51 protein-coding genes and 1 pseudogene are annotated in these 51137 nt (G+C 72.9%); 28 read left to right on the top strand and 24 right to left on the bottom strand.

Going from position 1 to position 51137, the window contains the following annotated elements; genetic code table 11:
* Positions 1 to 101 precede the first annotated feature (101 nt).
* Positions 102 to 350, top strand: a complete 249-nt coding sequence (locus ACLQ2X_RS10045; RefSeq protein ID WP_425680692.1) for a hypothetical protein — start codon at positions 102 to 104, stop codon at positions 348 to 350.
* Between the two features lie 9 nt (positions 351 to 359).
* Here ACLQ2X_RS10045 and ACLQ2X_RS10050 read toward each other — a convergent pair whose 3' ends face one another.
* Complete coding sequence (locus tag ACLQ2X_RS10050; RefSeq protein WP_425680693.1) at positions 360 to 1676, bottom strand: ABC transporter substrate-binding protein; 1317 nt, start codon at positions 1674 to 1676, stop codon at positions 360 to 362.
* Between the two features lie 111 nt (positions 1677 to 1787).
* On the opposite strand from ACLQ2X_RS10050, the gene ACLQ2X_RS10055 reads away from it, so the two are divergent.
* Positions 1788 to 2627 carry a phosphoribosylaminoimidazolesuccinocarboxamide synthase gene (locus tag ACLQ2X_RS10055; RefSeq protein WP_425680694.1) on the top strand — a complete coding sequence of 280 codons (840 nt, stop codon included), beginning with the start codon at positions 1788 to 1790 and terminating at the stop codon, positions 2625 to 2627.
* Here the strand turns inward: ACLQ2X_RS10055 and glpK are convergent.
* The gene (gene glpK / locus ACLQ2X_RS10060) at positions 2624 to 4183 is read right to left on the bottom strand and encodes a glycerol kinase GlpK (RefSeq protein WP_425680695.1); all 1560 of its coding nucleotides are present in this window, start codon (positions 4181 to 4183) and stop codon (positions 2624 to 2626) included. The genes ACLQ2X_RS10055 and glpK overlap by 4 nt on opposite strands.
* On the opposite strand from glpK, the gene ACLQ2X_RS10065 reads away from it, so the two are divergent.
* Entirely contained in the window at positions 4173 to 5111 is a 939-nt protein-coding gene (locus ACLQ2X_RS10065) for a ribose-phosphate diphosphokinase (RefSeq protein ID WP_425680696.1), read from the top strand. The two genes, glpK and ACLQ2X_RS10065, sit on opposite strands and share 11 nt — an antisense overlap.
* A gap of 13 nt (positions 5112 to 5124) precedes the next feature.
* On the opposite strand, the gene ACLQ2X_RS10070 is transcribed toward ACLQ2X_RS10065, so the two are convergent.
* Entirely contained in the window at positions 5125 to 5595 is a 471-nt protein-coding gene (locus ACLQ2X_RS10070) for an ATP-binding protein (protein ID WP_425680697.1), read from the bottom strand.
* A gap of 116 nt (positions 5596 to 5711) precedes the next feature.
* Here ACLQ2X_RS10070 and macS point away from each other — a divergent pair, with 116 nt between their 5' ends.
* Together macS and ACLQ2X_RS10080 are read left to right on the top strand one after the other, a co-directional pair.
* Entirely contained in the window at positions 5712 to 6833 is a 1122-nt protein-coding gene (gene macS, locus ACLQ2X_RS10075) for a MacS family sensor histidine kinase (RefSeq protein ID WP_425680698.1), read from the top strand.
* Positions 6834 to 6844: 11 nt separating this feature from the next.
* The gene (locus ACLQ2X_RS10080; protein WP_425680751.1) at positions 6845 to 7477 is read left to right on the top strand and encodes a response regulator; all 633 of its coding nucleotides are present in this window, start codon (positions 6845 to 6847) and stop codon (positions 7475 to 7477) included.
* Between the two features lie 4 nt (positions 7478 to 7481).
* Here ACLQ2X_RS10080 and ACLQ2X_RS10085 read toward each other — a convergent pair whose 3' ends face one another.
* The 3 genes from ACLQ2X_RS10085 to ACLQ2X_RS10095 all read right to left on the bottom strand — a co-directional run bounded on the left by ACLQ2X_RS10085 (position 7482) and on the right by ACLQ2X_RS10095 (position 9864).
* Complete coding sequence (locus tag ACLQ2X_RS10085; protein WP_425680699.1) at positions 7482 to 8054, bottom strand: DUF5709 domain-containing protein; 573 nt, start codon at positions 8052 to 8054, stop codon at positions 7482 to 7484.
* Between the two features lie 80 nt (positions 8055 to 8134).
* Entirely contained in the window at positions 8135 to 8809 is a 675-nt protein-coding gene (locus ACLQ2X_RS10090; RefSeq protein ID WP_425680700.1) for an ATP-binding protein, read from the bottom strand.
* Positions 8810 to 8865: 56 nt separating this feature from the next.
* Positions 8866 to 9864, bottom strand: coding sequence for an SDR family oxidoreductase (locus ACLQ2X_RS10095; RefSeq protein ID WP_425680701.1), 999 nt, complete (start codon positions 9862 to 9864; stop codon positions 8866 to 8868).
* Between the two features lie 194 nt (positions 9865 to 10058).
* Here ACLQ2X_RS10095 and ACLQ2X_RS10100 point away from each other — a divergent pair, with 194 nt between their 5' ends.
* A complete protein-coding gene (locus ACLQ2X_RS10100) occupies positions 10059 to 11306 on the top strand; it encodes a glycosyltransferase (RefSeq protein WP_425680702.1) in 1248 nt (415 codons plus the stop codon).
* Here the strand turns inward: ACLQ2X_RS10100 and ACLQ2X_RS10105 are convergent.
* The 4 genes from ACLQ2X_RS10105 to aroA form a co-directional block, all read right to left on the bottom strand.
* The gene (locus ACLQ2X_RS10105; RefSeq protein ID WP_425680752.1) at positions 11210 to 12160 is read right to left on the bottom strand and encodes a hypothetical protein; all 951 of its coding nucleotides are present in this window, start codon (positions 12158 to 12160) and stop codon (positions 11210 to 11212) included. The two genes, ACLQ2X_RS10100 and ACLQ2X_RS10105, sit on opposite strands and share 97 nt — an antisense overlap.
* A 60-nt stretch (positions 12161 to 12220) precedes the next feature.
* Positions 12221 to 13039: a histidinol-phosphatase gene (hisN, locus tag ACLQ2X_RS10110; RefSeq protein ID WP_425680703.1), complete on the bottom strand. Its 819-nt coding sequence runs from the start codon at positions 13037 to 13039 to the stop codon at positions 12221 to 12223.
* 60 nt (positions 13040 to 13099) lie between these two features.
* The gene (gene rsgA, locus ACLQ2X_RS10115) at positions 13100 to 13993 is read right to left on the bottom strand and encodes a ribosome small subunit-dependent GTPase A (RefSeq protein ID WP_425680704.1); all 894 of its coding nucleotides are present in this window, start codon (positions 13991 to 13993) and stop codon (positions 13100 to 13102) included.
* Positions 13994 to 14197: 204 nt separating this feature from the next.
* Complete coding sequence (gene aroA, locus ACLQ2X_RS10120) at positions 14198 to 15499, bottom strand: 3-phosphoshikimate 1-carboxyvinyltransferase (protein ID WP_425680705.1); 1302 nt, start codon at positions 15497 to 15499, stop codon at positions 14198 to 14200.
* A gap of 102 nt (positions 15500 to 15601) precedes the next feature.
* On the opposite strand from aroA, the gene ACLQ2X_RS10125 reads away from it, so the two are divergent.
* The 5 genes from ACLQ2X_RS10125 to rsrA all read left to right on the top strand — a co-directional run bounded on the left by ACLQ2X_RS10125 (position 15602) and on the right by rsrA (position 18964).
* Positions 15602 to 16309, top strand: a complete 708-nt coding sequence (locus tag ACLQ2X_RS10125) for an SOS response-associated peptidase (protein WP_425680706.1) — start codon at positions 15602 to 15604, stop codon at positions 16307 to 16309.
* Between the two features lie 216 nt (positions 16310 to 16525).
* Positions 16526 to 16918 carry a WhiB family transcriptional regulator gene (locus tag ACLQ2X_RS10130; RefSeq protein WP_425680707.1) on the top strand — a complete coding sequence of 131 codons (393 nt, stop codon included), beginning with the start codon at positions 16526 to 16528 and terminating at the stop codon, positions 16916 to 16918.
* 118 nt (positions 16919 to 17036) lie between these two features.
* Complete coding sequence (locus ACLQ2X_RS10135) at positions 17037 to 17648, top strand: alpha/beta family hydrolase (protein ID WP_425680708.1); 612 nt, start codon at positions 17037 to 17039, stop codon at positions 17646 to 17648.
* Positions 17649 to 17867: 219 nt separating this feature from the next.
* The gene (locus ACLQ2X_RS10140; protein ID WP_425680709.1) at positions 17868 to 18674 is read left to right on the top strand and encodes a sigma-70 family RNA polymerase sigma factor; all 807 of its coding nucleotides are present in this window, start codon (positions 17868 to 17870) and stop codon (positions 18672 to 18674) included.
* Between the two features lie 2 nt (positions 18675 to 18676).
* Positions 18677 to 18964: a mycothiol system anti-sigma-R factor gene (rsrA, locus tag ACLQ2X_RS10145; RefSeq protein ID WP_425680710.1), complete on the top strand. Its 288-nt coding sequence runs from the start codon at positions 18677 to 18679 to the stop codon at positions 18962 to 18964.
* 87 nt (positions 18965 to 19051) lie between these two features.
* On the opposite strand, the gene ACLQ2X_RS10150 is transcribed toward rsrA, so the two are convergent.
* On the bottom strand, positions 19052 to 19126 hold the full coding sequence (locus ACLQ2X_RS10150; protein WP_370461611.1) for a 50S ribosomal protein bL37: 75 nt from the start codon (positions 19124 to 19126) through the stop codon (positions 19052 to 19054).
* A 225-nt stretch (positions 19127 to 19351) separates the two neighbouring features.
* Between ACLQ2X_RS10150 and ACLQ2X_RS10155 the strand changes: the two genes are divergently transcribed.
* A complete protein-coding gene (locus ACLQ2X_RS10155) occupies positions 19352 to 19567 on the top strand; it encodes a biotin/lipoyl-binding carrier protein (protein ID WP_091447276.1) in 216 nt (71 codons plus the stop codon).
* Positions 19564 to 20076: a GNAT family N-acetyltransferase gene (locus ACLQ2X_RS10160; RefSeq protein WP_425680711.1), complete on the top strand. Its 513-nt coding sequence runs from the start codon at positions 19564 to 19566 to the stop codon at positions 20074 to 20076. The genes ACLQ2X_RS10155 and ACLQ2X_RS10160 overlap by 4 nt, the downstream gene beginning before the upstream one ends.
* A gap of 10 nt (positions 20077 to 20086) precedes the next feature.
* Here ACLQ2X_RS10160 and ACLQ2X_RS10165 read toward each other — a convergent pair whose 3' ends face one another.
* Positions 20087 to 20653, bottom strand: coding sequence for a TetR/AcrR family transcriptional regulator (locus ACLQ2X_RS10165; protein ID WP_425680712.1), 567 nt, complete (start codon positions 20651 to 20653; stop codon positions 20087 to 20089).
* A 117-nt stretch (positions 20654 to 20770) separates the two neighbouring features.
* Between ACLQ2X_RS10165 and ACLQ2X_RS10170 the strand changes: the two genes are divergently transcribed.
* Complete coding sequence (locus ACLQ2X_RS10170) at positions 20771 to 22354, top strand: MDR family MFS transporter (protein ID WP_425680713.1); 1584 nt, start codon at positions 20771 to 20773, stop codon at positions 22352 to 22354.
* 18 nt (positions 22355 to 22372) lie between these two features.
* On the opposite strand, the gene ACLQ2X_RS10175 is transcribed toward ACLQ2X_RS10170, so the two are convergent.
* Positions 22373 to 23983 (bottom strand): tetratricopeptide repeat protein, encoded by a 1611-nt coding sequence (locus ACLQ2X_RS10175; RefSeq protein ID WP_425680714.1) that lies wholly within the window; start codon positions 23981 to 23983, stop codon positions 22373 to 22375.
* 180 nt (positions 23984 to 24163) lie between these two features.
* Between ACLQ2X_RS10175 and ACLQ2X_RS10180 the strand changes: the two genes are divergently transcribed.
* Positions 24164 to 25192, top strand: coding sequence for an SIS domain-containing protein (locus tag ACLQ2X_RS10180; RefSeq protein ID WP_425680753.1), 1029 nt, complete (start codon positions 24164 to 24166; stop codon positions 25190 to 25192).
* A gap of 25 nt (positions 25193 to 25217) precedes the next feature.
* Positions 25218 to 26777: a sensor histidine kinase gene (locus tag ACLQ2X_RS10185; protein WP_425680715.1), complete on the top strand. Its 1560-nt coding sequence runs from the start codon at positions 25218 to 25220 to the stop codon at positions 26775 to 26777.
* Here the strand turns inward: ACLQ2X_RS10185 and ACLQ2X_RS10190 are convergent.
* Complete coding sequence (locus ACLQ2X_RS10190) at positions 26752 to 28329, bottom strand: glycosyltransferase family 39 protein (RefSeq protein ID WP_425680716.1); 1578 nt, start codon at positions 28327 to 28329, stop codon at positions 26752 to 26754. The genes ACLQ2X_RS10185 and ACLQ2X_RS10190 overlap by 26 nt on opposite strands.
* A 352-nt stretch (positions 28330 to 28681) precedes the next feature.
* On the opposite strand from ACLQ2X_RS10190, the gene ACLQ2X_RS10195 reads away from it, so the two are divergent.
* The 4 genes from ACLQ2X_RS10195 to ACLQ2X_RS10210 are packed head-to-tail and all read left to right on the top strand — an operon-like array spanning position 28682 to position 32049.
* Positions 28682 to 30391: a nitrite/sulfite reductase gene (locus ACLQ2X_RS10195; RefSeq protein WP_425680717.1), complete on the top strand. Its 1710-nt coding sequence runs from the start codon at positions 28682 to 28684 to the stop codon at positions 30389 to 30391.
* Positions 30392 to 30413: 22 nt separating this feature from the next.
* The gene (locus ACLQ2X_RS10200; protein ID WP_425680718.1) at positions 30414 to 30572 is read left to right on the top strand and encodes a hypothetical protein; all 159 of its coding nucleotides are present in this window, start codon (positions 30414 to 30416) and stop codon (positions 30570 to 30572) included.
* Positions 30569 to 31318, top strand: a complete 750-nt coding sequence (locus ACLQ2X_RS10205) for a phosphoadenylyl-sulfate reductase (RefSeq protein WP_425680719.1) — start codon at positions 30569 to 30571, stop codon at positions 31316 to 31318. Before ACLQ2X_RS10200 ends, ACLQ2X_RS10205 begins: the two co-directional genes overlap by 4 nt.
* The gene (locus ACLQ2X_RS10210) at positions 31300 to 32049 is read left to right on the top strand and encodes a sirohydrochlorin chelatase (RefSeq protein ID WP_425680720.1); all 750 of its coding nucleotides are present in this window, start codon (positions 31300 to 31302) and stop codon (positions 32047 to 32049) included. The genes ACLQ2X_RS10205 and ACLQ2X_RS10210 overlap by 19 nt, the downstream gene beginning before the upstream one ends.
* 61 nt (positions 32050 to 32110) lie before the next feature.
* On the opposite strand, the gene ACLQ2X_RS10215 is transcribed toward ACLQ2X_RS10210, so the two are convergent.
* A complete protein-coding gene (locus ACLQ2X_RS10215) occupies positions 32111 to 32368 on the bottom strand; it encodes a WhiB family transcriptional regulator (protein ID WP_073834718.1) in 258 nt (85 codons plus the stop codon).
* Positions 32369 to 32813: 445 nt separating this feature from the next.
* Positions 32814 to 33764, bottom strand: a complete 951-nt coding sequence (locus ACLQ2X_RS10220; RefSeq protein ID WP_425680721.1) for a diacylglycerol/lipid kinase family protein — start codon at positions 33762 to 33764, stop codon at positions 32814 to 32816.
* Between the two features lie 43 nt (positions 33765 to 33807).
* Between ACLQ2X_RS10220 and ACLQ2X_RS10225 the strand changes: the two genes are divergently transcribed.
* Complete coding sequence (locus tag ACLQ2X_RS10225; protein WP_425680722.1) at positions 33808 to 34218, top strand: hypothetical protein; 411 nt, start codon at positions 33808 to 33810, stop codon at positions 34216 to 34218.
* Here ACLQ2X_RS10225 and ACLQ2X_RS10230 read toward each other — a convergent pair.
* The 3 genes from ACLQ2X_RS10230 to sodN form a co-directional block, all read right to left on the bottom strand.
* Entirely contained in the window at positions 34212 to 34622 is a 411-nt protein-coding gene (locus tag ACLQ2X_RS10230; protein ID WP_425680723.1) for an ATP-binding protein, read from the bottom strand. The genes ACLQ2X_RS10225 and ACLQ2X_RS10230 overlap by 7 nt on opposite strands.
* Before the next feature lie 32 nt (positions 34623 to 34654).
* Positions 34655 to 35110, bottom strand: a complete 456-nt coding sequence (locus tag ACLQ2X_RS10235) for a GNAT family N-acetyltransferase (RefSeq protein ID WP_425680754.1) — start codon at positions 35108 to 35110, stop codon at positions 34655 to 34657.
* Positions 35111 to 35175: 65 nt separating this feature from the next.
* Positions 35176 to 35580, bottom strand: a complete 405-nt coding sequence (gene sodN, locus ACLQ2X_RS10240; RefSeq protein ID WP_425680724.1) for a superoxide dismutase, Ni — start codon at positions 35578 to 35580, stop codon at positions 35176 to 35178.
* Positions 35581 to 35660: 80 nt separating this feature from the next.
* Here sodN and ACLQ2X_RS10245 point away from each other — a divergent pair, with 80 nt between their 5' ends.
* The 4 genes from ACLQ2X_RS10245 to ACLQ2X_RS10260 all read left to right on the top strand — a co-directional run bounded on the left by ACLQ2X_RS10245 (position 35661) and on the right by ACLQ2X_RS10260 (position 39524).
* A complete protein-coding gene (locus ACLQ2X_RS10245) occupies positions 35661 to 36014 on the top strand; it encodes a S26 family signal peptidase (protein ID WP_425680725.1) in 354 nt (117 codons plus the stop codon).
* Positions 36015 to 36164: 150 nt separating this feature from the next.
* Entirely contained in the window at positions 36165 to 37340 is a 1176-nt protein-coding gene (locus tag ACLQ2X_RS10250) for an NAD(P)-dependent malic enzyme (RefSeq protein WP_425680726.1), read from the top strand.
* A gap of 76 nt (positions 37341 to 37416) precedes the next feature.
* Positions 37417 to 38379: a zinc-binding dehydrogenase gene (locus ACLQ2X_RS10255; protein ID WP_425680727.1), complete on the top strand. Its 963-nt coding sequence runs from the start codon at positions 37417 to 37419 to the stop codon at positions 38377 to 38379.
* A 95-nt stretch (positions 38380 to 38474) separates the two neighbouring features.
* On the top strand, positions 38475 to 39524 hold the full coding sequence (locus ACLQ2X_RS10260; protein WP_425680728.1) for a hypothetical protein: 1050 nt from the start codon (positions 38475 to 38477) through the stop codon (positions 39522 to 39524).
* Between the two features lie 51 nt (positions 39525 to 39575).
* On the opposite strand, the gene ACLQ2X_RS10265 is transcribed toward ACLQ2X_RS10260, so the two are convergent.
* The 4 genes from ACLQ2X_RS10265 to ACLQ2X_RS10280 all read right to left on the bottom strand — a co-directional run bounded on the left by ACLQ2X_RS10265 (position 39576) and on the right by ACLQ2X_RS10280 (position 42439).
* Complete coding sequence (locus ACLQ2X_RS10265; RefSeq protein ID WP_425680729.1) at positions 39576 to 39728, bottom strand: hypothetical protein; 153 nt, start codon at positions 39726 to 39728, stop codon at positions 39576 to 39578.
* Between the two features lie 53 nt (positions 39729 to 39781).
* Positions 39782 to 40738, bottom strand: a complete 957-nt coding sequence (locus tag ACLQ2X_RS10270; RefSeq protein WP_425680730.1) for an alpha/beta hydrolase family protein — start codon at positions 40736 to 40738, stop codon at positions 39782 to 39784.
* Between the two features lie 41 nt (positions 40739 to 40779).
* The gene (locus ACLQ2X_RS10275; RefSeq protein WP_425680731.1) at positions 40780 to 41310 is read right to left on the bottom strand and encodes a nucleotidyltransferase domain-containing protein; all 531 of its coding nucleotides are present in this window, start codon (positions 41308 to 41310) and stop codon (positions 40780 to 40782) included.
* 67 nt (positions 41311 to 41377) lie between these two features.
* The gene (locus ACLQ2X_RS10280) at positions 41378 to 42439 is read right to left on the bottom strand and encodes an alpha/beta hydrolase family protein (RefSeq protein WP_425680732.1); all 1062 of its coding nucleotides are present in this window, start codon (positions 42437 to 42439) and stop codon (positions 41378 to 41380) included.
* 157 nt (positions 42440 to 42596) lie between these two features.
* Between ACLQ2X_RS10280 and ACLQ2X_RS10285 the strand changes: the two genes are divergently transcribed.
* The 3 genes and pseudogenes from ACLQ2X_RS10285 to ACLQ2X_RS10295 form a co-directional block, all read left to right on the top strand.
* Positions 42597 to 42770: a hypothetical protein gene (locus ACLQ2X_RS10285; RefSeq protein WP_425680733.1), complete on the top strand. Its 174-nt coding sequence runs from the start codon at positions 42597 to 42599 to the stop codon at positions 42768 to 42770.
* 404 nt (positions 42771 to 43174) lie between these two features.
* Positions 43175 to 50419, top strand: coding sequence for a LamG-like jellyroll fold domain-containing protein (locus ACLQ2X_RS10290; RefSeq protein ID WP_425680734.1), 7245 nt, complete (start codon positions 43175 to 43177; stop codon positions 50417 to 50419).
* A gap of 214 nt (positions 50420 to 50633) precedes the next feature.
* Positions 50634 to 50897, top strand: a pseudogene (locus ACLQ2X_RS10295) (hypothetical protein); the annotation flags it as partial.
* A gap of 12 nt (positions 50898 to 50909) precedes the next feature.
* Here the strand turns inward: ACLQ2X_RS10295 and ACLQ2X_RS10300 are convergent.
* Positions 50910 to 51137: transposase family protein (locus ACLQ2X_RS10300; RefSeq protein ID WP_425680735.1), on the bottom strand; the 228-nt coding region annotated here is incomplete at its 5' end.

Here is a 51137-nt window from a genome sequence, read left to right on the forward strand (position 1 = left end):
CTACTCGTGCGGAAAGGCCCCGGAGTTCGCTCCGGGGCCTTTCGCCGTTTCTGGCATCGTCTGGCGTGCCCCGGTTGCGCCTCTGCGCGAAGATGAGGGGCATGTCTGAGTGGAACAAGTGGTGGGGCCGCCTGGGCGCGGTCCTCGGTACGGTCGTGCTCTCGGTGTTCGTACCGGTCGCGGCCTGGGCGTCCTCCGGTACCGGTGAGATCGTGGTGGAGGCCGCGCGTCGGCGCTCCCGTGGCGGGTTCGGGGTCGTCGGACTGCTCTGCTGCCTGGTGGTGGTCGGCGGCATCGTGGTGCTGGTCCTGCTGCTCACCCGTGGGCGGCGCAACCGTCCGCCGCGCTGACGCGAGGGATCACTGGGCCAGCGCGGCGTTCGCCCGGGCCATGAACCGCGACGTCGCCGCGCGGGCACCCGAGCGCTTGCCGCGGATGCTCTCGGCCGCCTCCATGAGCAGGGCACGCACCGTGGCGTGCCCCTTCGGCGGCGGAGCGGGCGACGGGCCGGCCAACCCGTCGAGCTCCGCCCCGAGCGCGGCCACGCGTTTCCCGGCCCGTTCGGTCACGTCCGCCATGACGTAGCCGCGGACCTGCCTGCTGGCGTTCAGGCCCCGGTCGACGCCGAGGAGGCGGCCCGCGGCGACGTTCGTGGTCAGGAAGTTGAGTACGTCCACCACCGCGGAAGGGTGCCGGGTGCCCCGGAAGCCGGCCCAGTACATCGACGCCCGGGGCCACTGGGCGGCGGGCGTGCCGGGGAACGCGGCCAGGGCCAGCTCGTCGTCGGTCAGGCGTTGCAGCTCGGGGAGCTGGTGCGACCAGGCGAAGGAGGCCGCGCTGTGGCCGGTGACGACGAGCTGGCGGGCCGGTTCCCCGCTGTCCGCCTGCTCGACCAGGGCGGCGCTGGGGGTGGCCCGGTCCAGGCGGGCGACCTCCCAGAACTCGAACCAGTCGAGCAGCTCGGCCGAGCCGAAGCCGAGTTGCCGGCTCTGGTACAGCTCGTTGCCCTGGCCGCGTAGCCAGAGCCAGAGCGCCCGGTAGTCACCGGAGGGGTCCATGGTGCCGGCCACCCGGTTGCCGGAGGCGCGGGTGACCCGGCCGGCCCAGCGCGCGTACTCCTTCCAGGACATCCCGGTACGCGGTTCGGGCTGGTCCAGCCGGCGCAGCAGCGTCCGGTTGAACACCAGCGCTGCGCTGGTCTGCGCGGCCGGCACCGCCACCGTCCGCTCGTCCACCCGGCCGTAGCGGGCCAACTGTTCCGGCACCTCACGCAGGTCGAGCCGGTCGTCGGCGGCGTACCGGTCGAGGTCGAGCAGGATCTCCCGGCCGGCGTACTCGCTGAGCAGGGTGTCGTCGATCTGGAACAGGTCCGGGGGGTTGCCGCCGGTGGCCTGGGTGGCGAGCCGGTCGTAGTAGCCGCCCAGTCCCTGCCAGGTGACCCGGAAGCTGACCCGGGGGTTCTGCTGCGTGTAGAGCCGCAGCGCCCGCTCGGTGGCCTCGGCCCGGGCCTTGCCGCCCCACCAGAACACCGACAGCTCGACCGGGCCGTCGTCGCTCGCCGCCTCCTCCGGCCCGCACCCGGCGAGCCCGCCGGCCAGCAGCGGCAGCCCGGTGAGCGCGCCGAGGAACCGCCGCCGGTCGAACCCGGTACGGGGTACGGACTGTCGAGCGCTCACGGTCTCTCCGAAGGTGGGGTGCAAGGGATCATTTCACCGGCTCCCGGCGACGTGTCAACGGCGGGTGGGCGGGCGGCGGGCGGCGCCCGGCGGACGTGGTCTACTAGCGCCGTGGAACTTCTGCACTCGGGCAAGGTCCGGGACGTCTACGCCGACGGCGAGGACCTGATCCTGGTCGCCTCCGACCGCGTCTCCATCTACGACGTGGTGCTGCCGACCCCGATCCCGGACAAGGGCCGTCTTCTCACCGCGCTGTCGCTGTGGTGGTTCGCGCAGGTGTCGGATCTGGTGCCGCACCACGTGATCTCCGCGACCGACGTGCCGGCCGAGTTCGCCGGCCGGGCGATCCGGTGCCGGCGGTTGGAGATGGTGCCTGTCGAGTGCGTGGCCCGGGGCTACCTGACCGGGAGCGGCTTCGCCGAGTACCAGCGCACCGGCTCGGTCTGCGGGGTGGCGCTGCCCCGGGGCCTGGTGGAGGCGTCGATCCTGCCCGAGCCGATCTTCACGCCGACGACCAAGGCGCCGATGGGCGAGCACGACGAGCCGATGACCTACGAGCAGGTGGTCGACAAGGTCGGCGCGGAGACCGCGGAGCGGCTGCGGCAGATCACCATCGACGTCTACCGCCGGGGTGCGGAGATCGCCGCCGAGCGGGGCATTCTGATCGCCGACACGAAGCTGGAGCTGGGCCGGGCGCCGGACGGCACGCTGGTGCTCGCCGACGAGGTGCTCACCTCCGACTCGTCCCGGTTCTGGCCGGCCGAGTCCTACCAGCCGGGCCGCGCCCAGTTCTCCTACGACAAGCAGTACGTGCGGGACTGGGCCACCGCCGCCGGGTGGAACCGGCAGCCGCCCGCGCCGGAGGTGCCGGCCGACGTGGTCGAGGCGACCCGGGCCCGGTACGTCGAGGTGTACGAGAAGCTCACCGGCAACCGCTGGGAAGGCTCCTAGTCCTCCCAGTTCAGGGTGCGCTGCACGGCCTTGTGCCACTGGCGCAGCTCACGCTGCCGGTGCGCCGGGTCCATCGCCGGCTCCCACTGCGCGTCGGAGCGCCACTTGTCCCGCAGCGTGGCCAGGTCGGGCCAGAAACCGACGGCCAGGCCGGCGGCGTACGCGGCACCGAGGCACGTCGTCTCGGTGATCCGGGACCGGACGACCGGCACGTCCAGCACGTCGGCGAGGAACTGCATGAGCAGCGTGTTGCCGGTCATCCCGCCGTCCACCCGCAGCCGGCGCAGCGCCACGTCGGAGTCGGCGTTCATCGCGTCGACCACCTCCCGGGTCTGGAAGGCGGACGCCTCCAGCACCGCACGGGCCAGGTGTCCCTTGGTGATGTAACCGGTCAGCCCGGCGATCACGCCCCGGGCGTCGCTGCGCCAGTGCGGGGCGAACAGGCCGGAGAAGGCCGGCACCACGTAACAGCCGCCGTTGTCGTCGACCGTTCGGGCCAGCTCCTCCACCTGTGGGGCGGTGGAGATCAGGCCGAGGTTGTCGCGCAGCCACTGCACCAGTGAGCCGGTGACCGCGATCGCGCCCTCCAACGCGTACGCGGCGGGTTGGCCCTCGATCCGGTAGGCCACGGTGGTGAGCAGGCCGTGCCGCGACGGCACCGGACTGGCACCGGTGTTGAGGAGCAGGAAGCTGCCGGTGCCGTAGGTGCACTTGGCCTCGCCGGGCTGGAAGCAGGTCTGTCCGAACAGGGCGGCCTGCTGGTCGCCGAGCGCGCTGGCCACCGGCACGCCGGCGAGGACGCCTTCGGCGGTGCCGTACACCTCGGCCGAGCTGCGGATCTCGGGCAGCATCGCGGCCGGGATCCGCAGCGCGTCGAGCAGCTCCGGGCACCAGTCGAGGGTGCCCAGGTCCATCAGCAGGGTGCGGCTGGCGTTCGTCACGTCGGTGACGTGCCGGCCGGTCAGTTTCCAGATCAGCCAGCTGTCCATGGTGCCGAACAGCACCTCGCCGCGTTCGGCCCGGGCGCGCAGCCCGTCGACGTGGTCGAGCAGCCAGCGCAGCTTCGGGCCGGCGAAGTAGGTGGCCAGGGTCAGGCCGGTGCGGGCGCGTAGCCGCTCCGCGTCGTACGTCTCGGCGAGTTCGCGCAGCAGCGGGTCGGTGCGGGTGTCCTGCCAGACGATCGCGTTGGCCACCGGGTGGCCGGTGACCCGGTCCCAGACGACGGTCGTCTCCCGCTGGTTGGTGATGCCCACCGCGGCCAGGTGCCCGGGACCGATGCCGGCGGTGGCCAGCGCCTCGCGTACCACCTGCTCGACGTTGGTCCAGATCTCGCCGGCGTCGTGCTCGACCCAACCCGGTCGCGGGAAGATCTGCCGGTGCTCGCGCTGGGCCACGGCGACGATCTCGCCGGCCCGGTCGAACACGATGCAGCGCGAGGATGTGGTGCCCTGGTCGATGGCGGCGACATGCTCTCCGGTCACGGCTGCACCGTACCCGCCGGGAACGGTCGCCGCCTCCGCCGACCGACCCGTACGATCACCAGACGTGCGTGACATTGCCGTGTTCAGCGGAACTGCCCACCCTGACCTCGCCGCCGAGATCTGTGCCCACCTCGCCGTCCCGCTGCACCCGGTGCGGGTGTCGCGGTTCGCCAACGACTGCCTTGAGGTGCAGTTGCAGGCGAACTGCCGGGAGCGGGACGTCTTCCTCATCCAACCGTTGGTGCCGCCGGTGCAGGAGCACCTGGTCGAGCTGCTCCTCATGATCGACGCGGCCCGGGGGGCCTCGGCCGCCCGGATCACCGTGGTCCTGCCGCACTACGCGTACGCCCGGTCGGACAAGAAGGACGCGCCGCGCATCTCCATCGGCGGGCGGCTCGTCGCCGACCTGCTCACCTCGGCCGGCGCGCACCGGGTGCTGGCCATGACGCTGCACTCGCCGCAGGTGCACGGCTTCTTCAGCGTCCCGGTGGACCACCTGCACGCCCTGCGTGAGCTGGCCGCTCATTTCGCCGGGTACGACCTTGACAACGCGGTGGTGGTCTCGCCGGACCTGGGCAACGCCAAGCAGGCCGCCGCGTTCGCCCGGATGCTGGGCACGCCTGTGGCGGCCGGCGCGAAGCAGCGGTTCAGCGACGACCGGGTGCAGATCAGCACGATCATCGGCGAGGTGGCCGACCGGGACGTGATCGTGCTGGACGACGAGATCGCCAAGGGCAGCACGGTGATCGAGCTGATCTCGCATCTGCGCGAGCGGCGGGTCCGGTCGATCCGGCTGGCCTGCACGCACGGGCTGTTCTCCGCCGACGCGTTGGAGCGGCTCGGCAAGGAGGAGGGTGTGCTGGAGATCGTCTGCACCAACACGGTGCCGATCCCGGTGGAGAAGCGGGTGCCGAACCTGACGGTGCTCTCGGTGGCGCCGGCCCTGGCCGAGGCGATGCGGCGGATCCACAACGGGGAGTCGGTGAGTGCCCTGTTCGGCTGACGGCGGCGCCCGGTCAGCCGTCGGTCGGGCGGCGGCTGGCGGGCTGCCGGACGTCGAGCGCGGCGGTGATCCGCACGATCGTGCCGGCGTCGCCGCTGTCGACCTCCATGGTGTCGCTGAGCTCCCGGGCCAGCCAGAGACCCCAGCCGCCGGCGGTCTCCGGGGTGGGCCGGTCGCGGTCGCGCAGTCGCCGTTCGCTGATTCCCTGGCCGTGGTCGGCCACCTCGCAGACCAGGTCGCCGCCCCGGTGCCAGAGCCGCAGCCGGCCTCGCCCGCCGCCGTGCCGGACCGCGTTGGTGATCAGCTCGTTGATCGCCAGCACGAAGTCGTCGAGGCGTTGACCGGTCAGCCCGACGGTGCGCGCCTGGGCGGTGACCGAGTGTCGTAGTTCGGTCACCTGGGCCTGGTCGAAGGCCGCGGCGAGGAGGAGGGAGGGTTCGATGGGCACAACCGTACGCGGTGCGGGGAGTTCTGCGTCTGTCATGACCCTCGTCCCGACGATCATTCGCGACGACTTTCGTGGCTTTTCCACCGTACGTCAGTATTTTCCGGGCCGCACCCGCCGCTACGCCCTGGACCGGCTGTGGCAGGGTGGCGGCCATGCCGTCGTCCTCCGGCCTTGAGGGCCCGTTGTGGCGGTCCATCGCCGTCTTCCGGTTCGCCGCCCTGGCGTACGTCGGGCTGCTCGTGCTGCGCGACGGCGACCGCTACGCGCACCCGCTCGCCGCGGGCGCCGTCCTGCTGGCGATGCTGGCCTGGACCGGCGTGACCGCGGCCGGCTACCGGCGTCCCGCCGGCCGGCGCTGGCCGCTGCTGCTGGCGGACCTCGGCGTGGTGCTGGCGATGGTCCTGGTCACCCCGTGGGTGGTCGGCCGCGCCGCGCTCGCCGCGGGGGTGCCGATGCTGACCGCGGTCTGGCTTGCCGGGCCGGTGCTGGCGTGGGCGGTCTCCGGCGGCCGGCGGCGCGGCGCGGTGGCGGCGCTGGTGCTCGGCGGCGCCGACCTGGCCGCCCGCGACCGGATCAGCCCGTCGTCGTTGACCGGGGCCATCCTCCTGCTGCTGGCGGGGGTGGTGGTCGGGCACGTGGCCCGGCTGGCGGTGCGGGCGGAACAGCGGCTGCAACGGGCGGTGGAGTTGGAGGCAGCCACCCGGGAGCGGGATCGGCTGGCCCGCGACATCCACGACTCGGTGCTCCAGGTGCTCGCGCTGGTCCGGCGCCGCGGCGCCGACCTGGACGGTGAGGGGGCCGAGCTGGCCCGGCTGGCCGGGGAGCAGGAAGCCGCGCTGCGGGCGCTGATCAGCCGGGCCGGCGCGCCGGCGGACCCGGTGGGCGGCGAGCAGGACCTGCGCGACCTGATCGAACGGTACGCCTCGGCGACGGTCGGGGTGGCCGCGCCGGCCACCCCGGTTCCCCTGCCCACGCGGGCCGCCGGAGAGCTGGCCGCGGCGGTCGGTGCGGCGCTGGACAACGTGGCCCGGCACGCCGGTGGGCGGGCGTGGGTGTTGATCGAGGACGAGGAGGAGACGGTGACCGTCTCGGTACGCGACGAGGGGCCCGGAATTCCGGAAGGGCGGCTGGCGGAGGCCGCCGCGCAGGGGCGGCTCGGGATGGCGCAGTCCATCCGGGGCCGGGTGGCCGACCTGGGCGGCGAGGTGCGCATCGTCTCCGCGCCGGGCACCGGCACCGAGATCGAGCTGGTCGTGCCGAGGAACCGCCGGTGAGCATCCGGGTGATGGTGGTCGACGACCACCCGATGTGGCGCGAGGGCGTGGCCCGTGACCTGACCGAGGCGGGTCACGAGGTGGTGGCGACCAGCGGGTCGGGGCGGCAGGCGGTGCGCGTGGCCGCGGCCACGCGCCCCGACCTGGTGGTGCTCGACCTGCAACTGCCGGACATCTCAGGTGTCGAGGTGATCCAGGGGTTGCGCGCCGCGTTGCCGCAGGTGCGGGTGCTCATGCTGTCGGCCAGCGGCGAGCCGCAGGGCGTGCTGGACGCGGTGAAGGCCGGCGCCACCGGCTACCTGATCAAGTCGGCCGGGCCGGCGGAGTTCCTGGACGCGGTACGGCGGGCCGCCGCCGGTGATCCGGTTTTCACGCCGGGCCTGGCCGGACTGGTGCTGGGGGAGTACCGGCGGCTCGCCGCCGCGCCGTCCACCCCCGACGACGAAGCACCCCGGCTCACCGAACGGGAGACCGAGGTGCTGCGTCTGGTCGCGAAGGGGTTGTCCTACAAGCAGATCGCCGAACGGCTGGGCCTGTCCCACCGGACGGTGCAGAACCACGTGCAGAACACGCTCGGCAAGCTGCAACTGCACAACCGGGTCGAGTTGACCAGGTACGCCATCGAGCGGGGCCTGGACGGCTGAGCGGTCAGCGCGCCTCCGGCGGCTGGGTCTCGTGCACCGCCAGTTCCTCCGCGCTGGCTCCGCCACCCGCGGCACCGGCGTCGTAGGCGACGTTGTCCGTCTCCTGGTCGGTGTGCGCTCCCTCGTCCGCTTCGACCAGCCGGCCCACCTGGTGGTCGGCCACGGTGCCGAGCTGGCCGTGGTCGTAGATCGAGACCGGGGAGTCCGGGTCGGAGACCGGGCCCGGGTCGATCACGTCGGCGTCGAGCTGGGCCTGCGCGGCGGCCTCCTCGCTGTCCGCCTCGGCGGCGATGGCCGGGTCGACCGGGGCGGCGAGAGGGTCGTCGGCGGGACGCTCGTACTGCTCGCGCTGGAGTTTGTAGTCCAGCGACTCGCCGTCGAGCTGTTCCTCCGCCGTGGTGCCGAACCGGTCCACGGCCACCGGCGTACGGTCGCCCGGGATCTGGGCCGGGTCCGGGCCGTCCGCCTCGCGACCGCTCAGCACGTCGTCGTTGGCGGTGGAGTCGTCGTCGGCGGTGTCGGGCAGGCCCTGCGCCTCGGGGTCGGACACGGGGGTGGGGTACTCGTCGTCGCGCATGACCGGGAACTACCCACTGCGCTCGCCGCACTAACCGCGATCGGCGCGTCGGATCGGGAGGAACGGGGCGAAAGGGCACCTCAGTTGCGGCTCGCCGCCTCGTCCTCGGCGCACAGTACGCACCAGACCACCTTTCCGTCCGGCAGCGGCGTGCTGCCCCACCGTCGGGCCATCGTGTCGATCAGGAGCAGGCCCCGCCCACCCGTCGCCTCCACCGGCGCCGGTCCCGCATAGCTGGGCCGCTCGACGCAGTGGTCGCGGACGGCCAGATGCAACGAGCTGCCCCGCGGTGCCAGCCGCAGCGTCATCGGGGTCGCGGCGTGCGCCACCACGTTGTTGACCATCTCGGTGACCGCGATGCAGGCCGGCTCGACCAACTCCGGCAAACCCCACCGGACGCACCCACCTGTCACAAGCGCCCGCGCCTGACGGGCCGCCTCGGCCACCGGAGGCAGTTCGGCGTCGAGCAGATCCGGCGGCGGGCCGGCGGTCGGTGCGTCGGTCGGGTCGAGCCTCAGCTCGGTCGCGGGCCAGTCGGCGACGGCCCGGCAGAGCTCGTCCAACGCGTCCCGGGCCAACGGGTCCGGCATCCGCACCCCGGACAGGTCGACACACGCCGTCCCCGGCCGCTGCCAGAGCCGGGTCAGCAGCGCGGCCGTCACATCCCGCACCCCGGCCCGGTCGAGCACGCCGGTCAGCCGGACCGTCGGTGAGCGCTCGTCGAGCTCCACCAGGCAACGCACGTCCCTCGGCATGATCGCCCCATTGTGCACCTCGATGGGCCCGCGAGCACCGGTCCGCTCGACGGGACTCACGGTCGGCCGGCCCGGGAGCGCCTACTTATCGCCGCGGCCGTACCGACCGCGGTGCCGGCCGCCAACCCGACTGCCGCGGTGAACCGCAGCACCTGCCCGCGTCGACCGGACCAGCCGTCGGTCCGCTCGGCCGCCGCGTTCGCGGTGAAGACCGCGCCGGTGGCCTCGGGACGCATGCCGGGGCCGAACTGGGTACGGGCGGCGTACCAGCCCAGCGCCCGTTCGGCCAACGCCGGGGCGAGCCGCCACTGCAACCCGATCAGCCGGGCCGCACCGCCCGCGTACGCCTCCCGCCGGGGCCGGCGCAGCAGCCGGACGATCGTCTCGGCGACCATCTCCGGCGGGTACACAGGTGGAGGCGGGGTCAGCTTCCGCCCGGTGTGGTTGGCCGCGTGCCGGAAGAACGGGGTGTCGACGGTGGCCGGCAGCACGGTACAGACCGAGATGTTCCCCCGGCCGGTGACCCGCAGTTCCTGCCGGACCGTGTCGGCCAGCCCGCGGACCGCGTGCTTGGTCGCGTTGTACGCCGACTGGTAGGGCATCGCCACCTCGGCCAGCACCGACGCGTTGTTGACGAGCACCCCGCCGCCGGCCGCCGTCAGCCACGGCAACGCGGCCCGGGTGCCGTACACGGTGCCCATCAGGTTCACCTCGACCACCCGGCGGAACTCGGCCATCGGGATCTCGTCGAACAACCCCACCGTGCCCACGGCCGCGTTGTTGATCCAGGCGTCGATCCGGCCGAACTCGCCCGCCGCCCGCGCCGCCAGCCGCTCGACCGCCTCCGCGTCCGTCACGTCGGTGGGCACCACCAGAGCGCGTCCGCCCAGGTCGCGGCAGTGCGCGGCGACCTGCCGCAGCGCCGCCTCGGTCCGGGCGGCGAGCACCACGTCGGCTCCCCGGCGGGCCAGCGCGTACGCGGTGGCCGCGCCGATTCCGCTGGAAGCGCCGGTGATGACGACTGCGGCGTCGCCGAGGGTGCGGGTCAGAGGCATACCAAAGCGGTACCCCTGGGCCGGTCGCTCATGCCGACCGATTCCGTCCGTGATCGGCTTCGGTCACCCTGTCCCGCCCACGGGACGGCCGGCCGGCGGGCCACCGATCTGTCAGGTTTGGGCGCACCGGCCCCGGGTTAATGGGACCCTCTGACTGGAAACCCCAGCCAGAGAGAAACGCATGGAGGTGCACCATGCGCGTCGGCCTTGTATGCGCGCACGCCGGCTCGACCACCGACGGTCCCACCGTCGGGACCCAGGAGCACGTTGCGCGTGTGGCGGCGGAACTCGCCGCCCGGGGCCACGACGTCCGGGTGTACGAACGCCGCGACGCCGCCGGCCAACCGGCCCTGATCGACCTGGACGGTTACCGGGTCGAGCGCGTCCCGGTCGGACCACCGGACCTGCTCCCCACCGCCGAACTCGTGCCCTACCTGTCCGAGTACGGCCGCTGGCTGGCCGGGCAGTGGAGCGCCGACTGGGTGCCCGACGTGGTGCACGGCCACTACTGGGTGGGCGGCCTGGCCGCCGCGCACGCGGTCCGCGCGACCGACATCCCGGTGGTGCAGACGTTCCACTCCCTCGGCCTCGAACAACTACGCCACCTCGGCCGCGGCTACCGCGGGCCGGGCGAGCGGATCCCGTTGGAGCGGGCGCTGACCCGCGCCGTGGACGTCGCGGTCGCCCAGAGCAACGACGAGGTCGACGAGCTGACCCGGATGGGGCTGCAACGCGCCTCGGTGGCGATGGTGCCGACCGGCGTGGACACCGGGCAGTTCCACCCCGACGGCGAGGCCGCCCCCCGGGACCAGCGCCCCCGGATCCTCTCCGTCAACGCGCTGGCACCCGGGCACGGGCAGGACGACCTGATCCGGGCGATGCGCCTGATCGGCGACGCCGAGCTGATCATCGCCGGTGGGCCTCCCGCCGACCGGCTGGCCGGGCACGCCGAGGCACGCCGGCTGCGCGAGCTGGCTGAACGCGCCGGGGTGGCGGAACAGGTGAAGCTGGTCGGGGCCGTCCCGCACGACCAGATGGCCACCTGGTACCGCTCCGCGGACGTGGTTGCCTGCACCCCGCACTACGCGTCCGCCGGTCGGGTGTCGCTGGAGGCGATGGCCTGCGGCGTACCTGTGGTCGGCTACGCCATGGGTGGCATCGCCGACGCGGTGGTCGACGAGGTGACCGGCAAGCTCGTGACGCCGGGCGACGTACGCACGCTGGGCATGACCCTGCGTCGGCTGCTCAGCGACAACGCCGGACGGTTCGCCTACGGCCACGCCGCGGTGGACCGGGTCCGGTGCAGCTACACCTGGGAACGCACCGCCGTGGCGCTGGAACGCCTCTACGAGCGGGTGATCGGGCGCCGCCGTCCCACGCCGACCGAGCCGCCGCCGGTCGAGGTGGCCGTCTCCGAGCGCGGGCCGGTCGAGGCGGCCTGAACCGGCACCACCGCCGCCCCGAGCTGCGCCCGCGGGCGCTCCCGGGTGCTCGCGTGGTGGTGCTGCGGCTCGGCGTACCGGGTCAACCCGACAACGGCGGCCAGCGTCACCAGGAAGCCGAGGCCCGCCAGCCACTCCCGGCCGGGCCAGATCTTGTCGTTGAGCAGCAGCAGCCCGACGACCGCCGCCGGAACCGCGCCGGCGGCGTCCATCGCGGCCACCGCCGCCGTGGTCGACCCGCGCTGCATGGCGAGACCGAGCAGGAGCTGCCCGACCACCGAGTGGGCGACGAGCAGGTAGAGCAGCGGGTCCCGGGCGAACGCCTCGACCGAGTCGGCCGAGGCCAACGGGCGGGCCGCCACCGCGGCGGCGGAGAACGCCATCCCGGCCAGCGAGCCGAGCACCACCGACCCGGTCGCCCCGTGCAGCCGGGCGGCGAAGAAACCGGACACGGCGATCCCGCCGAGCGCCACCACCAGACCGATCAGCCCGGCGGTGCCCAGCGGTCGCGAGGTCGCCGGCTCGGCCGAGAGCACCAGTGCGGTGATGCCGGCGAACAGCAGGACCAGCAGCGCCATCTCGGCCATCGGCAGCCGCCACTTGAGCACCAGCACACCGAGCACGGCGGTCACCCCGAGCCCGGCCGCCACGCTGGCCTGGACCAGGAACAGCGGCAGGTCACGGCGCGCCAGGAACGCCAGCACGAAGCCGACGACCTGGCAGGCCAACCCGATCAGGTACGTCCGCTGACCGGCGAGCCGCAGCAGCAGCCCGGGATCGAACGTGTGGTGCACGCTGGTCCGCGCGGCGGCCACCGACTGGAGAAGGTTGGCGAAGCCGTACGCGACGATCATCGCCGCGAGAAAACACCAGCCGGAGGACACCACCTGGCGAGGATAGAGGTTCCCCCGGCCTCACCGCTCGGCCGGCCGCCCGAGCCGGGCCAGGATGTCGCCGTGCAACGACGCGTTGCTGGCCACGGCGCTGAGGTCGGCCGGGTCCGTGCCGGCCGGTGCCGGACGCCCGGCCAGATCGGTGAACCGGCCGCCGGCCTCGGTGACGATCGGCACCAGCGCGGCGATGTCCCACAGCGACAGTTCCGGCTCGACCATCACGTCCAGCGCCCCCTCGGCCAGCAACACGTAGCCGTAGAAGTCGCCGTACGCGCGGCTGCGCCAGCTGTCCCGCATGAGCTGCAGCATCGCGTCCAACCGCCCGGCCTGCTCCCATCCGGTCAGCGACGAGTAGCAGATGCTGGCGTCGGCGAGCGTCGCGACGCCGGAGACCCGGATCGGTGATCCTTCGTCCGGGCCCGGACCGGCGAACGCGCCCACGCCCGACGCGCCCCACCAGCGCCGGCCCAGCGCCGGCGCGGAGACCAGGCCGAGCACCGGCCGGTCGCCTTCCAGCAAGGCGATCAACGTGGCCCAGACGGGCACGCCCCGGACGAAGTTCTTCGTCCCGTCGATCGGGTCGACCACCCAGCGCCGGCCGTCCGGGCCGGCCGGCGGCTGCTCCCCGTACTCCTCGCCGAGCAGGCCGTCGGTGGGACGGTGGGTGGCCAGCAACGCGCGGATCGCACGTTCCACGGCGGTGTCCGCATCGGAGACCGGGGTCAGGTCCGGCTTGGACTCCACCCGCAGGTCCAGGGCGCGGAAGCGGGCCGAGGACACGGCATCGGCGGCGTCGGCGAGCAGGTGGGCGAGGGCGAGGTCGTCGGCGTACCCGGTCATGCCCGACACGCTAGTGCCGGCGGCGCGCCCGGCGACGGCGGGTGGCCGGCGACCCGCCGGTCAGGACCCGGCGAGCGGGTCGCCGGGGTTGCGCTCCGGCTCACGCGGGTCGCCCTCGCCGCTGCGCGAGGCCAGCAGCCGCCGGTACGAGGCGAGTCGGCGCGGATCGGCCCGGCCGTCGGCCACCCACGCGTCCAACGCGCAGTCCGCCTCGTCGGCGGTGTGCGGGCAGTTTCCCGGGCAGTCCACAGTCGCCTCGACCAGGTCGGAGAAGCCGTGCAGCAGGCTCTCCGCGGAGACGTGGGCCAACCCGAAGCTGCGTACTCCCGGGGTGTCGACGATCCAGCCCGGGTCGCCTTGCGGGTCGGGCGGTGGGGGCAGCCGCAACGCCACCGCGCTGGTGGAGGTGTGCCGGCCGCGGCCGATCGCGCTCACCGTGCCCACCGCTCGCTCCGCCGCCGGGACGAGCCGATTGACGAGCGTCGACTTGCCCACCCCGGAGTGGCCCACCATCACCGAGATCCGGCCGGCGAGCAGGGCACGCAGCGCGGTCAGTTCGGAGTCCGGGCGGATCAGCACGTACGGCAGTTCCAGCTCGGTGTAGTAGCCGAGCACCGCCTCCGGGCCGGCCAGGTCGGCCTTGGTGAGGCAGAGCAGCGGTTCGATGCCCGCGTCGTACGCGGCCACCAGGCAGCGGTCGATGAACCCGGTGCGCGGGGGCGGGTCGGCAAGCGCGCTGACGATCACCAACTGGTCGGCGTTGGCCACCACCACCCGCTCCAGCCGCCCCTCGGCGGTGGTGTCGTCGTCGTCGGCGGTGCGCCGCAGCACCGAGGTCCGTTCGGCGATGCGCACGATGCGGGCCAGCGCGCCGGCGGCCCCTGAGGTGTCGCCGACCAGCCCGACCCGGTCACCCACCACCACGGATTTGCGTCCCAGTTCCCGGGCGCGCATGGCGGTGACGAGCGGCGCGTCCGGTCCGGTGCCCGGCAGTACGCACGTGTAGCGACCCCGGTCGACGGCGATGACGAAGCCGTCGACGGCGTCGGTGTGCCGGGGCCGGGTGCGGGTACGCGGGCGCGACGACCGGCCGGGCCTGACCCGTACGTCGTCCTCGTCGTACTCCCGCCGCTTGGTCGCCAGGACGTCCCCCCGCTGTCAGTTCTTGCCGGTCACCATCCCCGACCATAGTGCCGGGAAGTCCGGCATGGTCTTGGAGGTGCACGCCACGTCGTCGACCTCGATGCCGGGGACGACGAGTCCGGCGACCGCGGCGGCGTGGGCCATCCGGTGGTCGGCGTACGTGCGGAACGTGCCGCCGCGCAGCGGCCGCGGGCGGATCTCCAGGCCGTCGCGGGTCTCGGTGATGTCCGCGCCGAGCGCGGTGAACTCCTTGGCCAGCGCGGTCACCCGGTCGGATTCGTGGCCCCGGATGTGGCCGATGCCGGTGAGCCGGGAGGGGCCGTCGGCCAGCAGCGTGAGCGCGGTCAGCACCGGCGTGAGCTCGCCCACGTCGGAGAGGTCGGCGTCCAGCCCGCGCACCGTGCCGGTGCCCCGCACGGTCAGCCCGTCGGTGCCCGGCGTCACCGTGCCGCCCATCCGGTGCAGCAGGTCACGCAGCCGCTCGACCGGCTGGAGGCTGCCGCGCGGCCAGCCCTGGAGGGTGACCTCGCCGCCGGTGACCAGGGCGGCGGCGAAGAACGGCGCCGCGCCGGACAGGTCCGGTTCGATCTCCCAGCCGCGTCCGGTCAGCGGGCCCGGTTCGACCACCCAGACGTCGGGGGTGGTGTCGTCCACGGCCGCCCCGGCGGCGCGCAGCATCTGCACGGTCATCCGCAGGTGCGGTGCGGACGGCACCGGCGGGCCCTGGTGCCGGACCACGACGCCCCGGTCGAAGCGGGGGGCGGCCAGCAGCAGCCCGGAGACGAGCTGGCTGGACGCGGAGGCGTCGATCACCACGTCGCCGCCGGTGACCCGCCCGGCGCCGAGGACGACGAGCGGCAGGCTGCCGGCCGCCGGGGCGTCGATGCGCACGCCGAGCATGCGTAGCGCGTCGATCAGCGGGCCTAGCGGGCGGGTGCGGGCGTGCGGGTCGCCGTCGAAGGTGACGCGTCCGGCGGCCAGCCCGGCCACCGGGGGCAGGAACCGCATCACCGTGCCGGCCAGGCCGACGTCGACGTGCGCCGGCCCGACCAGCGGATGCGGGCGGACCAGCCACCTGTCGTCGTCCGACGCCGACAGGTGAGCGCCCAGTCCGCGCAGGCCGCCGGCCATCAGTTCGGTGTCCCGGGCGCGCAGCGGCCGGGTCAGCGTCGACGGCCCGCTCGCCAGCGCGCCGAGCACCAGGGCGCGGGCGGTCATGGACTTGGAGCCGGGCAGTCGCAATGTCGTGGCGACCGGGTCGGTGGCGCTCGGCGCGGTCCACGGTTGCGACGGAGGCGTCGCGGTCTGATTACTCACGCTCACATTCTGCCCATCCGACCGGCCGGTGGAAGCGTTCCGCAGGCGCGCTCCCGTTGGGCGGGACAGCCGAAACGCGCTGATCGGGCTAGCGTGGGCGCCATGTGCGGGAGGTACGCGACGACGCGGAGCGCCGGTGAACTGAGCGCGCTGTTCGAGTCGTCCGACGAGACCGGGGGGATCGGGCCCGACTTCAATGTCGCCCCGACCGATCCGGTGCCGCTGGTCCGGCTCGCCCCGGAGGGGCACCGACTGCTCTCGCTGGGCCGTTGGGGGCTGCTCCCGCCGTGGTCCCGTAGCGCGTCCGGGGCCGCCCGCATGATCAACGCGCGGGTCGAGACGGTCGCCACCAGCCGCGCGTACGCGCCGTCCTTCGCCCGCCGCCGTTGCCTGGTCCCCGCCGACGGGTGGTACGAGTGGGTGCGCCGGGCCGACGGCGGTCGGCAGCCCTACTTCATGACCCCCCGGGACGGCTCGGTGCTGGCCTTCGCCGGCATCTGGAGCGTCTGGGAGTCGGCCGGGCGGTCCCGCCTGACGTTCAGCGTGCTCACCACGGCGGCGGTCGGCGAGCTGGCCGAGGTGCACGACCGGATGCCGTTGCTGCTGGCGGCGGAGCACTGGGCGGCCTGGCTGAGCCCGACCGACGAGCCGGCCGCGTTGCTCACGCCACCCGACGCGGGGCAGCTTGCCCGGCTGGAGATCCGCCCGGTCTCCCCGGCGGTCGGCGACGTCCGTAACGACGGGCCGGAGTTGATCACCCCGTGGTCCCCGGCGGGCACGGAGGTCGATACCGAACCTACTCTTTTCTGATCACACTCTGCCACCATCGCCTGTGTCTGTTTGCGTGGGTTGCGCCGGATAAGTCGCCTGGACGTTCAGTCAGGTTTATCGAAGACTCTTGTCCCCGCGCGTCCGAATGCGATAGAACACAGCGCCGGTGATGGGCGTCCATCCGCACGGGGCGGATGACACCCATCGGATCTTCCGAAGATCTTTGGCCGGTTCCCACGGGGGAGGTGGGTTGTATTGACACGGGCACGTATGCCCCGCCCGCACGAGGTGGCGGCCGCACGGCGCGATCCACGACTGCTACGGGCTCTGCGCGAGCGACGGCAGGACGAGGCGTGGCGCACCAGGGGCACCTGTCAGAACGTCGATCCGGAGACGTTCTTTCCCGCGCCGAACGAGGCGGCCGACGCGGCCGTTGCGCTCTGCCGCACCTGCGACGTGCAGGGTTCCTGCCTGGCCTGGGCGTTGGAGGTGGGCGACTGTCACGGAGTCTGGGGTGGCACCACACCGCGTGAGCGGCGGGCCATGCTGGTCGCCTGGCGCGGCGAGGTCCAGGCGGATCCGGACGCGATCGACGAGGCCGGTCCGCCGGTCCGGGACCGCCTGCTCACCCTGGTGCCGCTGAGCTGACCCGGTCCCGCGTCCCACGACCCGGGGGCGCGGGCGCCGGCCCGGAGGCCGGCCCGACGCGACGGCCGGGCAGCCGCCCCTGACGTGCCGAACCGACAGGTGCGCGCAGAATGGGCCGGTGCGGCACCACGACGAGTTCGACACCCCCCGCGGGCCGGCCCGGATCCGGTTCGACCCGCCCGCCGACGGCGCAACCGTGCTGGTGTTGGGGCACGGGGCGGGCGGCGACGTGGACGCGCCGGACCTGACCGCGGTCGGCGCGGCGCTGCGCCAGGCCGGCGCCGGGGTGGCCCTGGTGACCCAGCCCTACCGGGTCGCCGGGCGACGGGCGCCCGCACCCGCCGGCCACCTCGACGAGGCGTGGACGGCGGTGCTGGCCGAACTGCGTCGCCGGGCCCCCGAGGTGCGGCGTTGGGTGGTCGGTGGCCGGTCCAGCGGTGCCCGGGTGGCCTGCCGCACCGCCGCCGCCGTCGGTGCGGTCGGTGTGGTCGCGCTGGCGTTCCCGCTGCACCCGCCCGGACGACCGGAACGTTCGCGTTCCGGCGAACTGCGCACCGGGCTGCCCACGCTCGTCGTCAACGGCGACCGGGACCCGTTCGGGATACCCGAACCCGGCCCGGGCGTCGAGGTGGTGGTCCGGCCGGGCGAGCGGCACGACCTGCGGGTCGACCCCGCGGGCACGGCCGCGGTGGTCCAAAACTGGCTGCGCGTACGCGGGTGGCTGCCCTGACCGGGCGCCGTGCGCCGTGACCGTCCCCGGCGGCGGTCGTTGCACCGGTTGGTGCCGGCCGTCCGGTTCGGACGCGCCGGGGCCACCCTCCCAGGCCCTTCCTGGTCCCAGCGTCGGTCGCGGCCGAGCTCGGGGCCAGGAACGGGTGGGTGGAATGCCGCACCCCGCGCTTCGCGTTACCCCCCGTGGACGACATTTCCAGCGCGAGGGGGGTGACCGGTGCCGACCAGGACACGGAGCCGGGAACGGGACGAACGGGACGACCAGCTCCGGCGGCTGCTCGACGCGCCGGAGTGGCCGCCCGCGACGGCGGTCGTGAGCACCGGCACACACGCCGGAAGTGAATCTGCCGGCAAGTGGGTACGCGTATCCTCGGCGGGAAAGCATCCGACGCGAGGGGATGTGCGGTTGACGACCGAGAAGACGGACGAGCGCAGGGCCCGCTTCGAGCGGGATGCGATGCCCTTCGTCGATCAGCTCTACGCTGCCGGGCTGCGGATGACCCGCAACCCGGCGGACGCGGAGGACCTGGTCCAGGAGACGTACCTGAAGGCGTACGCGGCCTTCCACCAGTTCGAGCAGGGCACCAACCTGAAGGCCTGGCTGTACCGGATCCTGACCAACACCTACATCAACACGTACCGCAAGCGGCAGCGCCAGCCCATCCAGGCGCCGACCGAGGAGATCACCGACTGGCAGCTCGCCGAGGCGGAGTCGCACACCTCCAGCGGCCTGCGCTCCGCCGAGACGGAGGCGCTGGACCGGCTGCCGGACAGCGACGTCAAGGACGCCCTCCAGCAGTTGCCGGAGGAGTTCCGCCTGGCCGTCTACCTGACCGATGTCGAGGGCTTCTCCTACAAGGAGGTCGCCGACATCATGGGCACGCCGATCGGCACGGTGATGTCTCGTCTGCACCGTGGCCGACGTAATCTGCGGAAGTTGCTCGAGCAGTACGCGGCGGAGCGGGGTTTCAGCGCCGCCACGTCGAAGAAGGGTTCGACCGCCGCCGCCGGCCGGGAGGTGTGACCGTGAGCTGTGGACGACCGCACGAGACGGACTGCCGCGAGGTCCTCGCCGAGGTCTACCTCTACCTCGACCTGGAGTGCGCCGAGGAGCGCCGGTTGCTGATCCGGCACCACCTGGACGAGTGCGGGCCCTGCCTGCGCGAGTACGGCATCGAACAGGAGGTCAAGGCGCTCGTGGCCCGCTGCTGCGGCAACGAGTCCGCGCCGGAGAACCTGCACGAGCGGCTGCGGCTGCGGTTGACCGAGCTGGTGGTCTTCGAGACCACCGAGTCCCGCGAGCTGGCCGACTGACCGACGACGAAACCGGTGGCCCGGGTCCTGCTGGACCCGGGCCACCGGTGTGTCCGGCGGATGTGCCGGCCTCGCGCTGATCGGTGATCAGGAGTTGGGGCGCTTGCCGTGGTTGGCGGCGCTCTTCTTACGGGCCTTCTTCTTGCGGGCCTTCTTCGCCATGCTCTGCCTCCTTGTGCTGGTCACGGTTCCGTCCGCGGATGCGCGCGGCGGAGGTCGCGGTGCGGGCCCCCGGCGTGCCGGTGCCCGACCCGCACGATGCTAGTGCCGTCGCCGGGTGCCGGGGCGCGGTGGGGCGCACCGCACGCCGGTGGTCCGACGCTCGGCGTGACCGGCGTCATGATGGGATAGCGTTCGCAGGACTGTCGGGGAGAGGGAGGGCCGGAGATGGCCGAGGAGATCCGCGCCGAGATGGTGGCGAACGTCTGGAAGGTCGTCGCGTCGACCGGGGACACCGTGTCGGAGGGTGACACGCTGGTGATCCTGGAGTCGATGAAGATGGAGATCCCGGTGGTCGCCGAGTCCGACGGCGTGGTGCAGCAGCTCGCGGTCAACGAGGGCGACGTGGTGCAGGACGGTGACCTGATCGCGGTGATCGGTTGACCGGCCTGCTGGTGCGCCGGGCCGAGCCGGCCGACTTCCCGGCTGTGGCCCGGCTGACGGTCGCCGCCTACGAGGCGGACGGCCAGCTCAAGGACGAGGCCGGGTACGCGCTGGTGCTGGCCGACGTGGCCACCCGGGCGCAGAGCGGTGAGGTGCTGGTGGCGGTGGACGGGTCGACCGGCCGGCTGCTCGGCGCGGTGACGTTCGTGCTGGCCGGCACCCCGTACGCCGATCTGGCCGGCCCCGGTGAGGCCGAGTTCCGGATGCTCGCGGTGGATCCGGCGGCGCAGGGTCGGGGTGCCGGTGCGGCGCTCGTCGACGCGTGCGTGGCGCGGGCCGCCGATTTGGGGTGCGCGGCGGTGGTGATCTGCGTGCGCGCCGGTCTGGCCGCGACCGCGCGGCGCCTCTACGACCGGCTCGGGTTCGTGCGGCTGCCGGAGAAGGACTGGTCGCCGGTGCCCGGGGTCGACCTGCTCGGTCTGCGGCTGGCGTTGAACGCGCCGGCCTGACCGGTGCCGCTCAGTCGCCGCCGATGCGGGCGAGCAGCTCGTCGGCCACCTCAAGGGCGATTTTCTTGCGCCCCTCGTCGGTGAGGCCGGGCGCGCGGACCGCGAACCAGCTGCTGTGCACCGCGAACAGGGTCAGCGCGGCGCGCAGCTGGGCGGCCGGTGAGTCGTCGCCCCGGCACAGCTCGTTGGCCAGGCGCATCATCCGGTCGCGCATCCGCTGGCCGGCGACGAGGCTCTTGAGCACCGTCTGGTTCTGTTCGAAGAAGCGCATCACCTGGGGCATCTCGCCGGCGAACATGGCGTCGGCGTACCGGCCGACGAGCGCACGCCGGGTCGCCAGGGTGGCGGGCTGCTCGGCGGCCCAGGCGATCAGGTCGTCCATCCGGCGCAGCCGGTCCTCGACGAGACTGCTGATGATCTCGTCCTTGCTCTTGAAGTGGTAGTAGAGCGCCGCCTTGGTCACGCCGAGGCGTTCGGCGATCTCCCGCAGCGAGGTCTTCTCGTAGCCCTGCTCGGTGAAGAGTTCCAAGGCGACGGCCTGAATCCGCTTCCGCGTGCCACCTGTGTTCTCGGTCACCGGGCGACATCCTTCCAATCCGCTTGACGCTGGTGCGCCGCCAGCTTACCGTGCGGCTAGTAAGGAAACTAGCCGGGCGGCAAGTAAGTCGATCATGGATCTTCGGGGAGCCTACCCATGAGTCAACCAGCCCAGACCACAGCGGGGCCGAATGTCCGGGTCGTCCTGTCCGGCCTGATGATCGCGATGTTGCTCGCGATGCTCGACAACATGATCGTCAGCACCGCGCTGCCCCGCATCGTCTTCGAGTTCGGCGGGGCCAACCACTTCACCTGGGTGGTCACCGCGTACGTGCTGGGCACGACGGTCTCCACCCCGATCTGGGGCAAGCTCGGTGACCTCTACGGCCGCAAGGCGGTCTTCCTCACCTCGGTGGTGGTGTTCCTGGTCGGCTCCGCGCTCTGCGGCATGGCCGGCTCCGGCGTGTTCGGCGGCGCCGACACCGGCATGACCGAGCTGATCGTCTTCCGCGCCGTCCAGGGGCTCGGCGCGGGCGGCCTGATGGTCGGCGTCATGGCGATCATCGGGGACCTGGTGCCACCTCGGGAGCGGGGCCGCTACCAGGGCATGATCGCCGGTGTCATGGCCATCGCCATGGTGGCCGGGCCACTTGTCGGCGGCTTCATCACCGACCACCTTTCCTGGCGCTGGGCGTTCTACGTCAACCTGCCGTTGGGCGGCGTGGCGCTGCTGGTCCTCGCCACCACCATGCACCTGCCGAAGTACCGCACCGAGCACAAGATCGACTGGCTGGGCGCGGCGCTGCTCTCCGTCGGCATCACCGCGATCGTGCTGGTCACCACGTGGGGCGGCAACGAATACCGCTGGGCCTCGCCGCAGATCGTCGGACTGGCCGCGCTGGCGCTCGTCGCGCTCGTCGTCTTCGCGTTCGTCGAACGCCGCGTACCCGAGCCGATCCTGCCGCTGAGCCTGTTCGCCAACCGCAACTTCGCGCTGATCTCGGTGATCGGGTTCCTGCTCGGCTTCGCCATGTTCGGGGCGATGAACTTCCTGCCGCTCTACCAGCAGACCGTCCAGGGCGCCTCGGCCACCAACAGCGGCCTGCTGCTGCTCCCGCTGATGTTCGGCATGCTCGTGGTGTCGCTCGCCGTCGGCCGGACGATCACCAAGACCGGCCGCTACCGCGTCTTCCCGATCGTCGGCGGCGTGGCGATGATCGCCGGCATGGGCCTGCTGTCCCGCCTGGACGTCGACACCGGCAAGGTCGAGTCCTCGCTCTACATGATCGTGCTCGGCGTCGGCATGGGCTTCCTGATGCAGACCTCGATGCTCATCGCGCAGAACAGCGTGGAGCAGAAGGACCTCGGCGCGGCCAGCGGCGCCGCCACGTTCTTCCGGTCCATCGGTGGCTCGTTCGGCGTGTCCCTCTTCGGCGCCATCTTCGCCCACCGCCTGGCCGACTCCGCGGCCGGCCCGGCGTTCGCCGACGGTGGCGGTGGCGGCGGGCTGGACCTGGAGACCCTGAAGCAGCTCACCGGACCGGCACGCGACGCGGTGCTCGGCGGCCTCTCCGACGCCATCTCGCACGTGTTCGGATGGGCGGTCCTGTTCACCGTCGCGGTGCCGGTGCTCGCCTGGTTCATCAAGGAGGTGCCACTGCGGGCCACGAACCAGGCCCGACCGGTCGACGGCACGCCGCAGGACGAGGCCGAGGCCGCGCTCGGCAAGGCCCCGGTCTGACCGCGCAGGGGGAGCGGGTCAACGGCGGAACAGTGCGGTGAGGCGCCGCCAGAGCCGCCGCAGCGGCCCGCTCGCCGCGTCGGCGATCAGCGCGTCGGCGGTCGCGCGGCTGGCCGGGTCGAGGGCGGGCGTGGCCCGGGCCAGGTACGCCAGCGACACCGCCAGCGGCGTACGGCGGTGCGGGCCGGTCGCCACCTCGTCGAGTCGCCCGGCCACCACCCCGGCCACGTCGGCGCGGATCGCCGGGTCCACCCAGGCGGCGGTGACCAGAGCGAACAGGGCCCCCTCGGCGGCCCGCTCCGGTGCACCCGCGACCAGTTCGCGCAGCACCCGGCGGCGGGTGGAGCCGGTCCACGGCTCGTCGGTGCGGTGGTGCAGCAGGCCGAGGCAGGCCCAGACCTGCGCACACCGCGTCCACAGCGCCGGGTCCTGACCGCCGAGCACCCGGCCGAGTGCGGTCGACGGCGGCGGTGGCGGGTGGGCCACCAGCGCGAGCAGGTCGGTGAGGTCGAGCGTGGCCAGGCCGACCGCCGCGTCGTACGCGGCCGGGGGGTGCGCCCAGGCCGGGTGTGCCAGGTGCTGCAGCCGCTGCGCGGCCTCGTTCGACGGGCCGGTGTCGTCCGACGGGCCGGTGTCGTCCGACGGGCCGGCGTCGGCCGGGGTGACCTGGCCGAGCCAGGGACGTCCCCGGCAGCACTCGGCGAGGTCGCCGTGCTCGTGCGAGTCGTCCGGGTGGTCGCGGACGAAGTCGGCCAGGGCCACCAGGTGGTCCACGTTCCCGTCGCGCTGGAACCGCAGCCGGTGCGCGGTGTGCACGGCGCAGTCGAAGGTCGGGTCCTTCGCCAGCGCCCGGTCGATCCAGCCAAGCGCCGCGTCCAGCCGGCCGTGGCCGGCGAGCGTGCCGGCGATGTCCGCGTAGACCGCGAGGTCGTCGGGGTCGAGCGCGACCGCCCGCTCCAGCGCGGCGAGCGCGTCGGCGGGCCGGCCGGCGCTGCGGTACGCGTACCCGAGCCACACCTCGCCGAGTTTGGTGGGCTGCGCCTGGACCCCCCGGGTGGCCCAGGCGACCGCGAGGGTGACCTCGCCGAGGCGCCGGGCCAGCGCGGAGGCCGCACCCAGCAGCAGCGGGTGGCCCGGGTGCACGGTGATCGCGTTGCGGGCCAGGGTGAGGTACGGCCGCAGCGGCTCGCGCAGGCGGCGCGGCGCGGGGTCGGGCGCCGCGGCGCAGACCTGCATCAGGATCCGGGCCGTGCGTTCGGGGTCGAGGCGTTCGGGCAGTTCCGCGGCGGTGACCCAGGGGACGGCGGCCCAGGGCGCCGCGGGCGCGTAGCCGGTGGCCGCGGCGAGCAGGTCGAGCCCTTCGGCGGGGGAACCGGCGGCGGCGAGCAGGTGTGCGCGCGCCACCACGGCGCCGACGAACGCCTGCTGGCCGAGGGGGAACAGCTCCAGGTCGCCGCCGCTGGCGGCGGCAAGCCGGGCTAGCGTCTCGTGCGCCTCGGGCAGGGTGGGGGAGCGGACCAGCGCCGCGGCGACGTGGTCGGCGGCGTGCCGCAGGTCGCCCTCGCCCAGTGCGAGCCGGGCCAGCGCGAGTTCCTCCTCCGCCGAGAGCGCGGCGTCGTCCTCGGGCACGTCGTCCTCTCGCCGTGGTCGGTCAGCCGGGCAAGCCTAGGGGATCTTCCGACGATTAGTGATCCACTGCGCACTTCTGCTCGTTGCGTTGATCATCCCTGCTCAAACGTGCAAGACTGAGCAAAGAACGCGCGGGAATTGCGCAGAAGGGGGTGCCGGGTGACGCACGCAGGGGCCGGGATGGCCGCCGACATCGAGGAGCAGCCGGCCGGCTACGAACGCCTGCTCTCCACCACGCACGCCGCGGCGGTCGCCGAGGTCGCGGCGGTCATCGCCCGCCGGCGCCCCCGTCACGTGGTCTTCACCGCCCGGGGCACCTCCGACCACGCCGCGCTCTACGCCGCGTACCTCGCCGAGATCCGCCTCGGGCTGCCCGCCGGGCTGGCCTCGCCCAGCGCGATCACCGTGTTCGGCGCCCGGCCCGACCTGTCCGACGCGCTCGTCGTCGGCGTCAGCCAGAGCGGCGGCTCGCCCGACCTCGCCGAGGTGCTGCGGGTGGCCCGGGCCTCCGGCGCGCTCACCCTCGCCGTCACCAACAACCCCGACTCCCCGCTTGTGGAGACCGCCGAGCTGAGCGTCGACGTGGCCGCCGGCCACGAGCGTGCGGTCGCCGCGACCAAGACCTACACCGCCGAGCTGCTCGCGCTGCTCATGCTGATCGAGGGGGTACGCGCCGGCGACGGTGTGCTGCCCGCGCCGGAGCGGGCCGCCCTGGACCGGCTGCCCGAACTGGCCGCCCGCACCCTCGCCGACGACACCCCGGCCCAGCTCGCGCCGCGCTACCGGTTCGCCGCCCAACTTGTCACCACCGGCCGGGGGTACGCGTACCCGACCGCCCGGGAGGCGGCGCTGAAGCTGATGGAGACCTCCTACCTGCCGGCGCTCGCCTTCTCCGGCGCCGACCTGCTGCACGGCCCGCTGGCCATGACCGACCCGGACGTACCAGTGCTCGCCGTGGTCGGCTCCGGCCCCGGCGGTCAGTCGATGCGTGAGGTGCTGCCCCGGCTCGGCGAGCGCCGCGCCGACGTGGTGGTGGTCGGCTCCGCCGACGTCGGGCAGACCCGGATGGCGGTGCCCGAGGTCGACGAGCGGTACGCGCCGCTGCTGGACATCCTGCCGCTGCAACGCCTGGCCCTGGCCCTGGCGTTGACCCGGGGCGAGAACCCGGACGCACCGCGCGGGTTGAAGAAGGTCACGGCGACGATGTGACCCCGGGCGTGGCACGCTGTGGGGCGTGTCCACCCTCCGTGACCTCGCCGAGGAGCACACCGCGCTCCGACCGGCCGACATCGACCACCTGCACCGGATCGCCGGCGACTGGCAGTTGCTGTCCGACCTGTCCTTCGCCGACCTGCTGCTCTGGGTGCCGGTGGACGGTGACGGCACGTTCCTCTGCGTGGCCCAGGTCCGCCCCACCACCGCGCCCACCGCCTACCTCGACGACCAGGTCGGGCGGATCGTCGGCGGGCCCGAGGTGGCGCACCTGGAGGTGGCCCACCGGCAGGGGCGGATCTGGCGTGAGGGCGACCCGGTCTGGTACGGCGACGTGCCGGCCCGCCACGAGGCGATCCCGGTGCGGCTGCGCACCGGCGACGGCGAGGCGGGTGAGGTGATCGCGGTGGTGGGCCGGGACACCAACCTGTCCACCGCACGCACCCCCAGCCAGCTCGAACTGAACTACCTGACCACCGCCGACGACCTCGCCCAGATGATCGCCGACGGCACGTTCCCGCCACCGCGGCACCCGGGGGAGACCACCTCCGCGCCCCGGGTCGGTGACGGGCTGGTGCGGCTCGACGCCAACGGCAAGGTCACCTACGCCAGCCCGAACGCGCAGTCCGCGTACCGCCGCCTCGGCTTCGCCTCGCACCTGGTCGGGGAGGACCTGGCCCAGCTGCACCGCCGGCTGGCCCGGGACCCGCTGGAGGGCACCGACGCGGGCAACGCGGTGCTCGCCGCGCTGGGCGGCGAGGCCCCACCCCGCCGGGAGATCGACGCCCGGGGCGCCACCATGCTCACCCGGGCGCTGCCGCTGATGCCAGCGGGGGTGCCGATCGGCGCGCTGGTGCTGGTCCGCGACATCACCGAGGTACGCCGCCGGGACCGTGCGCTGATCACGAAGGACGCGACCATCCGGGAGATCCACCACCGGGTCAAGAACAACCTGCAGACAGTCGCCGCGCTGCTGCGCCTGCAGGCCCGGCGGGTGTCCGCGCCGGAGGCGCGGGTCGCGCTGGAGGAGTCGGTACGCCGGGTCGCCTCCATCGCGCTGGTGCACGAGACGCTCTCCATGTCCAGCGACGAGGCGGTGGAGTTCGACGGCATCGTGGACCGGGTGGCCAGTGCCGCGACCGAGGTGGCGGCCACCGAGGTGAGCGTCGGGATGCGCCGCCGCGGCAGCTTCGGCGTCCTGCCCGCCGAGATCGCCACCTCCCTGGTGATGGTGCTCAACGAGTTGCTGCTCAACGCGGTGGAGCACGGCTTCCCGCCGGCCGACGAGGACGCGCCCGTCCCGGCGGACACGCCCCGCCCGGAGGTGGTGGTCACCGCGCAGCGGCACCGCAAGCAGTTGCACGTCTCGGTCACCGACAACGGGCGCGGGCTGCCCGAGCAGTTCGACGCCGACCGGGGCGGCAACCTGGGCCTGCAGATCGTCCGGGCGTTGGTCACCGGCGAGCTGCGCGGCACCATCGAGCTGCGCAACGGTGCGGCCGGGGGCACCGAGGCGGTGCTCGTCGTACCGCTGGCCCGCGGCACCACCGACCGCCTCACCGGGCGAGCAGGGCCACCGTGAGACCGGGTCGCGGCCACACCTGCCGGACCGTGAACCCGGCGCGCAGCGCGTCGCCCTTCGCGCCGGACACCGCCGCCAGCGGGTCCGCCCGGCGACCGGTGACCACCAGCCAGACCCGGTCCACGCCGGCCAGGCACCGGGCCGGATCGGCGCACTCCTGCGCCCACAGGCTCGCCCCCGCCCGCTGGTCGCGGACCACGAGCACGTCGCGGGGCAGCTTCGGCCCCAGGTGGTACGCCATGCCGAGATCGGGGAACAGCCAGCCGCCGCGGGGGGCGTAGACGATCGCGTCACCCGGGCGGGCGCCGGTGGCGACGACCCGGGCCGCGCCGGCGTAGTCGACCGGCGTGCTGCGGGGCCACTCGTGGGTGCGACGCAGCGCCGTCTGGTCGGGCAGTCCGAGCAGCCCGGCCAGGGTCACCACGGCCAGCGCCGGCGCGATCCGGATGCCGGCCCGCGCCCAGGCGGCCCGCCCGCGCTCCGGCGCCGCCGTCCCGGCCGCCCCCGGCGCGGTCGGGACCGCCGCGCACAGCGCCACGCCGGCCAGCACGCAGGCGAACGGCACCGTGAAGATCAGATAGCGGGTGACCCAGAGCGGCACCACCGTGCTGGCGGTGTAGACCAGCAGCACCGGCAGCAGCACGGCGGCCCCGGGCAGCAGCGCCCGTCGACCGAGGCGGGCCGCGCCGAGCGCGGCGAGAGCGAGCACGAAACCCCCGACGACGCCGCTCTGCGCCAGCCCGCCCGGCAACGCGGCCAGGTCGGGCAGGCGCGCCGGCTCCACCCAGTCGAGCTGCCGGCCGCGCTGCCCCCGCGCGGTCAGCGCCACCGGGGCGACCAGCAGGGCGGCCGGCAGCAGCGTCAGCAACCACCACGCGAGCACCCGACGGTCGGACCCGGGCCGGTCCCGGTCGGCACCCGAGCGGGCGAGGCCGATGGCCGCGGGCCCCCACACCGTCACCAGCAGCACCGCCACGCCGTGTGCGGCGAGCAGCGTGAGCGCGAGCAGGTGCAGCGGGCCCAGCGCGGCGACCACGACCGCGTACCCGGCCCAACGCCGCCACGTCGGCCGGCGTACCGCCTCGACGAGCAGCAGGGTGGCGAGCACGGCGAGCAGCGTGGCCAGCGCGTACGGGCGGGCCTCCTGGCCGTAGCGCGAGGTGCCGGGCAGCACGGCGAACAACAGCCCGGCCAGCAGCCCGGCGCGGCGACCGGCCAGCACCGTGCCGAGGCGGGCGGTCAGCGCGGCCGCCACCGCCATGGCGAGTGCGGAGGGCAGCCGCAACGCCGTCGGCGAGATGCCGGCCATCGCGGTCCACCCGTGCATGAGCAGGTAGTACGGCCCGGTGGCGGCGTCGATGTGGCGGGTCATCCGCAGCAGGTCGGCCACCGGGCGGGTCGCGGCGCTCCAGGTCGCCAACTCGTCCCGCCAGGGCTGGGCGTGCCCGATCCCGGCCAGCGTGACCGCGAGCGTCAGCAGCCCGGGGACCATCCACACCGGCGAGCCGGGAAGCTCCGTCGATCCGCCCCGTCGGGGCCACCGCACCGCCATCCCCGTACCCTGCCTCCTCCGCCCGCCTTTGCGACGTCTTCGTCGGCGTGTCGTCCGAGTGGCGTGGCCCGTGATGTGGGATCAGCGCTTCGACCTGTGGTCGGCGACCGGGTGGTGTGGCAGCATGAAGCACATGACCGCCGCTGTCGTCCGCCGCTTCGTGGCCCGTCGCCACGTCGATTACGGCCGCGTGCGCAGCGCGATCTGTCCGGCCAACTGACGACGCCCGACCCATCCGTCTCGGGCGCGTAACCGCGCCGGCCGTCACCGACATCGCCGTCCACGGCCCTTTTCAGGGCCGGCCGTCGCGTCCGCGCTCGCAGCACCGCAGCAGACAACGGAGGACGCCGCCATGGCGGTCAGCAGCACCCCGGCCCGTCCCGACACCCCGGCGCCCGCCGCCCGTGCGCCCCGCCGGCCACGCGGCGAGGGCCAGTGGGCGCTCGGACACCGCGAGCCGCTCAACCCCAACGAGCGGATCAAGAAGGACGACGATCCGCTGAACGTGCGGGACCGGATCGAGAACATCTACGCCCACCAGGGCTTCGCCTCCATCGACCCGCAGGACCTGCGCGGCCGGTTCCGCTGGTGGGGCCTGTACACCCAGCGCCGCGCGGGCATCGACGGCGGGCGTACCGCCGTGCTGGAGCCGCACGAGCTGGAGGACGAGTTCTTCATGCTCCGGGTCCGGGTGGACGGCGGGCAGCTCGACCTGGCCCAGCTCCGGGTGATCGCGGAGATCTCCCGCGAGTTCGCCCGGGACACCGCCGACATCACCGACCGGCAGAACATCCAGTACCACTGGATCCGGGTCGAGGACATGCCGGAGATCTGGCGCCGGCTGGAGGCGGTCGGTCTGCAGACCACCGAGGCCTGCGGCGACTGCCCCCGGATCGTGCTGGGCAGTCCGGTCGCCGGGGTGGCCCGGGACGAGGTGCTCGACCCGACGCCGGCGATCGACGAGATCGTCCGCCGGTACGTCGGCGACAAGGCGTTCTCCAACCTGCCCCGCAAGTTCAAGACCTCGATCTCCTGGCTTGTCGACACCCCGTACGAGGCGAACGACATCGCGTTCCTCGGCGTCGAGCACCCCGAGCACGGCCCCGGCTTCGACGTGTGGGTCGGCGGCGGACTGTCCACCAACCCGATGCTGGCCAAGCGGCTCGGCGTGTGGGTGCCGCTGCACGAGGTGCCGGACGTGTGGGCGGGCGTGGTCGGCATCTTCCGCGACTACGGCTACCGCCGGCTGCGCAACCGGGCCCGGTTGAAGTTCCTGGTGGCCGACTGGGGTGTGGAGCGCTTCCGCGAGGTGCTGGAGAAGGAATACCTGGGCCGGACGCTGCTCGACGGGCCGTCCGCCGAGCTGCCGGCGAAGCCGGTCGACCACATCGGCGTGCACCCGCAGCGCGACGGCGCCAACTACGTGGGCGCCGCCCCGGTGGTGGGCCGGGTCTCCGGCACCCAGCTCGCCCGGCTCGCCGACGTGGCGCGGGCGCACGGCAGCGACCGGGTACGGCTCACCCCGTACCAGAAGCTGCTCGTGCTGGACGTGGCACCGGAGCTGACCGAGGAGCTGGTGACGGCGCTGCGCGGGATCGGTCTGGAGGCCCGGCCGTCGGCGTGGCGGCGCGGCACGATGGCGTGCACCGGCATCGAGTACTGCAAGTTGGCGATCGTGGAGACCAAGCGGCGCGGAGAGGAACTGGTGGCCCGCCTGGAGGAGCGGTTGCGCGACTTCGACGCGGACATCTCCATCCACCTCAACGGCTGCCCGAACGCCTGCGCCCGCACCCAGGTCGCGGACATCGGGCTCAAGGGCCAGCTCGTGGTCGGCCCGGACGGCCGGCAGGTCGAGGGCTTCCAGGTGCACCTGGGCGGGGGCCTCGGCATGGCGCAGGGGCAGACCGCCGGCTTCGGCCGCAAGCTGCGCGGCCTGAAGACCACCGCCGACGAACTTCCGGAGTACGTGGAACGGCTGGCCCGTCGCTACCTGGCCGGCCGCACCGACGGCGAGACGTTCGCCCGTTGGGTGATCAGGGTCGACGAGGAGGAGCTGAGATGAGCGAGCGAAGCGAGGTGGCGCGATGAGTGACGCCCGGTCCGCGCCCTTGTACTGCCCGTACTGCGGCGAGGAGGACCTTCGACCGCACGAGTCCGGCCACGGTGCCTGGGAGTGCCACGCCTGCACCCGGGTCTTCTCGGTGCGGTTCACCGGCCTGCTGAGCCGGGCGGTGACCCGGTGACCGGCCTGGTCTCCGCCACCGGCCTGGGGTTGGTCGGTCCGGCCGGGCCGCCGCGACGTGATCCGGCCGAGTTGCGGGCGTTGGCCGAGGACGCCGGGCGGGAGCTGGCGGACGCGCCCGCGGTGGTGATCGCCAGGTGGGCGGCGGAGACGTTCGGTGAGCGGTTCTGCGTGACCAGTTCGATGGCCGACGGGGTGGTGGCGCATCTGGTCTCCCGGGTCGCGCCGGGAGTCGAGGTGGTGTTCCTGGACACCGGGCTGCACTTCCCGGAGACGCTGCGGGTCCGGGACGAGGTGGCCCGGCGGATGCCGGTGCGGGTGCGGTCGGTCCGTCCCCGGATGACGGTGGGCCAGCAGGACGGCCGGTACGGCCCGCGCCTGTTCAACAAGTCCCCAGACGACTGCTGCCAGTTGCGCAAGGTGGAGCCGCTGGAGCGGGCGCTGGCCGGGTACGACGCCTGGGTGACCGGGCTGCGCCGGGACGAGTCACCGACCCGCGCCAACACGCCGGTGGTGGGGTTCGACGCCGGGCGCGGCAAGGTCAAGGTGAACCCGATCGCGGCGTGGACGCAGCGGGAGGTGGACGCCTACGTCGCCCGGTACGACATCCCGGTCAACGAGCTGTTCGCCCGGGGCTACGGCTCGATCGGCTGCTGGCCGTGCACCCGGCGGACCCGGGCGGGGGAGGACCCGCGGGCCGGCCGGTGGGCGATGTTCGAGAAGACCGAGTGCGGCCTGCACACCTGAGCGCCGCGCCGCCGGTGGTGCTCGTGGCGCACGGCAGCCGGGATCCCCGGGCGGCGGCGGCGACCCGGGCCCTGGCCGGGGCGGTGGCGTCGGTCTCGCCCGGCCGCCAGGTGCTGCCGAGCTGGCTCGACCACACCGATCCGAGGCCGGCGGAGGTGCTGCGCGGGCTGGTCGCCGCAGGTCACGACCGGGCGGTGCTGGTGCCGCTGCTGTTGACGGCCGCGTATCACCGGAAGGTGGACATCCCGGCGGCGGTCGCGGCGGCCGGCGCGGGCCTGCGGGTGCGGGTGACGGACGTGCTGGGGCCGGTGGGCGGCGCGGTGGACGCCCGGTTGCTGGCCGGTCTGCGGCGTCGCCTGGCGGAGGCGACCGCCGGCGAGTCGGCTGGTCCCGACGCGGTGGTGCTCGCCGCGGCGGGCACCCGTGATCCCGCCGCGCGGGCGTCGGTGGGTCGAGTCGCCGCGGCGTTCGGCGCCGGGCTGGGTGTGCCCTGCCGCGTCTCGTACGCCTCGGCCGCGCCTCCGGAGGTGGGCGACGCGGTGGCGCGGTTGCGCGCGGCGGGTGCCCGCCGGGTCGCGGTGGCCGCGTACTTCCTGGCCCCGGGCCGGTTCCACGACGGGGTGCGCGCGACGGCCCACGCGGCGGGCGCGGTGGCGGTGGCGGATCCGTTGACGGATCTGCCGGAGCTTGCCGACCTGGTACGGCGGCGGGTGGACGCGGCGGCGGCCTGACGGGTCCGGACAGCGCAACGCCCCGGCCGTTTCCGGCCGGGGCGTTGGCGCGTGTGCGGGGTCAGGCGGAGTGAGCGCGCAGCACCCGGAGACCGCCGCGGCGCTTCACCGCGCGGCGCTCCTCTTCGCTCATCCCGCCCCAGACACCGGCGTCCTGCCCGGACTCCAGCGCCCACTGCAGGCACTGGTCGGTCACTGGGCAACGCCGGCAGACGGCCTTGGCCTGCTCCACCTGCAGGAGGGCCGGACCGGACGTCCCGATCGGGAAGAACAGCTCCGGGTCCTCGTCGCGGCAGACGGCATCGTGGCGCCAGTCCATGGCGGCAACACTCCTCATTCTTAGTGGGTGGCCAGATAAGCTTCGTTGCTATTCCTATATGCGTCCGCATTGCCGATCGGTGACGGTAAGCATCCATCAATTCGGCGCTGCGTGAGCAGGCTGCGGGCCCGTGGACCTGCTGGAACAGCTCAACCGAGTGAGCATATCCAGGCAATGCCCCGGAAACACGAGTTCGCTTGTGAATACTTTCACGAACGACAGCGATGTCAAGGGTGGCGCTCAGAAAAACTCCGAACAGTGAGCGGGCTCACCACCCATTTGTCCGGGTTTACCAGGGGTCTGGTTACCCGGCGTGCCACAGTCGAGAATCAATGTAGTACAGGCTGCGTGACGTTGCTGACATTTCCGGCACCTTCCTCGGCGTGGCGGCCACCGCACTCGTGGCGGCGGGGGAACCGCATAGATCGACTGAGGTACCCGAGAGCTAGCAGATTACTCTCAGTGCGGCCGGCACGGAGGTGAATCTGACTTTCTCCCGCTCGCCGAGGTAGTCGCCGTCGAGTTGGAACGGCAACGGCCGCTCCGAGACCAAGGTGAACTCCGCCAGGTCGTGCAGCCGCAGCACCTGCTTGCCGTGCGGATCGGGCTGCCGGGAGAAGAACTGCGCCGCAGTACGGGCGGTGCTCGCGAACTTGAACTGCCGCAGGGCCAGCACGTCCAGCCCCAGATCGAAGGACGCCTCCGGATTCGGGTTGATCTCCCGGTCGCCCAGGTAGGTCCACGGCGCGGTGTTCTGGATGATGGCCGTGGCCAACCCCACCGTCGCCGTCTCGCCCGGTCGCTCCAGCGTGATCGACGGGTGCCGCCGGTCCGAACCGACGAAGTACTGCCTCGCCGTGGACCGGAAGTAGAGCGCCGGAGTGGAGACCCGCCCCCGCTTGCGCGCCCGCTCCACCTGGCGGATGACGGCCGCGTCGAGCCCGAAGCCGGCGCAGAACGTGAAGTAGCGGTCGTCGGCCCGGCCCAGCCCGATCGTGCGGGACCGGCCCAACCGCACCCCTTCCAGGATCATGCTGGTGCCGTCCGGCCACTCCCGGGGCAGCCCGAGTGCGCGGGCGAACACATTCGTCGAGCCGCCCGGCACCGTGGCCAACGCGGGCAGCCGCTCGGCCGAGGTCGGCCCGGTGCGGAACGTCGGCGGCTCTGCCGCCATCAGGCCGTTGACCACCTCGTTGACGGTGCCGTCGCCGCCCAGCGTGACCACCAGGTCGACCCCCTCCTGGGCGGCCTCCCGGGCCAGGTCCATGGCATGTCCACGCCGGCGGGTGTACCGCACCGACAGGTCGACTTCACTGCGCAACGCCCGGACCAGCACGTCCCGGCTGCGCTCGCTTGTGGTGGTGGCCTTCGGATTGACCACCAGGACGGCCCGCATGGGCGGCACTTTACCGCGACTACCCGCCGGTATCGTGGCGTCCGTGACGATCGACTCCGACCCCGTCCCCGGTACGTTGCGGGCCGCGGTCCTCCTGCTACGCCTCGAAGCGGCGGCGCTCGGGCTGATCGCGGTGTGGCTGATCTGGTCCGACCTCACCGCGTCCGCCACCGACCTGACCTCGGCGCTGCTGGTGACCGTGTTCGCGGTAGGTGGGGCGGCGGCGCTCTGGGCACTCGGTGGCGCGCTGGCCCGCCGGCGTGCCGGCGCCCGCGCGCCCGCCATCGTCCTGCAGCTCATGCTGCTGCCGATCGGCTGGTTCATGATCGAGGGCGGGATGGCCTGGCTCGGAGTGCCGCTGATGGTCCTCGGGCTGGGCATGGCGGGACTGCTGGTGAGCGGCCCCACCAACCGGTCGCTCGGCTTCGGCGACCCGCCCGCCTCCGGTCAGTAGCCGCCGGCGCGGCGGGTGAGCAGGGAGATCGTGGCCCGGCCGCCCTCGGCGTGCGCGTCGGCCCCGCTGGTCAGCGCGGTGAGCACCTTCCAGGCGAAGGACGACTCCGACGGCAGCGTCGCGCCCCGGACGGTCGGCACCGTCACCTCGACGGTGAGCGCGTCCTCGGTGACCGCGAACCGGCACTCCAGTTCGGCGTCACGGGTCGCGATGGCGAGCAGCATCGCGCACGCCTCGTCGACCGCGATCCGTAGATCCTCGATCTCGTCCAGGGCGAACTGCAACCGGGCCGCGAGGCCGGCCGTCGCGGTGCGGAGCACGCCCAGGTAGCCACCGTCGGCGGGCACGGTGAGGTGGACGACATCATCGCCCGTCGTCGGGTGCCCGATGGTCAGTTGAGTCACGGCGTTCCTCCCCGATGCGGGACTCTACCCGGTCAGGGGACCGGCCGGGTGGGTGCTGCGGTCGCCTGCGCGGCGAGCTCGCGCAACGCCGGCCCGACCAGCCGGTACGGGATCCACTCGTCCATCGGGGTGGCGCCGATCGAGGCGTAGAAGCCCGCCGCCGGATTCCAGTCGATCATCCACCAGTCGAGCCGCCGGTAGCCGCGTTCGACACAGATCGCGGCGAGCGTGGCGAGCAGCATCCGGCCCGCGCCGGTGCCCCGCGCGGACGGCCGGACGTACAGGTCCTCCAGGTAGATGCCGTGCACCCCGGCCCAGGTGGAGAAGTTGAGGAACCAGAGCGCGAAGCCGAGCGGCCGGTCCGCCCCGTCCACGGCCACGTGACCGAAGAGCGCCGGCGCGGGCCCGAACAACGCCGCGTCGAGCTGCTCGGCGGTGAGGTGACACTGCTCCGGGGCACGTTCGTACTCGGCGAGTTCGTGCACCATGACGACGACGGCCGGCACGTCCTCGGGACGTGCCGGCCGGATCGTCGGGGTGCCGGCAGACAGGCTCACGCCTGCTTGGTCTCCCAGAAGATCTTCGCGATCTCGTCGATCTTCGTGAGCAGCTCGTCGGCCTTGGCCGGGTCGGTGCCGCCCTTCGCACCCGCCGCGCCGGCCAGCTTGGTGGCCTCGTTGAACAGCTGGTGCAGGTGCGGGTACTTCTCGAAGTGCTGCGGCTTGAAGTAGTCGGTCCACAACACCCACAGGTGGTGCTTGACCAGGTCCGCCCGCTGCTCCTTGATCAGGATGGCGCGGGTGCGGAACTCCGGGTCGGTGTTGGCCTGGTACTTCTCACAGATCATTTTCACCGACTCGGCCTCGATCCGGGCCTGGGCCGGGTCGTAGACGCCGCAGGGCAGATCGCAGTGGGCACTGGCGGTCACCCGGGGCGTGAGGATGCGAGGAAGGCGCATCAGGATCCTCCATGGGTTGTTTGCGATGATCGAGGATGACAGTACTCCTGGATACGTACCCCCGCGGCGAGAGGTGAGACGTGACGTCGGCCGCCGACGGAACCGCCGGGCCGCGGCTGCGCGGCCCGCTGACGCCGGTCCTGGTGACCGGCCCGTCCATGTCCCCGACGCTGCGCCACGGCGACGCCGTGCTGGTCCGGGTCGGCGGCCGGCCGGTGCGCCCCGGCGACGTGGTGGTCGCGGTCTTCCGCAGCCGGCCCGACCTGCTCGTGGTCAAACGCGCGGTGGAGCCCCGCGGCGGCGGCTGGTGGTTGCGCGGCGACAACGACCTGGTCACCGACGATTCCCGGGTGTACGGCGTGGCCGACGTGCGTGGTCGGGTGGTGGCCCGCTGGTGGCCGCGCCCGGGACGGATCCGCCCCCGCCGGGGGTGACGGTGGATATGACCCCGCTCACATCCTGGGCGCCGAGGCCTGGCTATGCTCGGAAAGTGCTCGGGTGACCCCCGCACCGCCGCCCCGCCGGTCGCTGACCACGCGTGCCGAGCCGGCCGGTCCGTCTGCTCGACAGATCCTGGAGTCACCATGTCTACGTCCACCCCGGACCCCGCTGATCCCGTCTTCCGGCTGCACGTCGGCGGCAAGATGGCCGTCGCCTCGACGGTGCCGCTGACCAGCCGGGAGGACCTCTCCCTCGCGTACACCCCGGGCGTGGCCCGGGTCTGCGAGGCGATCGCCGCCGACCCGGCGCTCGCCGACACCTACACCTGGGTGTCGCACACCGTCGCCGTGGTCACCGACGGTTCCGCAGTACTCGGTCTCGGCAACATCGGCCCCCGCGCGGCGCTGCCCGTGATGGAGGGCAAGGCGGTGCTGTTCAAGCAGTTCGGGGGCGTGGACGCGGTCCCGGTCTGCCTGGACACCCAGGACGTGGACGAGATCGTCGCGACGGTGCGGGCCCTCGCGCCCTCGTTCGGCGGGATCAACCTGGAGGACATCAGCGCCCCCCGCTGCTTCGAGGTGGAGCGCCGGCTCGACGAGGCGCTGGACATCCCGGTCTTCCACGACGACCAGCACGGCACCGCGATCGTGGTGCTGGCCGCGCTGCGCAACGCCGCCACGCTGCTCAACCGAAAGCTCGGCGACCTGCGGGTGACGGTCAGCGGCGCCGGCGCGGCCGGCGTGGCGGTGACCAAGATGCTGATCGCCGGCGGCGTCGACCCCGAGCGGGTGGTGGTGTGCGACTCGCGCGGCATCATCGGCCGGCACCGGGAGCTGACCGGCACCAAGGCCGAACTGGCCGAACTCACCAACGCCGAGGGTCGGCAGGGCGACGTCACCGAGGCGCTGCGCGGCGCGGACGTGCTGATCGGTGTCTCCGGCGGCCAGATCCCCGAGGCGGCGGTGGCCGGCATGGCCCCCGGCGGCATCGTGTTCGCGCTCGCCAACCCCACCCCGGAGGTCCACCCGGAGGTGGCCGCCCGGCATGTGGCGGTGGTCGCCACCGGACGCAGCGACTACCCGAACCAGATCAACAACGTGCTCGCGTTCCCCGGCGTGTTCCGGGGCGCGCTCGACGCCGGGGCCACCCGGGTCACCGAGGGCATGAAGGTGGCCGCGGCCGACGCCATCGCCGGCGTGGTGGCCGAGTCGCTGACCGCCGACGCGATCGTGCCGTCGCCGCTGGACCCGCGGGTCGCCCCGGCGGTGGCCGCGGCGGTCGCCGAAGCCGCCCGCCACGACGGCGTCGCCCGCCGCTGACGTGCAAGGAAGGGGCCCTTCCTAACGCCTCCGGTAGAGGAAGGGCCCCTTCTTAACCGCTGCCCAGCTTGTTACCGTGCCGATCATGCGTGCTGCCTATGCCACCGCCTTCGACGCCGACAACCCGCTCGCCGCGCTCGCCGTCGGCGACCGTCCCGAGCCGACCCACCCGCAGGACGACTGGGTCACCGTGCGGGTGCGGGCCAGCTCGCTCAACCACCACGACCTCTGGTCGCTGCGCGGCGTGGGCCTGAACGCCGGCCAGCTCCCGATGATCCTCGGCTGCGACGCCGTCGGCACCGACCCGGACGGCAACGAGGTGGTCATCTACCCGGTGGTGCCCACCCCGGGCGACCCGCGTGGGGTCTCCATCCTCTCCGAGCATTACCAGGGCACGTTCGCCGAGCTGGTCGCCGTACCCCGGATGAACCTGCTGCCCCTGCCCGACGGCCTGTCCGCGACCGACGCGGCGTGCCTGCCCACGGCCTGGCTCACCGCCTGGCGGATGCTCACCACCAGAGGGCGGGTCGCCGACGGCGAGTCGGTGCTGGTCCAGGGCGCCGGCGGGGGCGTGGCCACCGCGGCCGTCGCGCTCGGCGTCGCGCTCGGCAAGCGGGTGTACGCGACCAGCCGCGACGCCGCCAAGCGGGAGCGGATCACCGCGCTGGGCGCGACCGCGCTGGAGCCCGGCGCGCGGCTGCCGGAACGGGTCGACGTGGTGATCGAGACGGTCGGCGCGGCCACCTTCGACCACTCGCTGAAGTCGGCCGCCCCGATGGCCCGGATCGTGGTTTCCGGCGCCACCGCCGGACACGAGCCCAAGGTCAACCTGCGTCGGGTCTTCGCCATGCAACTGGAGATCCTCGGCACCTCGATGGGTACCCCGGACGAGCTCACCGAGCTGTTGGCGTTCTGCGCCGAGCACGAGGTGCGCCCGGTGGTCGACCGGGTGGTGCCGTTCAGCGAGATCTCCGAGGCGTTCGCCCGGCTGCACTCCGGTGAGGTCTTCGGCAAGGTGGTCGTCGACCACACCGCCTGAGGTGTTAGGCGGGGCCTGTCCGTCGGGCGGCATCCGATCTACGCAATCCGGGGCCGCCGGTCGGGGGACGGCCGGCTAGGATGCGGCACATGCACATGCGTCTACGTCCTGCCGGGCTCCTCCTCGCCGCGGTCGCCGCAGTGCTCTGGGCGCTCGGGATGACCGTCCTGCAACCGCTGACAGAGCAGGTGGGGCCGTGGCCCGAGGTGCCGCCCGGCAACAACGCCTACTGGGCCCGTGACCTGCGCTTCGTCGTGATCGTCGGGGCGGTGGCGGGGCTCGTGCTGGCCGGTGGTGGCAACCGCCGGTGGAGTGTTCCGGCGGTGCTGCTGGGTGGCGCGTGGATGGCCGTCGACGTGGCCGTGGACCGGGCCGACCCCACCGGCACGGGTTTCACCGTCCTGCTCGCCGTCGCCGGCTGCGCGGCCGTCGCCGGTGCCGCCGCACTCGCCGTACGCCGGCAGCGCGGTGGCCGCGGTCGGCGGGCGCTGGTCGCCACCGCCTGCGTCACCGGAGTGTCGGTCCTGGTCGCTGCGGCCATCGAGTCACCGACCGACCGGGAAACGGAATTGAACTGGGCAGCTGTCGTCACGAGCCTGCTGCTGCTGGCCCTGACCCTCGCTTGCGCGCTGGCGGCGGCCCCGAGGTGGCACCCGGCCCGGCAGCGGCTGGCGGTTGGGATCGGCGCGGCGGTCACCGCCGCCGTCCTGCTGGTGCGGGCGGTGCCGCCCGACTCGCGGATCCTGCCCGGAGTGCTGCTCGTTACGGTGCTGCTGACCGGGGTCACCCTGCTGGCCTGGGACTGGCCCGACGGGCGGCCGGTCTGGCGCTGGCACGCCTTCGCCGCCCTGGCGGCCCTGCTCGGCCCACACGCGATGCTGCTGATCGTGGTCATCGGCACCACGCTGCTCAACCCGGGCGCGCCGCTGACGGCGATGGCCGGCAACACCGCCATCAGCAGCGCCGATTCCGACGTGCTCCTCTCGCTGTCCGGGGTGCTCGCCGGCCTCGGGATGGCGTTGCTGCTGGCCTTCCCGCCGGCCCTCGGCTACCGCCCGGCCGGCCCGGAGCGCCCCGACGGACCGGACGAGCCGGAGGGACAGGACGGGCTTCGCCGGGCCAGCGCCGACCGGCGGCAGCCGTAGCCGACGTAGATCAGCGCACCGATCACGAACCAGACAGCACAATGCCGCTGCTCACCAGTCTTGCAGGGCGGCCTGGTCGTTGCGTCGGGTCGGAACGAGGCCAGGCAGCGCGCTGTACAGGGTGCTGCGAGATGCGCCAAGCAGCTTGGCGATCGAGGTCATCGTGCGGTTCGGCTCGGCGGGGTGAGGCTGGGTTCGGGCCATCAGGTGCTCCGTCGGTGCCTCCTCTACCGGAGGCGTTGAGAGAGGGCCCCTCCTCACAGGCGGTCGTCGAAGGCGGCCACGTCACCGCGGGTGGCCCGGCTGGGGAGACGCTCCTTCGCGGCGGCGTCGCCGTAGAGCGTCCAGCGGAGGAACTCGGTCGTGGTGTCGGCGACCACGCTCAACGATCTGGCGTCGCTGAGCAGCCCCCGCCCGTGGTCACCCTTGGGCAGGCTCAGCATCGCCTTCGGCCACGGCACCGCGTCGAAGACGGCCTTCCCGGCGGCGTACTCCACCACCTCGTCGGCCTGACCGTGCACGAACAGTTGCGGTGCCACGGTGCCGGCGAACGCGGTGCCCACGCCCAGCCCGGTGCCGGCGAGGACGATGCCCGCGTCCAGCCGGGCGTCGCGGCCCGTGGTGAACAGCCCGATCGTGGTCACCCCGCCGGCGCTGTGGCCGGTCGCGGCGACCTGCTCCGGGTCCAGCCGGCCCCGCAGCGGGTCGCCTGCCTTCTCGCCGAGGGCGAGCACCTGGGTCAACACGTACGACACGTCGGCCGGCTGGTTGAGCACGTCCAGGACACTGCCGTCGCCGCCGGTGGAGGTGTGCGGGAAACGCGGGGCGGCGACCACGAAACCAGCCGCCACCCAGCGGGTCAGCAACACCTGGTAGTCCTCCGGCCGGGCACCCAACCCGTGGCTGAACAGCACCACCGGGAACCGCCCGTCCGCCGCCGGGACGGACCGCTTGACCGCGCCACCGGCCGCGCCACCGGCCGGGTACCACAACGTCACCGGCAACGCGCGGTCGCCGCCCCGGTTGAGTTTCACCTGGCGTACGCCGACCGCGAAGCGCTCCGCGGGCGCCGCACCGGCCGGGACCTCGGGGGTGGGCGCGGCGGAGGGTGCAGCGGTGGCGGGCGATTCGGCCGGCGCGGTCGGCTCCGAACAGCCGGTGAGGGCGGCGGCGAGCAGGGCGGCGGTGACGAGGGCGGTGGGACGACGGCGCATGAACTCGATTGTGCCTCGCGATCCCGGCGTCCAGGCCCCGGTCAGCGCAGCGGTTGACCGCCTGTGGACGCGCGCAGACGTGCCAGGTCGGCGGCGTCCTTGGCCCGGCGCGGGCGCTCCGGCATCCAGACCGGGTACATCTCCTTGAACTCGATCTGCGCGGCCACGCTGATGACAGGTGCCGCGAGGGCGCCGATTCGGCCCGGCGGGGCGGTCAGCATGCCCTCGGGCAGCACCGTGCCGGCCCACGGACCGGCGCCGACGACGACCCGGCCCGCGGCGTCCCGGTCGAGGTAGGCGAAGCTCAGCTCGACGTCGTCGCGCAGCAGATCGAGTTGCGTCGCCGGCATGGCGGGGTCGGGCCGCCAGCGCAGCGCGCCGAGCCGGTCGGCAAGCGTTTCGGCGTCGCGCCGCCAGCAGTACCAGTCGACGTCCACGTGCCGGCGGGTCACCTCGCCGAGGTGGAAGTCCATCGCCCAGCCGCCGCGCAACCACACGTCGATCCCGGCGGCCCGGGCAAGGCCGACGACCTCCCCGATGGCGCCCAGTTGCCGTTCCCCCAGCCCGTCCACACCGGCACGCTACCCACCCCCAGCGGTTCCCGCCGCCCGCACCGTCGACGCGCCGGCGGTGGGCGGGTCAGGTGGGGACGGAGCGGGTGGTGAGGGTCGTGGTGCCGGGGAGGCTCGCGTCGGTGGGGAGGCGGTGCAGGGCGGCGCGGTCGGCGTAGAGCGTCCAGCGCAGGAAATCGGTCGTGGTGGCGAGCACCTGGGCGAAGCCGGACCGGCCCGGTGTCAGGTACTCGCCGTGGCCCTGACCACGCAGGCTCAGGAAGGCGGCCGGGCCGAGGCAGCGGGCGTACGCGGCCCGGCCGATCGACTCCGGCACGATCCGGTCGGCGCTGCCGTGCACGAACAGCATCGGCGCCAGCGGCCGGGAGAAGCCGGCGACCATCCGGCCTCCGGCGATCACGATTCCGGCCCGCAACGGCGACGGCTGCCCCGAGGCGAACATGCCGAGGGTGGTGTGACCGCCCGCCGAGTGCCCGGCGGCGGCGAACCGGTCGACAGCCAGGTGCGCGCCGAGCGGATCGCCGGGACGGGTGCCGAGGTGGACCAGGTGACGGACCAGCCGCCAGGCGTCGGCGGGCTGGTTGCGTACGTCGTCGCGGGTGTACCGGCGGGCGCGCAGGTTCGTACGCGGGTAGGTGGGTGCGACCACCACGAACCCGGCGGCCGCCCAGCGGCTGGTCAGCGCGGCGTGCAGGGCGGGCAGGCTGCGCAGCCCGTGGCTGTGGAGGACCACCGGGAACCGGCCGGCCGCGAACGGCGCGCCCGGCCGCACGCGCGGCCCGCTCTCCGGGCGAGGGCCGGCCGGTACGGCCGAGGTGGCGCCCGACCCGCTGATCACGGTCGGCGCGCGGCCGGGCGCGGCGACGGCAACAGGATCGGTCCAGACGGGGGTGTGCGGCGGGCTGACCGTCTCCGGCGGTGCCGCGGGCAGGTCGGCCGGATACCAGACGGTGACCGGCAGCGGCCGGTTGCCGTCCGGGTCGAGGATGAACTGCCGCATCCCGACCGGGTACGTGTGGTCCGGCGCGGGCCGGACGCCGGCCGGGGCCGGGTCGGGGCCGGTGACGGCCGTGCCGCAACCGACCAGCAGCGCCGTCGTCAGCACGGCGACCAGCCGCAGTCCCCTCACACCTGCACGGTAGGCGGCCGGGTGGTCCGTCCGCGCCCGCCGTCCGGCCGGGCCACGCCTCCACCGGCCGGTCCGGATCCGCGCGGAACCGGGCCGCCGACGCGACACCGGCCCGGCGGGACGGTGCCGGTCGGCGGGCTTCGCTAGGGTCACGCGCATGGCTGAGAACCAGACCGACACGAGCGGCAACACCGCGCAGTTCCGCGCTTTCGTCAACACGCCCGAGCCGGCCGCGGCGGCGTCCGGTCCGTCGCGACTGCCCCTGATCGCCGGCGCCGCCGTCGCCGTCGTGGTGGTCGTGGCCCTGGTCGCCTGGCTGGCTCTCGGCTGAGCCGTCGCCACGCACTACAGCTAGGGCCCGCGGGCCCGTCGTCCGCGCGAGCCGTGCCGTTGTCCGGTCCCGCCGGTCGGCCGATGCCCGGTCCGGCCGGGGATCGACGGTGCCCGGATGCGGCCGTATCCTCGGCCGCGCCGCAGCCGCGGCGTACGGCACGGGGGAGGTGCGCAGGTGCGCGAGGTGATACGGCGACGGCCGGTTCAGGTCGCACTGGCGGCGGTCGCGGTGATCGCGCTTGTGATCGTCTGGTTGGCATGGCCGGACTCCGACGGGGCGCCCCGTGAGCGCCGGTACCGCGACGTGACCGCCTGTCTGCTTACCGACAGCAAGGGTCTCGCCGGTGACGACGCGCGTGCCGCAGCACCTACAGCAACGTCACGCTCGGGGCGGCCGGCCCGGTGCCGAGCTCTTCCTCCACCGCCGCGGTCTTCAACGGCACCTCGTCCCTGGTGAAGCTGCCCTCGAAGGAGGTAACCGAGGGCTCCTACCAGTCGATCAGCATGTGGTTCAAGACCACCACGCCGACCGGCGTGCTCTTCAGCCAGCAGGTCGACCCGGTCACCGCCGGCGCCACATCCACCAAGTCGTTCACCCCCACCCTCTACGTCGGCTCGGACGGCAAGCTGCGCGGCCTGCTCTGGACCGGCAACGTCAGCAACGTCCTGACGACGCCGGGCACCGTCACCGATGGCCAGTGGCACCACGTGGCGCTGGCCGGCAACGGCGGCAGTCAGGCCCTCTACCTCGACGGCACCCAGGTCGGTTCGGTCACCGCGTCCATCAGGTTGGACGTCGGCATGTCCAACGCCTACGTCGGCGCCGGGTTCCTCGGCGGTGGCTGGCCCGCGCAGCCGAACACCGCCGCCACCGCGAACTTCTTCACCGGCACGATCGCCGATGTCGTCTACTACAACCGGGCCCTGACCGCGAACGCGGTGACCGCGCTGAGCGGCAGCGGCCGTGCGGCCTATCCGGTGTTGTCGCACATCACCACCCCGGGCGGCCGGGTGCAGGCGGACGTCCAGTACGACCCGGTCACCGAGCGGGTGTCCCAGGTGACCGACGAGCAGGGCGGGACCTGGAAGGTCGGCGCGCCGACCACAGGCGGCTCCAGCCTGGTGTACGTCTCGGCGGTGCTCGGGTCACAGCCGCAGCACTACTTCCGGCTCGCCGACGTCTCCGCGCCCACCAAGCCGGTCAACGAGGTGCGGGGCGAGTTCGACGACTCGCGGTACCGCAACGTCACCTTCAACACCACCCAGCCCAACACCACCAGCCCGTTCCCCGACTCGTACGGCGCCGTCCTGAACGGCGCCAACGGCTATGTGGAACTGGGTTCGATGGCCCGCCTCGGCACCACCCGCAACCAGACCCGGTCCGTGGAGATGTGGTTCAAGACCCCGGCCAACAACGCCAAGAGCGGTGTGTTGCTGGGCTACACCAACGGTGACCAGACCCTGCCCCCGTCCACCACGGGCGCCACCACCTGGACGCCCGCGCTCTACGTGGGCGGCGACGGCTACCTGCGGGGCGAGTTCTGGGCACCCAGTTCCCCGGTGGTGCAGTCACCGGCCAAGGTGAACGACGGCAGGTGGCACCACGTCGCGCTGACCGTGGACACCACCCAGCAGTTGCTCTACCTGGACGGCCAGATGGTCGGCGGGCACGCCGGCACCTTCACCGACCTCGCGCCGATGGGCACCTACCTCGGCACCGGCATCACCAAGGGCTGGCCCGGCTCCACCCAGGACATCTCCTACTTCACCGGCAACATCGCCGAGTTCGCCAGCTACAACACGATGTTGAGCGCGGCGGACGTCGACCGGCACTGGAAGGCGTCCCAGAGCACCACGCAGCCGGGCGCCGCGACCACCGGCTCGACGCTCACCCCGATCACCACCACCGCCGTCACCGACCCCAAGGGCAACGTGTCGAAGCAGGTCTTCGACCTGGTCAACGGCAACCGCCTGATCGCTTCCACGGACGTGCTGGGCAACACCACGACCTACGGCTACGACATCGGCGGCTTCGGCTCGGTGACCTTCGACCCGCTGCGCAACAAGACCGAGACGGGTCGGGACGTCCGTGGCAACACGATCCGCACCTCGGCCTGCCTGACGTCGACCACCTGCAACACGGCCTACTTCACCTACTTCCCGGACGCGACCACCAAGGTCCTCACCCCGGATCCGCGCAACGACCAGTTGATCGAACACCGGAGCGCCAACTCGTACTCGGCCACCGACCCGTCCTTCCTCACCCGGTTCGGCTACGACACCGCGGGAAACCGGACCAGCACCACCACCCCGGCGGTCGCCGGCTACCCGGCCGGCAAGACGACGACCGTCACGTACACGACGGCGGCCACGCCGGCTGTCGGCGGCGGGGTCACCCCCGCCGGGCTGCCGCTGGTGACCACCAGCACCGGGGGCACGACCCAGACCAACGAGTACAACGCCGCCGGTGACGTCGTGCGGATGACCGATGGTTCCGGTCTGGTGACCGAGTTCCGCTACGACGGTCTCGGCCGGACCGTCGGCAAGGTGGTGAAGACCGACACCCTCGGCGACCTGACCACCACGATCCGGTACGACGCCGAGGGGCAGGTGCTTGAGCAGAACGAGCCGCCGGTGCTGAACCAGGTCACCGGGGCCACCCACACGGCGCAGACCGTGACCAGCTACGACGCCGACGGCAACGTGAGCGGGCGGACCGTTCGCGACAGCACCGGCGGGGACGCCGACCGGACCGTGCAGGCCTTCTACGACGACCACGGCCGAATGATCAAGTCGGTCAGCCCGGTAGGTGTCGTGACGGTTCTGAACTACGACGTCTACGGCAACACCACAGCCGAGGTGACCTGTGACAGCGACCCGGCGCCGGGTGATCCGTGCCCCGCCGGCGACGTGCTGCGGGCCGTCCGCAAGACCTTCGACGGCGAGGGCAACGAGCTGACCACCGCCGTGACGGGGGCGGACGGCACCACCACCCAGACCAGTTCCAAGGCGTACTTCCCGGACGGCAACCTCGCCTCCGACACCGACGCCATGAACTACACCACCAACTACGTCTACAACGGCGACGGGACGCTGCGCCGGGTCACCCGCACCGACGGCGTCAAGACGTACGTGGTGGAGGAGAACATCCACCGTCCGGACGGCGAACTGGAGAAGCAGACCACGAACAACGGGGCCACCCAGACCTCTTACCAGTACGACAACGCCAACCGGGTGGTGCAGATCCGCACCGGGTCGCCGAACGACGCCTACGGCACCGAGCGCACCACCAGCTACACGTTCGACGCCGACGACCACGTGCTGACCACACGGTCCAGTTCCGACGGCGGGGCGAACGTGCTGAGCAGCACCAGCCGCACCTACGACCCGTTGGGCCGGATGACCTCCGAGCGGGTGGAGGCCGACCCGACGGTGGCGCCGACCGCCTGGTTCAAGCTCGACGAGACGACGCTCAGCGACGGCTACAACATCGCGTACGACTCCTCGCCCTCGGCGTGGGACGCCAACGCGGGCACGACGGTCACGATGGGCGGCGGGTTCGCCACCTTCAACGGCCGTGGGTTCGGCGTCTACAGCGGCAGCCTGGACACCACCCGGTCGTACTCGGTCTCGGCCTGGGTCAAGCCGAAGGACTTCCTGGCCAACCAGACCGCGGTGGCGCAGGCCGGGCAGAACAACGGGGCGTTCTTCCTGGAGTACAACAAGGCGCTGAACAAGTGGGCCTTCCGGATGCCGTCCGCCGACGCGGCCAGCCCGGCGGCCACCTACTCGGCGACGTCGAGTGCGGCGTTGACCGCCAACACGTGGGTCCACCTGGTCGGCGTCTACAACGCCGGCACCAAGGCGGTCAGCCTCTACGTCAACGGCGCCGCGGGCACCGGGGCCACCAACCCCACCCCGTTCGCCTCATCCTCGCCCGACATCGGCGGCGGCTTCATCGGTGGCGCGAACACCGCCTACACCGGCGCGATCGACAACGTGCAGATGTACTCGCGCGCCCTGTCCGGCACGGACATCACCACGCTCTACGGGGCGGGCAACGGCCGCACCGGCAACCCGCTCGGCTCCGCCACCGGCCCGACCACCAACTACACGATCGACAAGCTCGGCAACACCACCGCCGTCAGGGACCCCAGGGGCAACGTCACCTCCTACGAGTACGACCAGGCGGGCCAGCTGGTCAAGACGGTCGAGCCGAGCGTCACCTCCGAGGTCTACGGCGGCAACCCCGTGCCTGTGGTGCCGGTGTCACGCATCGGCTACAACACGTTCGGCGAGGTGGTCGAGACCCAGGATCCGCTCGCCAACGTCACCCGCACCCGGGTCGACGCGCTGGGCCGTCCGGTCGAGGTGATCTCGCCCGACTACACGCCGCCGGGCGGCGCGCCGATCGTCGGCGCGACGGTCCGCACCAGCTACGACAAGCTGGACCAGGTCAGGTCCGTGACCACCGCCGACGCCGCGGTGAGCAGCTACGAGTACGACTCGTTGGGCAACCGGGTGAAGGTCACCGACCCGCTCGGCAAGGTCTCCCGGGCCACGTTCGACAAGTTGGGCCGCCTACAGGAGTCGGTCGACGCGACCGGGGCGAAGACGTCGTCGACGTACGACTTCATGGACCGTCCGCTCACCGCCAGCCAGGTGGTCCGGCAGACCGCCGAGACCAACACCGCCACCTTCGACTACGGCACCGGCGCCCTCGGGCAGGGGCCCTGGCCGCTCTCCGTCACCAGCGCCGCCGGGGTCCGTACGTCCAGCACGTACGACTTCACCGGCGCGCCGCTGACCACCACGGACGGCGCCAACAACACGACCCGCCAGCAGTACGACGGGCTGGGGCGCACCACGAAGATCACCATGCCGGACAACACGGCCACGACGGCCACCTACGACCCGATCGGCCGGCTGGTCCGGCAGCAGAACCTGGACGCCGCCGGGGCCGTGCTCGTCACCCGCTCGATGGGATACGACGACAACGGCAACATGACCTCGTCGACCGACGGTCGCACCACGACCACCACCTTCGGCTACGACGCGCTGGACCGCCTGACCAGTGAGATCCAGCCGGTGACCGCGACGACCACGATCCAGACCGGATTCGGGTACGACGCCGCCGGGCACCGCACCCGGTTCACCGACGGCCGGGCCAACTCGTTCTGGACCACGTACAACAGCTGGGGGCTGCCGGAGTCGCAGATCGAGCCGTCGACGCCGGCCTTCCCCGCGGCGGCCGACCGAACGTTCACGGTGACCTACGACCGGGCCGGTCGGGTAGCCGACCAGCTCTCGCCCGGCGGGGTCAAGATCAGCAACGGCTACGACGACGCCGGTCGGTTGACCAGCCAGACCGGCAGCGGCGCGGAAGCCGCCACCGCCGGCCGCACGTTCGACTACGACGACGCGGGCCGGATCACCGGGCTGTCGACCCCGGGTGGCACGGACACTGTCGCCTACGACGACCGTGGCCTGCCGACCTCGGTCAGCGGACCGAACCAGTCGTCCTCGTACACCTACAACAAGGACGGCCGGATGGCGTCCCGGGTGGACGCCGCCGGCACCACCAGTTACACCTACGACAACGCCGGGCGGTTCCGGACGGCGGCGAACAGCACCACAGGCGTCAACCTGACCGTCGGGTACAACACCCTGTCCCAGCCCGCGTCGATCTCCTACAACTCCGGCAACACGCGCAGCTTCGGCTACGACTCGCTGCACCGCCTGAAGACCGACACGCTCAAGAACGCGGCGGGCACGGTCACCCTCGGCTCGATCACCTACGGATACGACAACAACAACAACGAGACCTCGAAGGTGACCACCGGCTTCGCCGGCTCGGCCTCCAACACCTACACCTACGACCTGGCCGACCGCCTGTCGACCTGGAACAACGGGACCACCACGATCGGCTACGCGTACGACGGCGCGGGCAACCGCACCCAGGCGGGCGCGAAGACGTTCACCTACGACGAGCGCAACCAGCTCACCACGCAGAGCGGCGGCATCTCCTACGCCTACACCGCCCGGGGGACGCTACGGCGGACCACCTCCGGCGCCGGCACGCTGAACACCACGGCGGACGCCTTCAACCAGGTGGCCAGCCAGCAGGCCGCCGGCGGCACCCGCACCTACAGCTACGACGCTCTGGGTCGGGCGGTCATGCCCGGGTTCAAGTACACCGGCCTGGACAACGACCTGGCCCAGGACACCGGCGCCACCTACACCCGGGGCCCGGACGGGGCGCTGCTCGCCGCGGGCACCGGCACCGGTGCCGGTTCCCGGTACGCCTGGACCGACCAGCACGACGACGTGGTCGGCCAGTTCACCGCCACCGGGACCACGCTGGCCGGCTCCACCACGTACGACCCGCTCGGGGCGGTGCTCGCCACCAGCGGCGCGGTGGGCAGCCTCGGCTACCAGTCGGAGTGGACGGACACCCTCACCGGCCGGGTCAACATGCTCGCCCGGTGGTACAACACCGAGACCGGGCAGTTCGACACCCGGGACACCGTGAGCAACAGCCCGGTGCCCGACTCGGTGAACGCCAACCGCTTCCAGTACGGCGACGCCAACCCGCTGACCACCACCGACCCCACCGGCCACTTCGGGTGGAACAGCCTCAAGCGCGCGTACAAGAGCACGGTTTCGGTGGTCACCAACCCGGTGGCGGCGATCCAGACGACGTACCGCGCGGTCAACACCCTGGCCAAGTCGTCCTACCAGGCGTTCGACTACGTACGCTCGGGCCGCGCCTGGAAGGACGTGAAGCGGACGGCCCGCCAGGTCAAACACAACCTGAAAAAGGCCGCCCACGTCATCAAGGACACGACGGTCCGCTGGGCCAAGAAGAAGGTTCAGAAGGTCAAGGACGCCTACCACGCGACCAAGAAATGTATCTCCGGCGGTGCCGGCAAGTGCATCAAGGAGACCGCCAAGAAAGCGGCCAAGGCGGCCGTCCAGACTGTCAAGTCCACGGTCGCGGCGATAAAGAAGGATCCCTGGAAATTCGTCGCCACGGTGGCGGTGGGCATCGCGGCGACGGTCGCGGTGGGCGCGTTGTGCGCCACCGGCGTCGGTTGCCTCATCCTCGCCGGGGCCGCCGCCGGGGCGCTGTCCAGCGGCGCCGGTTACATGGTCGACGTCGCCCGTGGTGACGAGAAGTTCTCCCTGGGCAAACTCGCCAGCACCATGCTCGAAGGCGGCCTGGACGGCGCGCTGTCCGGGGGAATGAGCCGGGTCACCGGTGGTCTCGGGGGCAAGCTGCTCGGCGGCGGGGCCAGCCGGGTGCCGGGCCTGCGGGGCCGGCTGCCGGGCGCGGGCCGCGCGGACGGGCCGGGCATGAGCCGTGCCGAGACGCAGGCCGGTGCCCGCAACGCGACCCGTGGCGAGCCCTCCGGGCGGCGGGGTTCGACGAGCGGTTGCGGGACCGTCGCCCACAGCTTCGACCCGCGTACCAGGGTGTTGCTGGCCGGGGGCGCCACCAAGGCCATCGGCGACGTGGCCCTGGGCGACCGGGTGGTCGCCACCGATCCCGAGAGTGGCCTGACCCGTGCCGAGCGCGTGGTGGCTCTGCACCACAACCGGGACCAGGACCTGACCAACGTCCGGGTGCGCGACAACCACCGGTAAGACCACAGCGCTGAAGACCACGCAGCACCACCCGTTCTGGGACGCCACCGATCGCAAGTGGGTGGACGCCGGGAAACTCGCGGTCGGGCACCGCCTGCTGGTGCACGACGACAAGCGTCTGGAGGGCGACGGCACCGGCGCCGGAAGTGGGGGCGGCGGCCCCGGACGGACCGTCACGATCACCCAGGTCCGCAACTTCGGCGGTGCCGCGCTGATGATCGACCTCACGGTCGCCGTACTGCACACGTACTATGTAATCGCCGGCAACCAACCCGTACTCGTACACAACAACGATGGGCCGGCCGCGATCTGCGGGCGAAGCACCGCGAAAGAACTACGGAACTCGCCGGGTGCTGCTAGCGGTAGGGAAGGTGCGCCGGTTCGCGGAAATAACTGGTTGCAGGGATCGCATGGCAATGCGGGCCGAATTCCGGGCCAAATTGCTGACCAGTTGCGCGGGCGTAGTTTTGATAGCTTCAATGAGCTTTTTTCATCCTGCGTAGCGGTTAGCTTCGACGTGGTGCAGAACGAGGATGGCCTGCACGATCGGGGTCGCTCGTCGTGGGCAGCAGCGCAGCTTGACCAGGATCTTCCAGGTCTTGAGGGTGGCGATCGCGCGTTCGCCGCGGGCGCGGATTTTCGCGTGGGCGCGGTTGACGGCCTTCTGCCGGCGTGACAGCTTCGGGCGGAAGCGGCGCCGCTTGAACGGAGTGCGCAG

Origin of the sequence: Micromonospora sp. DT31, assembly GCF_049841795.1 — a bacterium.
Taxonomy (GTDB): Bacteria; Actinomycetota; Actinomycetes; order Mycobacteriales; family Micromonosporaceae; genus Micromonospora.

Bases quoted from the DNA above. Each gene is read 5' to 3' on its own strand.
- ACLQ2X_RS10045 (WP_425680692.1), top strand. From the start codon at position 102: ATGTCTGAGTGGAACAAGTGGTGGGGCCGCCTGGGCGCGGTCCTCGGT.
- glpK (WP_425680695.1), bottom strand. From the start codon at position 4,183: ATGTCACGCACGTCTGGTGATCGTACGGGTCGGTCGGCGGAGGCGGCG.
- ACLQ2X_RS10070 (WP_425680697.1), bottom strand. From the start codon at position 5,595: ATGACAGACGCAGAACTCCCCGCACCGCGTACGGTTGTGCCCATCGAA.
- macS (WP_425680698.1), top strand. From the start codon at position 5,712: ATGCCGTCGTCCTCCGGCCTTGAGGGCCCGTTGTGGCGGTCCATCGCC.
- ACLQ2X_RS10080 (WP_425680751.1), top strand. From the start codon at position 6,845: ATGGTGGTCGACGACCACCCGATGTGGCGCGAGGGCGTGGCCCGTGAC.
- ACLQ2X_RS10085 (WP_425680699.1), bottom strand. From the start codon at position 8,054: ATGCGCGACGACGAGTACCCCACCCCCGTGTCCGACCCCGAGGCGCAG.
- ACLQ2X_RS10090 (WP_425680700.1), bottom strand. From the start codon at position 8,809: ATGCCGAGGGACGTGCGTTGCCTGGTGGAGCTCGACGAGCGCTCACCG.
- ACLQ2X_RS10095 (WP_425680701.1), bottom strand. From the start codon at position 9,864: ATGCCTCTGACCCGCACCCTCGGCGACGCCGCAGTCGTCATCACCGGC.
- ACLQ2X_RS10100 (WP_425680702.1), top strand. From the start codon at position 10,059: ATGCGCGTCGGCCTTGTATGCGCGCACGCCGGCTCGACCACCGACGGT.
- ACLQ2X_RS10105 (WP_425680752.1), bottom strand. From the start codon at position 12,160: ATGATCGTCGCGTACGGCTTCGCCAACCTTCTCCAGTCGGTGGCCGCC.
- hisN (WP_425680703.1), bottom strand. From the start codon at position 13,039: ATGACCGGGTACGCCGACGACCTCGCCCTCGCCCACCTGCTCGCCGAC.
- rsgA (WP_425680704.1), bottom strand. From the start codon at position 13,993: ATGCGCGCCCGGGAACTGGGACGCAAATCCGTGGTGGTGGGTGACCGG.
- ACLQ2X_RS10125 (WP_425680706.1), top strand. From the start codon at position 15,602: ATGTGCGGGAGGTACGCGACGACGCGGAGCGCCGGTGAACTGAGCGCG.
- ACLQ2X_RS10155 (WP_091447276.1), top strand. From the start codon at position 19,352: ATGGCCGAGGAGATCCGCGCCGAGATGGTGGCGAACGTCTGGAAGGTC.
- ACLQ2X_RS10170 (WP_425680713.1), top strand. From the start codon at position 20,771: ATGAGTCAACCAGCCCAGACCACAGCGGGGCCGAATGTCCGGGTCGTC.
- ACLQ2X_RS10180 (WP_425680753.1), top strand. From the start codon at position 24,164: ATGGCCGCCGACATCGAGGAGCAGCCGGCCGGCTACGAACGCCTGCTC.
- ACLQ2X_RS10190 (WP_425680716.1), bottom strand. From the start codon at position 28,329: ATGGCGGTGCGGTGGCCCCGACGGGGCGGATCGACGGAGCTTCCCGGC.
- ACLQ2X_RS10195 (WP_425680717.1), top strand. From the start codon at position 28,682: ATGGCGGTCAGCAGCACCCCGGCCCGTCCCGACACCCCGGCGCCCGCC.
- ACLQ2X_RS10200 (WP_425680718.1), top strand. From the start codon at position 30,414: ATGAGTGACGCCCGGTCCGCGCCCTTGTACTGCCCGTACTGCGGCGAG.
- ACLQ2X_RS10215 (WP_073834718.1), bottom strand. From the start codon at position 32,368: ATGGACTGGCGCCACGATGCCGTCTGCCGCGACGAGGACCCGGAGCTG.
- ACLQ2X_RS10220 (WP_425680721.1), bottom strand. From the start codon at position 33,764: ATGCGGGCCGTCCTGGTGGTCAATCCGAAGGCCACCACCACAAGCGAG.
- ACLQ2X_RS10235 (WP_425680754.1), bottom strand. From the start codon at position 35,110: ATGGTGCACGAACTCGCCGAGTACGAACGTGCCCCGGAGCAGTGTCAC.
- sodN (WP_425680724.1), bottom strand. From the start codon at position 35,580: ATGCGCCTTCCTCGCATCCTCACGCCCCGGGTGACCGCCAGTGCCCAC.
- ACLQ2X_RS10250 (WP_425680726.1), top strand. From the start codon at position 36,165: ATGTCTACGTCCACCCCGGACCCCGCTGATCCCGTCTTCCGGCTGCAC.
- ACLQ2X_RS10260 (WP_425680728.1), top strand. From the start codon at position 38,475: ATGCGTCTACGTCCTGCCGGGCTCCTCCTCGCCGCGGTCGCCGCAGTG.
- ACLQ2X_RS10265 (WP_425680729.1), bottom strand. From the start codon at position 39,728: ATGGCCCGAACCCAGCCTCACCCCGCCGAGCCGAACCGCACGATGACC.
- ACLQ2X_RS10270 (WP_425680730.1), bottom strand. From the start codon at position 40,738: ATGCGCCGTCGTCCCACCGCCCTCGTCACCGCCGCCCTGCTCGCCGCC.
- ACLQ2X_RS10285 (WP_425680733.1), top strand. From the start codon at position 42,597: ATGGCTGAGAACCAGACCGACACGAGCGGCAACACCGCGCAGTTCCGC.